Annotated in this window: 55 protein-coding genes, 1 tRNA gene and 1 riboswitch (2 of these 57 running past the window's edge); of the genes, 19 read left to right on the forward strand and 37 right to left on the reverse strand. The window is 73.6% G+C overall.

The window, feature by feature from the left end:
- The 3 genes from ACIGZJ_RS24470 to ACIGZJ_RS24480 all read left to right on the forward strand — a co-directional run.
- A protein-coding gene (locus ACIGZJ_RS24470; protein ID WP_392938851.1) for a PTS transporter subunit EIIC crosses the window boundary here: on the forward strand, positions 1 to 207 show its end. Its footprint begins 1,071 nt before the window's first position; the window shows 207 of its 1,278 coding nt (coding positions 1,072–1,278); its start codon lies off the left edge, out of view; its stop codon occupies positions 205 to 207.
- A gap of 447 nt (positions 208 to 654) precedes the next feature.
- Positions 655 to 1,680, forward strand: a complete 1,026-nt coding sequence (locus ACIGZJ_RS24475; RefSeq protein WP_396459219.1) for an LLM class flavin-dependent oxidoreductase — start codon at positions 655 to 657, stop codon at positions 1,678 to 1,680.
- The gene (locus ACIGZJ_RS24480) at positions 1,677 to 2,963 is read left to right on the forward strand and encodes an LLM class flavin-dependent oxidoreductase (RefSeq protein ID WP_396459220.1); all 1,287 of its coding nucleotides are present in this window, start codon (positions 1,677 to 1,679) and stop codon (positions 2,961 to 2,963) included. Before ACIGZJ_RS24475 ends, ACIGZJ_RS24480 begins: the two co-directional genes overlap by 4 nt.
- A 39-nt stretch (positions 2,964 to 3,002) precedes the next feature.
- Here ACIGZJ_RS24480 and ACIGZJ_RS24485 read toward each other — a convergent pair whose 3' ends face one another.
- Positions 3,003 to 3,983, reverse strand: a complete 981-nt coding sequence (locus tag ACIGZJ_RS24485; RefSeq protein WP_396459221.1) for a LuxR C-terminal-related transcriptional regulator — start codon at positions 3,981 to 3,983, stop codon at positions 3,003 to 3,005.
- Between the two features lie 164 nt (positions 3,984 to 4,147).
- Here ACIGZJ_RS24485 and ACIGZJ_RS24490 point away from each other — a divergent pair, with 164 nt between their 5' ends.
- On the forward strand, positions 4,148 to 5,062 hold the full coding sequence (locus ACIGZJ_RS24490; RefSeq protein ID WP_396459222.1) for a branched-chain amino acid transaminase: 915 nt from the start codon (positions 4,148 to 4,150) through the stop codon (positions 5,060 to 5,062).
- Positions 5,063 to 5,103: 41 nt separating this feature from the next.
- On the opposite strand, the gene ACIGZJ_RS24495 is transcribed toward ACIGZJ_RS24490, so the two are convergent.
- Together ACIGZJ_RS24495 and ACIGZJ_RS24500 are read right to left on the reverse strand one after the other, a co-directional pair.
- Entirely contained in the window at positions 5,104 to 5,850 is a 747-nt protein-coding gene (locus tag ACIGZJ_RS24495; protein ID WP_392938843.1) for an MBL fold metallo-hydrolase, read from the reverse strand.
- A gap of 183 nt (positions 5,851 to 6,033) precedes the next feature.
- Positions 6,034 to 6,225: a MarR family transcriptional regulator gene (locus tag ACIGZJ_RS24500; protein ID WP_396459223.1), complete on the reverse strand. Its 192-nt coding sequence runs from the start codon at positions 6,223 to 6,225 to the stop codon at positions 6,034 to 6,036.
- Positions 6,226 to 6,411: 186 nt separating this feature from the next.
- On the opposite strand from ACIGZJ_RS24500, the gene ACIGZJ_RS24505 reads away from it, so the two are divergent.
- A complete protein-coding gene (locus ACIGZJ_RS24505) occupies positions 6,412 to 6,876 on the forward strand; it encodes a type II toxin-antitoxin system PemK/MazF family toxin (RefSeq protein WP_396459224.1) in 465 nt (154 codons plus the stop codon).
- A 28-nt stretch (positions 6,877 to 6,904) separates the two neighbouring features.
- Here ACIGZJ_RS24505 and ACIGZJ_RS24510 read toward each other — a convergent pair whose 3' ends face one another.
- From ACIGZJ_RS24510 to clpS, 7 genes are all read right to left on the reverse strand, one after another.
- Entirely contained in the window at positions 6,905 to 7,873 is a 969-nt protein-coding gene (locus tag ACIGZJ_RS24510; protein WP_396459225.1) for a PLP-dependent cysteine synthase family protein, read from the reverse strand.
- A gap of 80 nt (positions 7,874 to 7,953) precedes the next feature.
- The gene (locus tag ACIGZJ_RS24515) at positions 7,954 to 8,232 is read right to left on the reverse strand and encodes a MoaD/ThiS family protein (RefSeq protein WP_209416124.1); all 279 of its coding nucleotides are present in this window, start codon (positions 8,230 to 8,232) and stop codon (positions 7,954 to 7,956) included.
- Between the two features lie 104 nt (positions 8,233 to 8,336).
- A complete protein-coding gene (locus ACIGZJ_RS24520) occupies positions 8,337 to 8,459 on the reverse strand; it encodes a putative leader peptide (RefSeq protein WP_392938837.1) in 123 nt (40 codons plus the stop codon).
- A 138-nt stretch (positions 8,460 to 8,597) separates the two neighbouring features.
- Positions 8,598 to 9,029: a Mov34/MPN/PAD-1 family protein gene (locus ACIGZJ_RS24525; protein ID WP_392938836.1), complete on the reverse strand. Its 432-nt coding sequence runs from the start codon at positions 9,027 to 9,029 to the stop codon at positions 8,598 to 8,600.
- Positions 9,030 to 9,097: 68 nt separating this feature from the next.
- Complete coding sequence (locus ACIGZJ_RS24530; RefSeq protein WP_392938835.1) at positions 9,098 to 10,540, reverse strand: amino acid permease; 1,443 nt, start codon at positions 10,538 to 10,540, stop codon at positions 9,098 to 9,100.
- A gap of 199 nt (positions 10,541 to 10,739) precedes the next feature.
- On the reverse strand, positions 10,740 to 11,318 hold the full coding sequence (locus tag ACIGZJ_RS24535; RefSeq protein ID WP_396459226.1) for a DUF2017 domain-containing protein: 579 nt from the start codon (positions 11,316 to 11,318) through the stop codon (positions 10,740 to 10,742).
- 62 nt (positions 11,319 to 11,380) lie between these two features.
- Entirely contained in the window at positions 11,381 to 11,674 is a 294-nt protein-coding gene (gene clpS / locus ACIGZJ_RS24540; RefSeq protein WP_380522531.1) for an ATP-dependent Clp protease adapter ClpS, read from the reverse strand.
- Between the two features lie 158 nt (positions 11,675 to 11,832).
- On the opposite strand from clpS, the gene ACIGZJ_RS24545 reads away from it, so the two are divergent.
- Positions 11,833 to 13,149: a nicotinate phosphoribosyltransferase gene (locus ACIGZJ_RS24545; protein ID WP_396459227.1), complete on the forward strand. Its 1,317-nt coding sequence runs from the start codon at positions 11,833 to 11,835 to the stop codon at positions 13,147 to 13,149.
- Between the two features lie 129 nt (positions 13,150 to 13,278).
- On the forward strand, positions 13,279 to 13,869 hold the full coding sequence (locus ACIGZJ_RS24550) for an isochorismatase family protein (protein ID WP_396459228.1): 591 nt from the start codon (positions 13,279 to 13,281) through the stop codon (positions 13,867 to 13,869).
- A gap of 16 nt (positions 13,870 to 13,885) precedes the next feature.
- On the opposite strand, the gene ACIGZJ_RS24555 is transcribed toward ACIGZJ_RS24550, so the two are convergent.
- On the reverse strand, positions 13,886 to 14,923 hold the full coding sequence (locus tag ACIGZJ_RS24555) for a hypothetical protein (RefSeq protein ID WP_396459229.1): 1,038 nt from the start codon (positions 14,921 to 14,923) through the stop codon (positions 13,886 to 13,888).
- Positions 14,924 to 15,178: 255 nt separating this feature from the next.
- Between ACIGZJ_RS24555 and ACIGZJ_RS24560 the strand changes: the two genes are divergently transcribed.
- Positions 15,179 to 15,733 (forward strand): hypothetical protein, encoded by a 555-nt coding sequence (locus ACIGZJ_RS24560; protein ID WP_396459230.1) that lies wholly within the window; start codon positions 15,179 to 15,181, stop codon positions 15,731 to 15,733.
- 611 nt (positions 15,734 to 16,344) lie between these two features.
- On the forward strand, positions 16,345 to 16,788 hold the full coding sequence (locus ACIGZJ_RS24565; protein ID WP_392938826.1) for a hypothetical protein: 444 nt from the start codon (positions 16,345 to 16,347) through the stop codon (positions 16,786 to 16,788).
- Between the two features lie 44 nt (positions 16,789 to 16,832).
- On the opposite strand, the gene ACIGZJ_RS24570 is transcribed toward ACIGZJ_RS24565, so the two are convergent.
- A complete protein-coding gene (locus tag ACIGZJ_RS24570; RefSeq protein ID WP_396459231.1) occupies positions 16,833 to 17,435 on the reverse strand; it encodes a DinB family protein in 603 nt (200 codons plus the stop codon).
- Positions 17,436 to 17,564: 129 nt separating this feature from the next.
- Positions 17,565 to 17,945: a winged helix-turn-helix transcriptional regulator gene (locus ACIGZJ_RS24575; protein ID WP_396459232.1), complete on the reverse strand. Its 381-nt coding sequence runs from the start codon at positions 17,943 to 17,945 to the stop codon at positions 17,565 to 17,567.
- 131 nt (positions 17,946 to 18,076) lie between these two features.
- Between ACIGZJ_RS24575 and ACIGZJ_RS24580 the strand changes: the two genes are divergently transcribed.
- On the forward strand, positions 18,077 to 18,769 hold the full coding sequence (locus tag ACIGZJ_RS24580) for an NAD(P)-dependent oxidoreductase (RefSeq protein ID WP_396459233.1): 693 nt from the start codon (positions 18,077 to 18,079) through the stop codon (positions 18,767 to 18,769).
- A 77-nt stretch (positions 18,770 to 18,846) separates the two neighbouring features.
- A complete protein-coding gene (locus ACIGZJ_RS24585) occupies positions 18,847 to 19,335 on the forward strand; it encodes a GNAT family N-acetyltransferase (protein ID WP_396459234.1) in 489 nt (162 codons plus the stop codon).
- 18 nt (positions 19,336 to 19,353) lie between these two features.
- Here ACIGZJ_RS24585 and mycP read toward each other — a convergent pair whose 3' ends face one another.
- The 4 genes from mycP to ACIGZJ_RS24605 form a co-directional block, all read right to left on the reverse strand.
- A complete protein-coding gene (mycP, locus tag ACIGZJ_RS24590) occupies positions 19,354 to 20,595 on the reverse strand; it encodes a type VII secretion-associated serine protease mycosin (protein WP_396459235.1) in 1,242 nt (413 codons plus the stop codon).
- Positions 20,596 to 20,715: 120 nt separating this feature from the next.
- Positions 20,716 to 22,221 (reverse strand): hypothetical protein, encoded by a 1,506-nt coding sequence (locus tag ACIGZJ_RS24595; protein ID WP_396459236.1) that lies wholly within the window; start codon positions 22,219 to 22,221, stop codon positions 20,716 to 20,718.
- A gap of 43 nt (positions 22,222 to 22,264) precedes the next feature.
- The gene (locus tag ACIGZJ_RS24600; protein ID WP_396459237.1) at positions 22,265 to 22,663 is read right to left on the reverse strand and encodes a hypothetical protein; all 399 of its coding nucleotides are present in this window, start codon (positions 22,661 to 22,663) and stop codon (positions 22,265 to 22,267) included.
- Between the two features lie 148 nt (positions 22,664 to 22,811).
- Positions 22,812 to 23,507 (reverse strand): endonuclease V, encoded by a 696-nt coding sequence (locus ACIGZJ_RS24605; RefSeq protein WP_396459238.1) that lies wholly within the window; start codon positions 23,505 to 23,507, stop codon positions 22,812 to 22,814.
- Between the two features lie 249 nt (positions 23,508 to 23,756).
- Between ACIGZJ_RS24605 and ACIGZJ_RS24610 the strand changes: the two genes are divergently transcribed.
- The gene (locus ACIGZJ_RS24610) at positions 23,757 to 24,026 is read left to right on the forward strand and encodes a hypothetical protein (RefSeq protein ID WP_396459239.1); all 270 of its coding nucleotides are present in this window, start codon (positions 23,757 to 23,759) and stop codon (positions 24,024 to 24,026) included.
- A 36-nt stretch (positions 24,027 to 24,062) separates the two neighbouring features.
- Here ACIGZJ_RS24610 and ACIGZJ_RS24615 read toward each other — a convergent pair whose 3' ends face one another.
- On the reverse strand, positions 24,063 to 24,770 hold the full coding sequence (locus tag ACIGZJ_RS24615; RefSeq protein WP_396459240.1) for an RDD family protein: 708 nt from the start codon (positions 24,768 to 24,770) through the stop codon (positions 24,063 to 24,065).
- A gap of 93 nt (positions 24,771 to 24,863) precedes the next feature.
- A complete protein-coding gene (locus ACIGZJ_RS24620) occupies positions 24,864 to 26,324 on the reverse strand; it encodes an RDD family protein (protein ID WP_396459241.1) in 1,461 nt (486 codons plus the stop codon).
- Between the two features lie 400 nt (positions 26,325 to 26,724).
- Here ACIGZJ_RS24620 and ACIGZJ_RS24625 point away from each other — a divergent pair, with 400 nt between their 5' ends.
- On the forward strand, positions 26,725 to 27,168 hold the full coding sequence (locus ACIGZJ_RS24625; RefSeq protein WP_396459242.1) for an SsgA family sporulation/cell division regulator: 444 nt from the start codon (positions 26,725 to 26,727) through the stop codon (positions 27,166 to 27,168).
- A gap of 110 nt (positions 27,169 to 27,278) precedes the next feature.
- On the opposite strand, the gene ACIGZJ_RS24630 is transcribed toward ACIGZJ_RS24625, so the two are convergent.
- The 4 genes from ACIGZJ_RS24630 to ACIGZJ_RS24645 all read right to left on the reverse strand — a co-directional run bounded on the left by ACIGZJ_RS24630 (position 27,279) and on the right by ACIGZJ_RS24645 (position 33,144).
- Complete coding sequence (locus tag ACIGZJ_RS24630; protein ID WP_396459243.1) at positions 27,279 to 28,679, reverse strand: glycosyltransferase 87 family protein; 1,401 nt, start codon at positions 28,677 to 28,679, stop codon at positions 27,279 to 27,281.
- A gap of 175 nt (positions 28,680 to 28,854) precedes the next feature.
- Positions 28,855 to 30,480, reverse strand: a complete 1,626-nt coding sequence (locus tag ACIGZJ_RS24635; RefSeq protein ID WP_396459244.1) for a cellulose binding domain-containing protein — start codon at positions 30,478 to 30,480, stop codon at positions 28,855 to 28,857.
- A 388-nt stretch (positions 30,481 to 30,868) separates the two neighbouring features.
- The gene (locus ACIGZJ_RS24640; RefSeq protein ID WP_396459245.1) at positions 30,869 to 32,422 is read right to left on the reverse strand and encodes a sensor histidine kinase; all 1,554 of its coding nucleotides are present in this window, start codon (positions 32,420 to 32,422) and stop codon (positions 30,869 to 30,871) included.
- The gene (locus ACIGZJ_RS24645; RefSeq protein WP_392938802.1) at positions 32,419 to 33,144 is read right to left on the reverse strand and encodes a response regulator transcription factor; all 726 of its coding nucleotides are present in this window, start codon (positions 33,142 to 33,144) and stop codon (positions 32,419 to 32,421) included. Before ACIGZJ_RS24645 ends, ACIGZJ_RS24640 begins: the two co-directional genes overlap by 4 nt.
- 166 nt (positions 33,145 to 33,310) lie before the next feature.
- On the opposite strand from ACIGZJ_RS24645, the gene ACIGZJ_RS24650 reads away from it, so the two are divergent.
- A complete protein-coding gene (locus ACIGZJ_RS24650; protein WP_396459246.1) occupies positions 33,311 to 33,874 on the forward strand; it encodes a hypothetical protein in 564 nt (187 codons plus the stop codon).
- Between the two features lie 145 nt (positions 33,875 to 34,019).
- Here ACIGZJ_RS24650 and ACIGZJ_RS24655 read toward each other — a convergent pair whose 3' ends face one another.
- On the reverse strand, positions 34,020 to 34,550 hold the full coding sequence (locus ACIGZJ_RS24655) for a VOC family protein (protein ID WP_396459247.1): 531 nt from the start codon (positions 34,548 to 34,550) through the stop codon (positions 34,020 to 34,022).
- Positions 34,551 to 34,803: 253 nt separating this feature from the next.
- Between ACIGZJ_RS24655 and ACIGZJ_RS24660 the strand changes: the two genes are divergently transcribed.
- Both ACIGZJ_RS24660 and ACIGZJ_RS24665 read left to right on the forward strand, forming a co-directional pair.
- Positions 34,804 to 35,310, forward strand: a complete 507-nt coding sequence (locus ACIGZJ_RS24660) for an Lrp/AsnC family transcriptional regulator (protein ID WP_392938798.1) — start codon at positions 34,804 to 34,806, stop codon at positions 35,308 to 35,310.
- A 168-nt stretch (positions 35,311 to 35,478) separates the two neighbouring features.
- Positions 35,479 to 36,258 carry a helix-turn-helix domain-containing protein gene (locus ACIGZJ_RS24665; protein WP_396459248.1) on the forward strand — a complete coding sequence of 260 codons (780 nt, stop codon included), beginning with the start codon at positions 35,479 to 35,481 and terminating at the stop codon, positions 36,256 to 36,258.
- A 95-nt stretch (positions 36,259 to 36,353) separates the two neighbouring features.
- On the opposite strand, the gene ACIGZJ_RS24670 is transcribed toward ACIGZJ_RS24665, so the two are convergent.
- The 5 genes from ACIGZJ_RS24670 to ACIGZJ_RS24690 form a co-directional block, all read right to left on the reverse strand.
- Positions 36,354 to 37,160, reverse strand: a complete 807-nt coding sequence (locus ACIGZJ_RS24670; protein ID WP_396459249.1) for a S16 family serine protease — start codon at positions 37,158 to 37,160, stop codon at positions 36,354 to 36,356.
- A 37-nt stretch (positions 37,161 to 37,197) separates the two neighbouring features.
- A complete protein-coding gene (locus ACIGZJ_RS24675; RefSeq protein WP_387946270.1) occupies positions 37,198 to 37,848 on the reverse strand; it encodes an IclR family transcriptional regulator in 651 nt (216 codons plus the stop codon).
- Positions 37,849 to 38,214: 366 nt separating this feature from the next.
- Positions 38,215 to 38,655: a DUF2752 domain-containing protein gene (locus tag ACIGZJ_RS24680; protein ID WP_396459250.1), complete on the reverse strand. Its 441-nt coding sequence runs from the start codon at positions 38,653 to 38,655 to the stop codon at positions 38,215 to 38,217.
- 2 nt (positions 38,656 to 38,657) lie between these two features.
- Positions 38,658 to 38,906 (reverse strand): TM2 domain-containing protein, encoded by a 249-nt coding sequence (locus tag ACIGZJ_RS24685; RefSeq protein ID WP_396459251.1) that lies wholly within the window; start codon positions 38,904 to 38,906, stop codon positions 38,658 to 38,660.
- Between the two features lie 261 nt (positions 38,907 to 39,167).
- Positions 39,168 to 41,000, reverse strand: coding sequence for a DEAD/DEAH box helicase (locus ACIGZJ_RS24690; protein ID WP_392939017.1), 1,833 nt, complete (start codon positions 40,998 to 41,000; stop codon positions 39,168 to 39,170).
- Positions 41,001 to 41,306: 306 nt separating this feature from the next.
- On the opposite strand from ACIGZJ_RS24690, the gene ACIGZJ_RS24695 reads away from it, so the two are divergent.
- The gene (locus ACIGZJ_RS24695) at positions 41,307 to 41,753 is read left to right on the forward strand and encodes an SsgA family sporulation/cell division regulator (protein ID WP_396459252.1); all 447 of its coding nucleotides are present in this window, start codon (positions 41,307 to 41,309) and stop codon (positions 41,751 to 41,753) included.
- A 102-nt stretch (positions 41,754 to 41,855) separates the two neighbouring features.
- Here ACIGZJ_RS24695 and ACIGZJ_RS24700 read toward each other — a convergent pair whose 3' ends face one another.
- From ACIGZJ_RS24700 to ACIGZJ_RS24710, 3 genes are read right to left on the reverse strand one after another with little or no spacing between them, the layout of a single operon-like run.
- Positions 41,856 to 44,348, reverse strand: coding sequence for a bifunctional lysylphosphatidylglycerol flippase/synthetase MprF (locus tag ACIGZJ_RS24700; RefSeq protein ID WP_396459253.1), 2,493 nt, complete (start codon positions 44,346 to 44,348; stop codon positions 41,856 to 41,858).
- Between the two features lie 26 nt (positions 44,349 to 44,374).
- A complete protein-coding gene (locus ACIGZJ_RS24705; protein ID WP_396459254.1) occupies positions 44,375 to 45,700 on the reverse strand; it encodes an alpha/beta hydrolase in 1,326 nt (441 codons plus the stop codon).
- A complete protein-coding gene (locus tag ACIGZJ_RS24710) occupies positions 45,697 to 46,266 on the reverse strand; it encodes a class F sortase (protein WP_396459298.1) in 570 nt (189 codons plus the stop codon). The genes ACIGZJ_RS24705 and ACIGZJ_RS24710 overlap by 4 nt, the downstream gene beginning before the upstream one ends.
- Positions 46,267 to 46,752: 486 nt before the next feature.
- On the opposite strand from ACIGZJ_RS24710, the gene ACIGZJ_RS24715 reads away from it, so the two are divergent.
- Positions 46,753 to 48,048, forward strand: a complete 1,296-nt coding sequence (locus ACIGZJ_RS24715) for a hypothetical protein (RefSeq protein WP_396459255.1) — start codon at positions 46,753 to 46,755, stop codon at positions 48,046 to 48,048.
- A gap of 3 nt (positions 48,049 to 48,051) precedes the next feature.
- Here the strand turns inward: ACIGZJ_RS24715 and ACIGZJ_RS24720 are convergent, their stop codons facing one another.
- Positions 48,052 to 49,500, reverse strand: a complete 1,449-nt coding sequence (locus ACIGZJ_RS24720) for an MFS transporter (RefSeq protein ID WP_396459256.1) — start codon at positions 49,498 to 49,500, stop codon at positions 48,052 to 48,054.
- Positions 49,501 to 49,601: 101 nt separating this feature from the next.
- Positions 49,602 to 49,916, reverse strand: coding sequence for a DMT family transporter (locus ACIGZJ_RS24725; RefSeq protein ID WP_396459257.1), 315 nt, complete (start codon positions 49,914 to 49,916; stop codon positions 49,602 to 49,604).
- A 43-nt stretch (positions 49,917 to 49,959) separates the two neighbouring features.
- A riboswitch (guanidine-III (ykkC-III) riboswitch) is annotated at positions 49,960 to 50,025 on the reverse strand.
- A gap of 238 nt (positions 50,026 to 50,263) precedes the next feature.
- Here ACIGZJ_RS24725 and ACIGZJ_RS24730 point away from each other — a divergent pair.
- Positions 50,264 to 50,338: transfer RNA gene (locus ACIGZJ_RS24730), tRNA-Cys, on the forward strand.
- Positions 50,339 to 50,481: 143 nt separating this feature from the next.
- Here ACIGZJ_RS24730 and ACIGZJ_RS24735 read toward each other — a convergent pair.
- The 3 genes in view from ACIGZJ_RS24735 to ACIGZJ_RS24745 are tightly spaced (each overlapping or abutting the next) and all read right to left on the reverse strand, a layout consistent with a single transcriptional unit that may run on beyond the window.
- Positions 50,482 to 52,812: a xanthine dehydrogenase family protein molybdopterin-binding subunit gene (locus ACIGZJ_RS24735; protein ID WP_396459258.1), complete on the reverse strand. Its 2,331-nt coding sequence runs from the start codon at positions 52,810 to 52,812 to the stop codon at positions 50,482 to 50,484.
- The gene (locus ACIGZJ_RS24740; protein WP_396459259.1) at positions 52,809 to 54,020 is read right to left on the reverse strand and encodes a (2Fe-2S)-binding protein; all 1,212 of its coding nucleotides are present in this window, start codon (positions 54,018 to 54,020) and stop codon (positions 52,809 to 52,811) included. Before ACIGZJ_RS24740 ends, ACIGZJ_RS24735 begins: the two co-directional genes overlap by 4 nt.
- Positions 54,017 to 54,028, reverse strand: the end of a protein-coding gene (locus ACIGZJ_RS24745; RefSeq protein WP_392939013.1) for an FAD binding domain-containing protein. The gene runs 855 nt beyond the window's last position; 12 of the gene's 867 nt are visible here — the last part of the coding sequence; the start codon falls outside the window, past its right edge; it ends in the stop codon at positions 54,017 to 54,019. The genes ACIGZJ_RS24740 and ACIGZJ_RS24745 overlap by 4 nt, the downstream gene beginning before the upstream one ends.

Genomic DNA, 54,028 nt, shown 5'->3' on the forward strand with positions numbered 1-54,028 from the left:
GTGCACGACGGCTTCACCTTCTCGGCCGGCCTGATCGACTACGCGCTGGCCTGGAACAAGGCCACCGACCCGTGGATGATCATCCCGATCGGCCTGGTCTTCGCCGCCCTGTACTACTTCCTCTTCCGCTTCGCGATCGCCAAGTTCGACCTCAAGACCCCCGGTCGCGAGGACGACGAAGAGGTCGAGGACGTGACCAAGGCCTGACGCCGGTCACCCCGCACACCGCTCACGACCCCGCCCCGCCACTCGCTCCCCCGAGTGGCGGGGCGGGGTCGTTCCGTACCCGGGGCCGTCCGCACCCGGGGGCCCTGTCACCCGGGGCAGTCCCGGGGGCCCTGTCACCCGGGGCCGTCCCGCATCCCGGGCCGCACGGCGAGACGGTGGTTGACGAACCGGCAAGAGCGCTGGTCAACTGAAGCGGTGAACGCCCCGCGCATCCTCGTCACCCGCAGCCACATCGACTTCGGTCGTGTGTGGTCCGCGGCGTGTTGCGCCTGATCCGAGCCGTTCCCCCGCCGCCGCCCGGCTGACCTCCCGCCGCGCCGCCGCCCCCGCTTCCAGGCACTCGTGTCCGCCCGCCCCGCGCGGGCCACCGCCACGCACCCGCGTGCACGCCGCACGCAGCCGCACGAGGAAAGTCAAGGCCCCGCCATGCCCCGCCAGCTGCACCTTTCCGCTGCCCTCGACAGCCCCGGCCGTTTCGACGCCGCCCACTTCACCGCCCTCGCCCGCCTCGCCGAACGGGCCACCCTGGACTTCGTCACCCTCGACGACTCGTACACCCCCGAGCCGCGCCGGCTCGACGCCCTCGCCACCCTTTCCCGGCTCGCGCCGCTGACCGACGGCCTCGGCCTCGTCCCGACCGTCACCACCACCCACACCGAGCCCTTCCACACCTCGATCTCGGTCAACACCCTGGACTGGGTGAGCGAGGGCCGGGCCGGCTGGCTGGTCGGCGTCTCGGACACCGAGGCGGAGGCCCGCGCCTTCGGGCGGCGGCCCGCCGCCCCGGCCGACGTGCTCTGGGCCGAGGCCGCCGACGCCGCCGAGGTCGCCGCCCGGCTCTGGGACAGCTGGGAGGACGACGCGGAGATCCGCGATATTGCGACCGGCCGGTTCGTCGACCGCGACAAGCTGCACTACATCGACTTCGAGGGCCCGCACTTCTCCGTGCGCGGCCCCTCCATCACCCCGCGTCCGCCGCAGGGCCGCCCGGTGGTCGCGGTACCGGTCGCCGCGGCGGACCTCGCCCCGCACGCCCCGGCCGGCGGCCGGGCCCGGGTCGAGACGGCCGTCCGGCACGCCGACGTCATCCTGCTGGACGCCCCCGACCGGGCCGCCCGGCTGACCGCCGCCACCGGGCTGCGGCTGCACGCGGGCGAACGCCTGCGGATCCTCGCCCGGCTCGCCGCCGACCTCCCCGACGCGGCCGCCGTCTCCCGGCTGATCGAGGACCTCACCGAGGTCGGCGGCGGCGTCGACGGCTTCCACCTGGTGCCCGCCGACCCGGCCCGCGACCTGGCGGCCGTCGCCGACCAGGTCGTCCCCGCGCTGCGCGAGCGCGGACTGTTCCGCACCGCCTACCCCGGCCGCACGCTGCGTGACAGCCTCGGCCTGACCCGCCCCGCCAGCCGCTACGCGCTCGCCGCCGCCGCTCCCACCGAGGTGACCCGATGACGGACCGACCGCTCAAGCAGATCCACCTCGCCGCGCACTTCCCCGGCGTGAACAACACCACGGTGTGGACGGACCCGCAGTCGCGGAGCCAGATCGACTTCTCGTCCTTCCGCCATCTCGCCGAGACCGCCGAGCGCGGCAGGTTCGACTTCCTCTTCCTCGCCGAGGGCCTGCGGCTGCGCGAGGTCAAGGGCCGCATCCACGACCTCGACGTGCTGGGCCGCCCCGAGTCGATCACCGTGCTGAACGCGCTGGCCGCCGTCACCACCCGCCTCGGGCTGGCCGCCACCGTCAATGCCACCTTCAACGAACCGTACGAGCTGGCCCGGCGGTTCGCCTCGCTGGACCACCTCTCCGGCGGGCGCGCCGCCTGGAACGTCGTCACCTCCTCGGACGCCTTCACCGGGGAGAACTTCCGCCGGGGCGGCTTCCTCGACCGCGCCGACCGCTACACCCGGGCCGCCGAATTCGTCGAGCTGGCCCGGAAGTTCTGGGACGCCGGCGAGGAGAGCGTCCAGCACCGCGGGACGCACTTCGAGGTCGAGGGGCGGCTGTCGCTGCCCCGCCCGCCACAGGGCCACCCGGTGGTCATCCAGGCCGGGGACTCCGACGAGGGCCGCGAGTTCGCCGCCGCCGCGGCCGACGTCGTCTTCAGCCGGCACTCCACCCTCGCCGACGGCCAGGCCTTCCACGCCGACGTGAAGCGGCGGTTGGCCGGGTACGGCCGCAAGCCGGACGAGCTGAAGATCATGCCCGGGGTGACCTACGTCCTCGGCGACACCGACGCCGAGGCCGCCGAGCGCGCCACCGAGATCCGCCGGGCCCAGGTCGGGCCGCGGACCACGATCGCCTTCCTGGAGCAGGTCTGGGGCGTCGACCTCTCCGACCACGACCCGGACGGGCCCCTGCCCGCCGTCGACCCCGAGCCGGACAGCACCCTCGTCCAGGGCCGGACCAGGATCGGCGACCCACTGGAGATCGCCGCCAAGTGGCGGGCGGTGGCGGCCGAGAAGCGGCTCAGCAGCCGCGACCTGGTGATCGAGCTGACCGGCCGGCAGTCCTTCATCGGCTCCCCGGAGACGGTCGCCGCGGAGGTCGACCGGTACGTCCAGCAGGACGCGGCGGACGGGTTCATCCTCGTCCCGCACCTCACCCCCGGCGGCCTCGACGACTTCGTCGACCGGGTGGTCCCACTACTCCAGGAGCGCGGGGTGTTCCGCACCGACTACACCGGGACGACGCTGCGCGACCACCTCGGACTGCCGGTCCCCGGGCGGCGATAGGCCCTGTCCGGGGAGCCCTGTCGCCGGCCCCGGCCCTGCTCAGATGCGGCCGAGGCGGGCAGCGTGGACGCCGGCCTGGAAGCGGCTCTCCGCGCCCAGGTCGGCGATCAGCTCGGCGACCAGTCGGCGGACCGTCCGCTCGGACACCTCCAGCTTGCGGGCGATCGCCGTGTCCGTGAGCCCGGCGGCCAGCAGCCGCAGCACCTCGACATGACGATCCGTCATTTCCACCGCACCGGAGAGCAGTTCGGGAGGAGTCCAGGCACCCGACCAGAAGTACTCGAACAGCTCCGCCACCAGCGCCACCAGGGCCGGCTCGCGGACCACCACCGCCGCCTCGGCCGCCGGGGCGCCGCCCGGGCCGGCCCCCGGCGCGGGAAGGATCGCCAGCCGGGCGTCCACCACGATCAGCCAGAGCGGCAGGCTGTGGGCGGCTCTGATCCGGGCACCGGCGCCGGTCAGTTCGCGGACGTGGGCGAGCACGGCGGGCCGGCGCAGCGCGGCGGCCGGGTAGATGGTGCGCAGGGTGGCGCCGTGGGCGAGGGCGAGTCGTTCGCGGGCGAGCTTGCCGGCCAGGGCCGGGCCGGAGAGGTCCTGGCCGGGGCGCAGGGAGAGCGCCTCGGTGCGGGCGCCGCGGGCGGCGTCCTCCAGGAGGGCGGCGATGCGGTCGGCGCCGCGGACGAGTTCGAGGGCGGTGCCGGCGTGGTGGCGGTGCTGGATCGGCAGGTAGCCGGTGTGCAGGCGTTCGACGGTGTCCCGGGCGTGGTGGAGGGCTTCGACGAGGGCGGTGACCTGGGTGTCGGTGTCGAGCAGGAGTTGGCGCAGGGCGGTGTCGACGGAGACGGCGGCGTGGCCGGGGGTGCCGGTGGCGGTGGGCTGGAGCAGGCCGAGGGTGCGGAGTTCGGCGGTGGCGGCGGCGGTGCGGTGATGGTCCCAGCCGGGGTCGGGGGCGGGTGCGCCGGGGTCGGCGAGCAGGCGGGCGTAGAGCTGGGTGGCGTCGCTGCCGGTGGGGCTCTCCATTGGCGCAGCGTAGTGAGGCCGGGCGGGGGCGGTGCGGGGTTTCCGCAGTGCGAGACGGGCCCTGTGGTGGGGCTCCGGGGCGGCCGGTTCCGTTCCCGGCCATGGCCGGTTCCGGCAGGGCCGGGGTGGCTGACCTGCGGTGCGGTGGTGGTCAGGATGGGCCCATGGCTCTTCCCGAGGCTTCGATGATCTGGTTGGACGGCGCGCTGACGCCGTGGCGGGATGCGCGGACGCATGTCCTGACGCACGGTCTGCACTATGGGACGGGGGTGTTGGAGGGTACCCGGGTGTTCGAGACGGCGGACGGTCCGGCGGTGTTCCGGCTGCCGGAGCACCTGCGGCGGCTGGAGCTCAGTGCGCGGATGCTGCGGATGGAACTGCCGTACGGGGTGGACGATCTGGCGAAGGCGACCGCGGACCTGGTGCGCGCCAACGGCCACCGCTCCTGCTATCTGCGGCACTTCGCGTTTCTGGGCTACGGCTCGATGGGGCTGGACATGCGCTCCTCGCCGACCACGACGGCGATCGCGAGCTGGGAGTGGCAGCCCCAACTCCCGGGCGGGGAGGCGGGGATCCGGGTGAAGACGAGCAGTTGGCGGCGGAACGACCCGAACGCGGTGCCGCCGGCGGCGAAGGCGACCGGTCCGTATCTGAACGCGGTGCTGGCACGCCGGGAGGCCACCGACGCCGGGTACGACGAGGCGCTGTTGCTCGGGCCGGACGGGTCCGTGAGTGAGTGCACGGCGGAGAACGTGTTCGCGGTGCGGGCGGGGGTGCTGCGGACGCCGCCGTCCAGTGCGGGTGCGCTGGAGGGGATCACCCAGGACACGGTGCTGGCGCTGGCCCGGGATCTGGGGGTGGCGGTGCGGGTGGAGGGCCTGTTGCGTTCGGATCTGTACGCGGCGGACGAGGTGTTCGTGTGCGGGACGGCGGCGGGGGTGGCGCCGGTGCGGTCGCTGGACGACCGGGAGCTGCCGGCCGCGCCCGGTCCGGTGACGGTCCGGTTGCGGGCGGCGTACGAGGCGGCGGTATCGGGGGCCGATGCGCGCTACCGGCACTGGCTGACGCCGGTCGGCTAGGCCGACGGGCGCGCCGGTCCCGACGGGTGTGCCGCGGGGGCTCAGATCTCGTAGACGGCGCCGGCCCGGGCGATCTCCACCGGGCCGGCGAAGGCGGCGGCGGCGTCCCGGCGGTTGTGCTCGGCGTCGGTCCACGGCGGGATGTGGGTGAGGACCAGGCGGCCGGCGCGGGCGGCGGTGGCGTGCTCGCCGGCCTCGCGGCCGTTGAGGTGGACGGCCCGGTAGGTGTCGCGGCCGTCGATGTAGGCGGCCTCGCAGAGGAAGAGGTCGCTGTCGCGGGCGAGCTCGACGAGTTCGGCGCTCTCCCCGGTGTCGCCCGAGTAGACGAAGGTGCGGCCGCCGTGTTCGAGGCGGAAGGCGAAGGCGTCGACGGGGTGGTTGACCTGGGCGACGCCGATCCTGAACGGGCCCAGGTCGAAGGTGCCGGGGGTGAGGGTGCGGAAGTCGAAGACCTCCTTCATCCCGGGGTTCTCCGGCATGTCGTAGGCCCGGGCCATGCGTTCGGCCGTCCCGGCGGGCCCGTAGACGGGCATCGGGTCGGGGCAGCCCTCGGCGCGGTAGTTGCGGGCGACCCAGTAGGCGCAGAGGTCGATGCAGTGGTCGGCGTGCAGGTGGCTGAGCAGGACGGCGTCGACCTCGTAGAGGCTGACGTACTTCTGCAGGGCGCCGAGGGCTCCGTTGCCGAGGTCGAGCACGACGCGGTAGCCGTCGGCCTCCACGAGGTAGCTGGAGCACGGCGAGTCGGCGGACGGGAAGCTCCCCGAACACCCCACCACGGTCAGTTTCATCCGAGCCCCTCCGCCCCGACACGTCTTGGCTGCTGGTCCATGGCAGTGCGGGCCGCTGAACCGGCCGGTAGCACTGCGTTCGCGTGTCGAGAGTAAGGGCGGAGGGGCACTTTGCCCCCGTCTCCGTGCCGCGCTGTGGCTGGAATCACCAGAACGCCGGGGGCGCGGGCGGGGCGGGGCGGGTCAGCGGCGGCCCGGTCGTCTGCGGGCCCAGGCCTTGATCGTGTCGGGGTGCCAGCGGGGGTGTCCGCTGCCGTCGAGGAGGTCCGGGTCGGGGAGCAGGCCGTGTCTGCGGTAGTTGCGGACGGTTTCCGGCTGGACGTTGATGTGGCGGGCGATCTCGGCGTACGACCACAGGTCGGTGCTGCGGCTCACGGGGTCACCTCCGGCTGCATGGGGGGACGTGCGTGATCAGCCTTTCCGGACCTTGAGGGTGTCTTTACCGCAGAACGGACTCTGTGGTCATTCCGTGACGAACCGGGAGCAGGGAACGGACAAATGCTCAACTGTCACGGCGGCCGCGCTGGTCGGGCGGGGTGCGGGCCCGGTACGGTCGGGGCCATGACTGGCATCTGGGTGGTCCTGGCGCTGGCGGCTGTCGCGGTCCTGGCCGCCGTGGTGGCCGCACTGGTCCGGCGCGCGCGGCGGGCTGCCGCTCCCGCCCCGGCGCGGACCGGTCCGGCGCCGACCCGTCCGGCGCGGCGGGGCCAGGGCCCCGCGCCGCAGGAGATCTGGTGGGCCGAGGTGCCGTTCGAGGACGGCCCGGGGTCGAAGGACCGCCCCTGCCTGGTGCTGCGGGTGAACGCGCGCACCGCGACCGTCGTCAAGATCACCACCAAGCACCACGCGGACCGGCCCGGTGTCCTGCCGCTGCCGCCCGGCTCGGTCGGCGACCGGACCGGCCGGACGAGCTGGCTGGAGACGGACGAGCTGCGCGAGGTGCCGCTGTCGGCGTTCCGCCGCCGTGCGGGCGCGGTGGACCAGCAGATCTGGGCCCGCGCCCGGCGCGCGGCCTCCTCGCAGTGAGGCCGTCAGCACCCGAACGACCCGGCGGTCAGGCCCAGAGCTGGCCCTGCAGCGCCTCGACGGCCTGCTCGGTGGTCTCGGCGGTGTAGATGCCGGTGGACAGGTACTTCCAGCCCCCGTCGGCGACGACGAAGGCGATGTCGGCGCGCTGTCCGGCCGCGGCGGCCTTGCGGCCGACGCCGATGGCCGCGTGCAGGATCGCGCCGGTGGAGACCCCGGCGAAGACGCCCTCCAGCTGGAGGAGTTCGCGGGTGCGGCGGACGGCGTCGGCGGAGCCGACCGAGAAGCGGGTGGTGAGCACCTCGGCGTCGTACAGCTCGGGAACGAAGCCCTCGTCGAGGTTGCGCAGGCCGTAGACCAGGTCGTCGTAGCGCGGCTCGGCGGCGACGATCTGCACGCCGGGGACCTTCTCGCGCAGGAAGCGGCCGACGCCCATCAGGGTGCCGGTGGTGCCGAGGCCCGCCACGAAGTGGGTGACGGCGGGCAGGTCGGCGAGGATCTCGGGGCCGGTGGTGGCGTAGTGGGCGCCGGCGTTGTCGGGGTTGCCGTACTGGTAGAGCATCACCCAGTCGGGGTGCTCGGCGGCGATCTCCTTGGCGATCCGCACGGCGGTGTTGGAGCCGCCCGCGGCCGGGGAGGGGATGATCTCGGCGCCCCACATGCGGAGCAGCTCGCGGCGCTCCTCGCTGGTGTTCTCCGGCATCACGCAGACCATCCGGTAGCCCTTGAGCTTGGCGGCCATGGCGAGCGAGATGCCGGTGTTGCCGCTGGTCGGCTCCAGGATGGTGCAGCCGGGGGTGAGCACTCCGGCGGCCTCGGCGCGCTCGATCATGTGCAGCGCCGGGCGGTCCTTGATGGAGCCGGTGGGGTTGCGGTCCTCCAGCTTGGCCCAGAGGGTGACCAGGCCGTCGGCGTTGCCGGGGACGGCGGCGGAGATCCGGGGCAGGCGGACCAGCGGGGTGTTGCCGACGGCGTCGAGCGGGCTGTCGTAACGCAAGGGGGGCCTCCGGCAACGGGGGTGGTGGTCGGGCGCGGCGGCTCTCCCGCCCGTGCGGACGCGGGCGGGAGAGCGGGAGGTCAGCGGGCTCCGCCGGCCACGGCGGGCAGGATGGTGACGCTGTCGCCGTCGGCGAGGGCGGTGGAGATGCCCTCCAGGAAGCGGACGTCCTCGTCGTTCAGGTACACGTTGACGAAGCGGCGCAGTTCGCCGCCCTCCAGCAGGCGGGCGGCGATGCCGGGGTGGCGGGCGTCGAGGTCGTGGAAGAGCTCCCCGAGGTTGCTGCCGGTGCCCTCGACGGCCTTGGCGCCGTCGGTGTAGGTGCGGAGGATGGTCGGGATGCGGACCTCGATGGCCATGGCTGCGCTCCTGTGCGAGTCGTGAGGTGGGTGGGCCGCAGCGGGCGCGGCAGGGCTGGGCGGGCCCGGGGCCGGCGTGGCGTCGGCGGGCCTGGGCGGGCGGCTCAGTGGGAGCGCGCCTGCGTACGGCCGGGACAGATCGCGCTGGCGAGCCGGCACAGGTCGATGTGCAGGCGCGCCACGAGGCGGGTGCCCGGGGCCTGGTTGCTCACATCGACGGAACGCATGGGCTCATCGTATAGATTCCCGACCCGGCTCCGACATGCCCGTCTCGCGATCCGGATGTTTCCGTATCCACTGCTGAGATGGCTGGGCCCGCCGGCCGCTCGCGGGCGGTCGGCGGGCCGCGTCCAGGGGGGTGCCGGTCAGGGCTGATAGGCCTCGACGACCTGGACGTCTTCCTCTGTGATCTCGCCGTCCACGATGCGGAACGAGCGGAACTCGTACGGGTCGTCCGCGCCGTTTCCCTCGGCGGTGGAGACCAGGACGTAGTGCGCGAACGGCTCGGAGGCGTAGCTCACATCGGTGCGGGAGGGGTAGGCCTCGGTGGCGGTGTGCGAGTGGTAGACGATCACGGGCTCCTCGTCCCGGTCGTCCATCTCGCGGTAGAGCTTGAGCAGGTCACCCGAGTCGAACTCGTAGAAGGTGGGCGAGCGGGCGGCGTTGAGCATCGGGATGAACCGCTCGGGCCGTCCGGTGCCGGCCGGTCCTGCGACCACGCCGCAGGCCTCGTCCGGGTGGTCGGCGCGGGCGTGGGCGACGATCGCGTCGCGCAGTTCTCGGGTGATGGTCAGCATGCGGTCAGGATAGCCACGCCCCGACGGGTGTCCGCCGGGGCGTCCACGGCCCGGTCCGCCGGCCCCGGTCAGGCCCCGTCGCGGGCGTGCAGGTGGTCGTGGGCGACTCCGTGCACGGCCTGCGGGCGGACCCGCTTGAGCGTCTGGTAGCCGACCACCAGCAGCAGGGCCCACACGGGGAAGACGTACAGCGAGATCCGGTTGTCCCGGTCGAAGGCGATCAGGACGACGACCAGGACGAGGAAGGCCAGCGCGGCCCAGCTGCTCCAGAGCCCGGTGGGGGCCTTGAAGCCGGGCGGCGGCAGATGGCCGCCCTGCCAGGCCTTGCGGTAGCGGATCTGGCAGATCAGGATCATCGCCCAGGTCCACAGGCCGCAGACGGTCGCCACCGAGGTGATGTACTCGAACGCCTTGGCGGGGACGAGGTAGTTGAGCACCACGCCGGCGCCCATCAGCACGCAGGAGAGGGTGATCGCGACGGCGGGGCTGCGGTGCGAGTTGAGCTTGGTGAGCCGCCCGGGGGCCTGGCCGCGCAGGGCGAGGTCGCGCAGCATCCGGCCGGTGGAGTACATCCCCGAGTTGCAGGAGGAGAGGGCGGCGGTGAGCACCACGAAGTTGATGATGCCGGCCGCGGCGGGGATGCCGATCTTGCCGAAGGCGGCGACGAACGGGCTGACGCCGGGCTGGAACTCGGTCCACGGCACCAGCGACAGGATGATCACCAGGGCGCCGATGTAGAACAGCGCGATGCGCCAGGGCAGGGTGTTGATGGCCCGCGGCAGGGTCTTCTGCGGGTCCTCGCTCTCGCCCGCGGTGACGCCGACCAGCTCGACGCCGAGGTAGGCGAACATGACGATCTGCAGCGTCATCACGGTGGCGCCGATCCCCTTGGGGAAGAAGCCGCCGTCGTCCCAGAGGTTGGTGATCGACGCGGTGTCGCCGGCGTCGCTGAAGCCGAGGGTGAGCACCCCGATGCCGATCAGGATCATGCCGATGATGGCCGTCACCTTGACCATGGAGAACCAGAACTCGATCTCGCCGAACAGCTTCACCGAGATCAGGTTGGCGCCGTAGAGGATCAGCAGGAAGGTGAGCGCGCTCAGCCACTGCGGGATGTCGGGCGCCCAGAACTTCACGTAGACGGCGGCGGCGGTGGTCTCCGCCATGCCCGTGACCACCCAGAACAGCCAGTACGTCCACCCGGTCACGAAGCCCGCGAAGGGGCCGAGGAACTCCCGGGCGTACTCGGCGAAGCTGCCGGCGACCGGGCGGTAGGTGAGCAGCTCGCCCAGCGCCCGCATGATCACGAAGATCACCACGCCGGCGACGGCGTAGGACAGGATCAGGCTCGGGCCGGACTTGGAGATCGCGGTGCCGGCGCCGAGGAAGAGGCCGGTGCCGATGGCGCCGCCGATGGCGATCATCTGGATCTGGCGACTGCCCAGGCCCCGCTCGTAGCCCTCCTCGTCCGGTTTGGAGTCGACCACTTCGTCGTAGAGCCGCTCGGCCATGGTGCACCGTCCTGGGGGTGGTCTGGGGATGGACTCGTGGGGTGGAGCAGTCGTACCACGCAGTGCCCGGATACCGGTGTTCATCTGAGCGACATTTGAGCATGCCCCGCTAGGGTTTCGCCCGATTTGAACGAGAATGCCCCGACCCCCCGTCCAGCATCTGGACGGGGGGTCGGGGCTGGCCTCGTGAGCTGCGGAATCAGTCCGCGATCGCCTCCAGCAACGACTCCTGGAGGGCGCCGAGCCACAGGTACGCCATCACCAGCGGCTTGCGCTCGTCGGCGTCCGGCAGGTCGTACAGGCCCTGCTCGTCCTCCTCGGTGACCTCCAGCCGCACGCCCAGGGTCAGCCGCAGGTCGTTGAGCGCCCCCAGCCAGCGCAGGCAGTCGGCGGGGGGCGTCTTCAGCACCCCGCCCCCGCCGCCGAGGCCGTCCAGCGCGCGCACCACGTACAGCGCGTCCTCGCGCTTGCGGGCGCGCAGGTCCAGCTCGGTGTAGCGGCGGAACTCGCCCGCCATGGCCTCGCTCTCGGCGTCCGCCGGCCGCTCCGGATCGCCGTAGGCGTCCGGGAAGAGCCGGGCCAGCGCCGGATCGGCGGGCGCCTCGGTGGGCCCGTCCGCGAACAGCGCGGCCAGCGGGTCGCCGCCGCCGTCGCCGCCCGGGCCGGGGCCGATCAGCTCCAGCATCTGCACTTCCAGGGAGCGCAGGATGGAGACCTCCAGCTCGTCCAGCGCGATCGCCGCGCTCCCGCCGCCGGCACTCTCGAACAACCCAGCCATCTGTATCGGTCAGCCCGTCTCGTCGAATCGGTGGTGTGTGCGTGTGTGCGGCCCGGCGCCGGTCAGTCGTGCTGCAGCGTGGCCCACAGGCCGTAGCCGTGCATCGCCTGCACGTCGCGCTCCATCTCCTCGCGGGAGCCGCTGGAGACCACCGCCCGGCCCTTGCTGTGCACGTCCATCATCAGCTTCCTGGCCTTGTCCTTCGGGTACCCGAAGTAGGCCTGGAAGACGTACTGGACGTAGCTCATCAGGTTGACCGGGTCGTTGTGGACGATGGTCACCCACGGGGTGTCCGGCTCCGCCACCGGCAGGCCTTCGACCTCCGGGCGCTCGATCTCCACGGGCGCGACACTCACCGCCGGGTCCTCCTCTGCTCTTCTGCTGCTCCCACATGCCCTGACAGCCCCATGCTGCCATCCGGGGGACCCGGGGGCGATTCCGCCCCGGGCGGCACGCGAGACCCCTCCCACGAGAAATCGTCACTCTGACGCTAAGTGGTAGTAGCATCATCCTCATGGACGCCACTTCCGTGCGCGCAGCCGGCTCGACCGCGCTGCTCACCGACCGCTACGAGCTCACCATGCTGCAGGCCGCCCTGCGCAGCGGAGCCGCGCACCGCCGCTCCGTCTTCGAGGTCTTCACCCGCCGACTGCCGAACGGCCGCCGCTACGGCGTGACGGCCGGCACCGGCCGGGTGCTGGACGCCGTCGAGAACTTCCGCTTCACCGCCGCCCAGCTGGACTGGCTGGCCGACCAGGGCGTGGTCGAGGACGACACGCTGCGCTGGCTCGCGGACTACCGCTTCACCGGCGACATCCACGGCTACCCGGAGGGCGAGGTCTACTTCCCCGGGTCGCCGGTGCTCACCGTGGAGGGCACCTTCGCCGAGGCGGTGATCCTGGAGACGGTCATCCTGTCGATCCTCAACCACGACTCGGCGATCGCCGCCGCCGCCTCCCGGATGACCGCCGCCGCCGGCGAGCGCCCCTGCATCGAGATGGGCGCCCGGCGCGCCCACGAGCAGGCGGCGGTCTCCGCCGCCCGCGCCGCGTACGTGGCCGGGTTCGGCGCCACCTCCGACCTGGAGGCCGGCTTCACCTACGGCATCCCGACCACCGGCACCGCCGCGCACGCCTTCACCCTGGTGCACGACAGCGAGCGGGACGCGTTCCGGGCCCAGATCGCCTCGATGGGCAAGGGCACCACCCTGCTGGTCGACACCTTCGACCTGCGCGAGGCCGTCCGCACCGCCGTCGAGGTGGCCGGCCCCGAGCTCGGTGCGGTACGGATCGACTCCGGCGACCTGACCCTGCTGGCCCACCGGGTCCGGCGCCAGCTGGACGAGCTGGGCGCCGACCGGACCAGGATCATCGTCACCTCCGACCTGGACGAGTACGCCATCGCCGCGCTCGCCGCCGCCCCGGTGGACGGCTACGGCGTCGGCACCAGCCTGGTCACCGGCAGCGGCCACCCGACCTGCTCGATGGTCTACAAGCTGGTCGCCCGGGCGCAGTCCGACGGCGGACCGCTGCTGCCGGTCGCCAAGCGCTCGGCGGGCGCCAAGAGCAGCATCGGCGGGCGCAAGTGGGCGGCCCGGCGGCCCGACGCGGACGGGGTGGCCGAGGCCGAGGTGGTCGGCACCGGTCCGATCCCGGCCGAGCTGGCACCGCACCTGGTGCAGGTACCGCTGGTCCGGGCGGGCGAGGTGGTCGGCCGGGAGCCGCTGAGCGCCGCCCGCGAGCGGCACGTCCGGGCCCGTGCGATGCTCCCCTTGTCGGCCACTCAGCTCTCCAAGGGCGAGCCGGTGCTGCCGACCGAGCTGATCGTCTGACCGGTGTCGCACGGAACCGGCGGCGGCCGCGGGCCTTCCGCCTCCGTGCGTCACTCCCTAGAGTCAGCCGTAGAGTTCCACGAACGCCACTGCCGGGGCACAGACCCCCCACAACCGAGGATGCGAGCCATGCACCGGGCACTGATCGTCGTCGACGTGCAGAACGACTTCTGCGAGGGCGGCAGCCTGGCCGTCACCGGGGGGGCCGAGGTGGCCGCCGCGATCACCGATCTGATCGCCGAGTCCTCCCCCGGCTACCACCACATCGTCGCGACCCGGGACTGCCACATCGACCCGGGCGACCACTTCTCCACCGAGCCGAACTACGTCGACAGCTGGCCGGTGCACTGCGTCGCGGGCACCGAGGGCGTGGGGTTCCACCCCAACTTCGCACCCTCGGTCATCTCGGGCGCGGTCGAGGCGGTCTTCGACAAGGGCGCCTACGCGGCGGCCTACAGCGGGTTCGAGGGGCGGGACGAGAACAACCGGGGGCCCGCCGACTGGCTGCGCGAGCGGCAGGTGACCCAGGTGGACGTGGTCGGACTCGCCGCCGACCACTGCGTCAAGGCGACGGCCCTGGACGCCGCCCGGGCCGGTTTCACCACCCGCGTCCTGCTGGACCTCACCGCGGCCGTGGCACGGGCGACCACCGACAACGCGCTGGACGAGCTGCGGGCGGCCGGGGTCGAACTAGTCGGCGCGCCGATCGTCCGGTCGTAGCCCGGAGCGGCGCCCCTCACCGCTCGGTGACCAGCAGCTCCACCACGTCGGTGCCGCCCGCCACGAAGGCCGCGCGCAGCTCCGCGCCGACCGCGTCCGGCTCGGCGGCCAGCCGCGCACCGGAGATGTAGACCACCCGCACCCCCAGGTACTCCATCCGGTGCTGGCCGCCGCGCACCCAGGCGGCCTCGCCCTCGCTGACGCAGCGCAGCTCCGAGTCGACCTCGACCGCCACGCCCGCCTGCGGCCAGTACAGGTCGGGTACGGCGATGTAGGTGCCGCCGCGCATCCGCAGCTCGGGGCCGGTCAGCGGGACGGGCAGCAGCCACTCGTCGACCAGCTCGCCGAGGCGCTCCAGGACGGCCTCCCGCTCGGCGGCCAGCAGCTCGTCCAGCGCGGCCCGCACCCGCGGGTCGGCGACCAGTCCGGACTCGGTCAGCTCGGCGGTCAGCTCCCGCACCGTGCAGCGGGCGTCCGGCCGGGCCACCGCCTCGCGCAGCACCGCGCGGACCAGCCGGGGGCCCGCGCCGCCGGGCCCGCCGGCCAGCAGGGCGCCCTGGTCGGTCCACTCGCGCAGCGCGTCGGCGACCGCCCGGGCGACCGGCGCACAGGCCAGCCCGTGCACCGAGCGGGCCACCAACTCCCGCTCGGTGCGCCGGATCCGCACCTCGCCGGCGTCCTTCAGCCGGCGCTGGCGCGGCACCAGGACGTCCACTCCGGTGACCGCAGGCAGCCGGGGGACGGCGGCGAAGCCGTACAGCGCGAGCGCGGCCGTGCCGGTGATCACCGCGCCCTCCCCGCGGCCCTCCTCCCGGCCGTTCTGCGCCGCGTACAGCAGGGCGGCCCACATCCGCTGCTCCGGGGTCGGCTCGCCGATCTGCAGCAGGTAGACCCGGGGCAGCAGCCGCTGCCAGGGGCCGCCCCGGCGGCAGTGATCGCTGACCACCCGGGCCGGCACGCCCCGGGCGCGCAGCTGGCTGGCGGTGATGACGTTCTGCTGACGCTTCGCCAGCTCCTCCAGGGAGGGCAGCGGCGACGGAATCTGGTAGCTCATGCCGACACCATCCCCAACACCCCGGACCGGCCATCGGCCGCCTGACGCACTGTTACCCAACCGTCGCGAAACCGGGACCAGCCTGCACTAAAGTCCCCATACCCTCACCCATTCGGCGTAATAGACAGTCATATGGTTGTCATGATTGATCGATCTCAATCGCCGACCAGGCCGTCTGACCGAGGGTGACCAATCGCATACGCCGAAGCGCCATCGGGCGTCACCACCACGCTCCGGATTGCCTACCCTTAGTTCATGTCACGTGACGAGACCGCCGGCCTCCGCGCGGCCCAGCTTCGCCTCGGCCGCCTGCCCGGATACGTCCGCCGGCCGGACCCGGCCCGCCGCAGCGGCGAACAGGGCCATACGTACAAGAAGGGCTGGGAGGTCCGCTTCACCGCGCGGAGCGAGGCCGAGATAGCCGAGATCCGCGACCTGGTGGTCGCCGCCGGATTCGCCCCGGCGAGACCGTTCTTCAAGGGCCATCAGCTGATCCAGCCCGTCTACGGGATGGCCGCCGTCCAGGCCTACCTGGCGGCAAGACAGGCCGCCGAGGAGCACGCCGCCCGGGCCGCCGGCCGGGGCCGGCGGGACGACGACGCCGACCGCCCCGCGCCCGGCGCGGACCGGCCGACCGCCGTCCCCGGGGCCACCGAGTCCGCCGCTGCGGCTGCGGCGGCCGCAGCAGCCGCAGCGGCGGTGGCCCAACTGGCCCGGCGGCGGGCCGTCGAGGCCTTCCCGGCGCAGATCGAGCGGAGTACCGCGGCGGACGGCCGGATCTCCACCGTGGAGGCCCGCCACCGACACTGACCCCGACTCACTTTTCCCACCCCTTCCCTACCCCCGTTCGAGAATCAGCCCCGACCGGCTCCGACCGGCCGCGTCCGGGTCGATCCGCAGGGTGGCGGCCGACCGGCACCAGGGCCCCCGAAGCGCCGCCACCACACACAGCACCGCACTCCCCTTCGCCGGACCCGCCTTCGCCGCACTCCCCTTGGCCGCACCCGCCGATCCGACGCGCCCGATCCGACGCGCCCGCAGCGCGCGTCGGCCCCGCGCGCGCCGCCCGCCCCGACCGTGACGGTGGTCATGGTCGCGCGGATGGTTGCGCGGATGCGGCCGCACGCCGTGGACGTGGACGCGGGCCGCCACAGGGCCTACGGTGGCACATCAGCCTTCGTGCGACCACCGCCGCCCACCGTCCCTGACCAGCGACGACGCCTGCACGACCACACCTTCGGCGCCACCTCGCACCGCTCCCCCGTCGGCCCTCGCACCGCCCGCCGCCACCGGAACCGGCCGAGCGGCGGCACGTTCCGGGCATTCAATCCGATTGGTCACCCAGTGCGCCGAGCGCCTACCGTAGAGTGAGCACAGATGATCGACCGCCAGAATCCCATCTCCCTTGCCGAGAAGCAGAGATGACCAACCGTCATGACAGCACCGCCGAACCTCCCCCGGGGTTCGACGAACCGCCCTCCATGCCATTGGAGTTCGCGGCGTTCTGCGAGCTTCACCGGCCCCGCTACCTCAGCTACGCCCGGGTCTGGCTGCCCGACCAGGCCGAGGCGACCGGCGCCGTCCAGCAGGCGTTCGCCGAAATCGCCGTCCAGTGGCGCGAGTTGCTGGGCGGATCAAACCCCACCGCGCACGCCTGGCAGATCCTCTGCGGCACCGTCACCGAGTACACCCGGCTCTGCGAACCGGACGCCCGGGCCTACCACCCCGCCGACGACGACCTGGCGATCCTGCACTACGTCATCGGCCTCGCCGCCCCCGAGATCGCCGACGTCGTCGGCACCGACACCGCCAGCGTGGCCGGCCGACTCCGTCGGACCATGCTGCGCGAGGCCTCCGGCTGGTGATCCCAGCAGGGGCCTTGCGCCCTTCTCCTCGGCTGTGCCGCCGCTCAGAGCGCCGTCCCCGTCACGTCGTACAGGTGGTGGACCGGGTCGTGGATCAGGTAGCGGGAGAACGACTCCACCGTGAAGCTCGCGCCGTCGCTGCGGCGGCCGGTGCGCTGCCACTGCTCGCCCGAGACCTGCTCGAAGGCGTCCGCGAGGATCCGCGCGCCGGCGGCCAGGTCCGCGGCGACGTCCTGCGGCCGCTGCTCCTGGTAGCGCCCGGAGACGGCCGTCTCGTCCTGGTTCCAGTTCGGGAAGAGCGGGTTCTCCTGGTCCAGCATCAGGCCCAGCCGGACGTGGAACAGCCGGAAGACGTCCCGGACGTGGCAGGCGTACTCCAGGTCCGACCAGATCCCAGGCTCGGGGCGGCGGCGCAGCTCGCCGTCGTCGCCGGAGAGCACGGCCTGCCAGGCCTCGGCGTTGGCCAGGATCATCCCGGCGACGTCCTCGCGGACCACCGCCGGGGTGTCCAGCCCGCAGTCCGCGCACGGGCGCTCCAGCACCCAGGTCCAGTCCTTGGTGTCGGGGGCGATGGCGTCCGGGGCCGGGTCGGCGGCGGGGGCTTCGACGAGGGCTTCGGCGGGGGCTTCGTTGCGAGGTGAGGTCATGCGTCCATGATCTCGACCCGGCCCGCGTCCCCACCACCACCATGACCGCCAGCACCCGGCGAAATGCCGCCACCGCGGCCGCAGCTGCGGAGGCCGCGCGCTCGGTGCTCGGTGCTCGGTGCTCGGTGCTCAGTGCTCCCGCTCGTACGCCTCCCTGGCCTCCAGCAGGGAGCGCAGGTTCTCCCGGCTCCACGCGCAGACCGCGTCCATCGGCCCCAGCAGCGAGCGGCCGAGCGGCGTCAGCCCGTACTCGACCCTCGGCGGGTTCTCGGCGTACTCGGTCCGGGTGACCGCGCCGTCGTGCTCCATCGCGCGCAGCGACTCCGCGAGCACCTTCGGCGTGATGCCGGCCAGCGGCACCCTCAACTCGGAGAAGCGGCGCGGGCCCTCCTCCAGGCAGCGCATGATCTTCCAGGTCCACTTCCTACCGCCCAGCACCGGAAGCGTCTGCACCGGGCAGTCCGGGTCGAAGAAGTCCTGGGGAAGGGGTTCCAGCGCGGTCTGCGTCATGTCCCCGACGGTAGTCGACGGGTGTCCGCCCAGGCCCGCGCCGGTACCGTTGAAGTAACCGGCACCCCCCGGTCTACCGTCACGGCGACGGCGGGCGACAGCGCCCCCCGACCGAGCGGACGGAGACCGCAATGAGCAGCAGCGCCAACACCCTTGGGACCGTTCGCGGCGAGCACGCGGCCACCGGTGACGTGATCGTGTTCGGCGCCGGCGGCCAGGTGGGCCGGGCCGTCGTCGCCGAGGCCCGCCGGCGCGGACTGGCGGTGACCGCCGCCGTCCGCGACCCCGGGCGCCACCGCGACCTGGCCGGCCCCGGCGTCACCCTGGTGCGCTGCGACGTCACCGACCGGGACGCCGTCGCCGCCGCGGCGCTCGGCCACGCCGCCGCGGTCAGCTCCGTCTACACGCCCGACCTGCCGTCCGCGCAGTTCTACCGTGCCGCCGCCGAGGCCCTGGTCGGCGGACTGGACGCGGCCCTGGTCCGCCGGCTGGTCAGCGTCGGCGTGGCCACCACCCTGGAGACCGGGCCCGGCGTCGCCGTCCACGACGACCCCGGCTTCCCCGCGGACTACCGGGCGTTCTCGCTCGGCCACGTCGTCGCCCTGGACCTGCTGCGGGAGTCCGCCGCCACCCTGGACTGGGTCGTCGTCACCCCGCCGCTCGACCTCGACCGCACCGCCCCCGGCACCGGCCGCTACCGGGTCGGCGGTCCGCAGGTGCTCGGCGAGCGGATCGCCCAGGCCGACCTCGCGGTGGCCGTCCTCGACGAGATCACCGCACCCGCACACCACCGGGAGCAGATCGCCGTCGCGGCCCAGGTCTGACCTGCCGGTCCGCCCGCCGGTCCGTCCCGGGAAAACCCCGTGGTCGAACCGGGGCACTCCGGCAGATACTGGCCCGTATGCTCATTCGCGAAGCCACCCCCGACGACTGGCCCGCCATCTGGCCCTTCCTGCGCGAGATCGTCGCCGCCGGCGAGACCTACAGCTGGGACCGCGACACCACCGAGGAACGGGCCCGCGCCCTCTGGTTCAAGCCCGCCCCCGGCCGCGTCTTCGTCGCGGTCGACCCGGACGGCACCGTCCTGGGCACCGCCGAGAGCCACCCCAACCAGTCCGGCGGCGGCTCGCACGTCGCCAACGCGGGCTTCATGGTCGACCCCCGCCACTCCGGCCGGGGCGTCGCCCGCGCCCTGTGCGCCCACGTCCTCGACCAGGCGCGCGCCGACGGCTACCGCGCGATGCAGTTCAACGCCGTCGTGGAGACCAACCACCGCGCCGTGGCGCTCTGGCAGACGTTCGGCTTCGAGATCCTCACCACCGTCCCCGAGGCGTTCCACCACCCCGACAAGGGCTACGTCGGCCTGCACGTGATGTACCGGAGGCTCTGAACCTCCGGCAACACCCCGTCAGTGGTACGGAGGCTGTGGCGGCGGCGGGTACCCGTACCCCGGCGGAAGCGGGTACGCCGTCGCGGCCGTCGCGGCGGCGGCCCGCCGCCGCCGCGCCCGCAGCGCCAGCCCCCCGCCGACCCCGCCCGCCAGGACCAGCACCAGCACGCCGGCCCCGATCAGCGTGTACGTGATCCCCCGGTTCCCCCCGGCCCCGGCAGCAGCCGCCGGCACGGGGGGCGCCACGGGGTCGTCCGCTCCTGCGGTGGGAGCAGCCTGCGACTCGGCCCGACCCAGAAGCGGGTTTTCCTTCGAACCGCCATCGACCGCAGGATTCGGCTGAAGGGCCTTGGCCGGGGAGACGATCCCGAATCCGTAGTGGGCATTGGGCACCGCGGACCCGTCGGATGGCGGGGTAGCGGTCTTGGTCATCCGGTTGATGACCTGCCCCGCGGAGAGGTCGGGGTACTTGGAGCGAATGAGAGCGGCCGTGGCGGACACATAGGCCGCGGCATCGGAGGTGCCGTTACCGACGTTGTATCCCGACGTCGACTTGGCCGCGGCGTGATAGACCTGCACGCCCGGAGCGGCAATGGTGGTTTCGGGTCCGAATGAGGACTTCTCCCACACCTTCCCCTGCTCATCGACTGCCGCAACAGCCATCACTCCTGGAAACGCCGCAGGGTAGTCAACCGGCGAGGCCTTGTCGCCGCTGTTTCCAGCGGATGCCACGACAACGATGTCCTTGGAGACGGCGTACTTGATCGCAGCCCGCATCTCCGTATCAGTTCCCGCATACCCTCCGAGGGACATGTTGATGACCTTCGCCCCGTGATCAGCGGCGAATCTGATGGCCTGCCTGAGCTCGGACTGCTGTACATCCGGCGCCGCATCACTGCTACTGAGCTTGACCGGGAGAATCTTCGCCTTGGGCGCGAGACCCATCAGCCCCGCTTGCGATCCATGTCCGGTAGCAGCGATCAGACTCGCCATCGCGGTGCCATGGCCTTCGTTGTCCAGCCGGCCATCCGTCTTCGCCCCGGAGAAGTCGGCACCCGGCAATACCTGGCCGATGAGGTCCTGATGCTCCGAGTTGACTCCGCTGTCCAGCACTGCCACGACGACGCCATCGCCCTGGCTGACCGGCCAGACCTTCGTCTCAGCTTCGAGGATCTTCAGCGGCCATTGCGAACTCCGGATCTGGTCCGCCGCCGCCGGTGAAGAAGCCATCCCCCACAACAAGGCTCCGGCAGCGAGCACGGCTGCTCCGCGCACCCCACGACTGCTCGTCAAGCCCGGTCACCCCACTCAGCGAAGCGTCCCGCAGATCACCGACCTGCGGGACGACTGGTCATCGGCCTGTCCGCCTGCGGACAGGACTCATTCCACCACGTTCGGATTCACCGGCTGGTCCGACGCCCAGGTCTCCTCGTCCTCGACCAGGTAGTCAGGACGCTTGCCGTCCTTGTCCTTGTCCTTCTTGCGTCGCTGGCCGTCTGCCAGCGGCACACCCGGCCCCGTACCGCCCGGGACGTTCGCGCCCAGCTCTCCCTTGGTCCGGCCTCGGGCCCCGAGCCCGGAGCCGCCTTCGGTGAACGCCTGCTTGGCGCCGGCGCCGGCACCCGTTCGGCCACCCTCACCGACAACGCCTCCGGTCCGTCCCGGCAGACCGCCTCCGGGCCGGGCGCCTGCAGCAGCCCGGCCACCGGAGCCGAAGCCGCCGCCGTACGCCTCGCCCGTACCGAACGCCTTGCCGCCTCGGGTTGCGGCCTGGCCGGGGGCACTCGTGCGGTTGGCGCCGTCCTTGCCCTGCGCGCCGGAGGACTTGCCCTGGCCGACGGCCGGCCCGTCGGACCGCCCCACAACCGGACCGCCACCGTTGGCACGGGGCCCGTTTCCGGGGCCACTGCTCTTCAAGCCGGGCGGGAGACCGCCCGGCTGGCCGCCCTGCGGCCCGCCCGGCGTCACGAGATTGGTACTGGAGGTCCCCGGGTTGGTGGACGATGTGCTGGTCACGGGCGTGGTGGGATTAGTGATCGTCGTGCCGTCGATCCCGGTGCCGGGACCGTAGTGGGTGACGGACGGCGGCTTCGGCGCAGGCTGTGCGGTACCGCCCTTGATACCGGAGTCGGCCGGTGCGGTGCCGCCTCTGGTCCCGAGGTCAGGCGGTGTCGACGTCGAACGCTTCGATGTGGGCTGGTCAACAGGCTTTTGAGGGCGTGGTGCCGGGCTACTAGTGGATACCGGAGCCGGTCGGGTTCCGGTGTAGCTGGCACTGGACATCACCGCGCTGAGTGCCGCCGACCCTGACGGGTCACCTGACGTCGGGACATCGCTGTAGTCATCGCCCTTCCTGTTCGGCGTCGGCGGCGGCGGCGGAGGCGGCGGAGGCTTCAGCATCGGCCCCGCGACCCGGTACCGCATCGCGAGGGTCTGCATGACCGCCGCCGCCTCGGCCTTCTTCTGATCAGCGACCGGGGTCTTGGTGTCCTCGTCGTCGCCCCCGAAGATCGAGGAGACGGTGTCGCCGACGCCGTCCTTGACCTGCTCCCAGTTGCTCGGTTCCTCCGGCATGTTGCGCTTCGCCTGGTCGATGGCCTCGGACATGGCCTTGAGGGTGATCGCGGCGTCGTTGGCGAAGGAGGCGGCGGTGTTGATGGTGTTGGCGAGGTGGAGCATCCGGGCGTGGAAGGCGTCGCTGGTGGCGCCCTCCCAGGTGACGGCCGCCTCGGTGCTGGCCGTGGTGAGGGTGGCCCGGATCGCCTTGAGGGTGTCGGAGGCGCGGCGCCAGGGGTCGCTGGCGGCCATCACCTCGCCGGAGTTCAGGGCCTGGGCCATCCTCCGGAGTTCCCCGTGGCTGAACTTGGTGAAGTCGGTGTAGCTCATCCCCGGTCGCCCCCGTTCGTGGTGTTCGTCGTCGGCCGCCCGCTCATTGCTCGGACTTCCCGCCGTTGCTCCGGGCCGGGGCCACCGTCTGCGCGTACGCGGCGGTGCTGGTGGCGGACGGGGTCGCCACGGACCAGCCGTCGTCGCCGAGCTTCAGCTTCTTCGCCGTGTGCTGTTCCTGCTCCTCGTAGTTGGTGGCGGTGAGTTCGGCCTTCTTCTGGGCGTCGTCCACGGCTTCCTGGATCAGGTTGAGGGTGTCGCGCAGGGCGTCCCGCATGGTGGCGTACCGGCTGTGCAGGTCGGTCGCCTCGGCGAAGGTGCCGAAGGCGCTCTTGCCGATGCCGCTCTGACCGTGCGTCTTGGTGCCGTCCGCGTGCTGCTGGAACTCCGCCAGCAGGACGCGCACCTGGGCTGCGAAAGCCCTCAGCTGTTCGACCTCCACGCGGTAGCCGCTACCGGCCCCTCCGCTCGAACCAGTCCCCGTACCCACTGCCGGCGCCTCCCCCGTGCGTCCTGTCCGCTCCCCGAAGGACATGTCTAACACATGGCCCAGGCAACCAGGATGGCATCACAACCGAGCCCCTGCACAGTCAGTTCGCGGACGTCTGTGCCTGCAGGGCGGCCAGGGTCCGGCGGCAGAGCGAGTCGGCGCGGCGGGTGGTCTCGGGCAGGCGGTAGCGGCGGGCGAGGGCAAGGGTGGTGTCCACGGCCTCGGCCAGGCCGATGCGGTGGCCGACCGAGACGAAGACGGGTTTGACGCCCGGGCTGGTGCGGACGGCGCGGCCGACCTCCTCGCCGGTGGCGGGGTCGGTCAGCGGGGTCCAGGAGCCGCGGGCGGCGTCCGGTTCGCCGTGGTCGAAGGTGAACGGGGTCTTGGCGACGCCGAGCGTGCACAGACCGGTGAGGACGCCGAGGTGGCTGGCCAGGCCGAGGCGGCGAGGGTGGGCGAGACCGTAGCCGTCGCAGACCACCGCGGCGGGCGTGCGGTCGAGCGCGGCCAGGGCGTCCAGCACGGCGGGGAGTTCGCGGAAGGCGAGCAGGCCGGGGACGTAGGGGAAGGCGATCCGGCCGACGGCCGTGGTCTCCTCGACGACCTCGAGGGTGGCGCCGTCCAACAGGACGGCGGCGGCCACCACCAGGTCCCGCTCGTCGTCGTACGCGACGTCGACGCCGGCGATCAGGCCGTCGTCGGGGGCGTCGCCGTGGGGCTGGACGAGCGGGCGCAGCCGTTCCTGTTCGGCGAGCGCCTCGGCCTCAGTGGCGGGCCAGTCGGCGGGGATGGGCACGAGGGTCCCCCAGTGGGTGTCGGCGGTCCGGTCGTGATCACCGTACCGAGGGGGGCGGACGACCCCGGGGTGAGCCCGTGCGCCCCCCGTGCCCCGGAGCGGCAGGGTTAGGCTGTACTTACCGAACTCCCGTACTGGGTATGACTAGTAGCACCGGACAGGGCCGACCGGCAGCACGCTGCCCGAGGCCGTGCCGAACAGCACCGGCACCACCCGCCCGTTTCCCCCGACGTGCGAAGGACCGACGCCATGCCGCGCCCGACCACCGCCCAGACCGTCCTCGGCACCTTCACCGTCGTCGCCGCCACCGTGGCGCTGCTGGCCGTCTCGGGCGCCACCGGCGTCCGGGAGGTCGCCGTGCTGGTGGGCTTCGCGCTCGCGCTCGGCACACTGGTGACGCTGCTGTCGGTCTCCACCGCCGCACTCCGCCGGCCCGCCGCCGCCCCGGACCCCACCCGGATGCCCGCACCCGCACCCGCACCCGCACCCGCCGGACACGAGTACGCCCGGCAGCGCTGAAGCGCCACCGGGCGGTACCGGCCGGAAAGGGCCTGCTCAGACCGTGGTGACCACCACGGTCTTCGCGGCCTTGTCGTGGATGCACTGGCGGTACGGCTTGTCGAAGACGCCGAACACCCCGTCGATCAGCCACCACAGGATGGCGCAGCAGAGCACCGCCGGGACGACGAAGACGGCCGACCTGGTCCAGGCGGCGGACTGCGTCGGCTTGTTGCCGTCGATCAGCATGGCGACCCGGACCTTCATGGCCTTCTTGCCGAGGGTCTGGCCGTCGTGGCTCAGCATCAGGGCTTCGTAGACCAGGTACAGGGCGCAGGCGAGCCAGAACGCGCCGGTCGAGCCCGCACGGTCGCCGAGGCTGGCGAACGGCAGGATCAGGAGGATCGCCACGGTCTGCACCAGCAGGTAGTCGATCAGCCGGGCGAGGATCCGGTTCGGCCAGCTGCCGATGGGCGGCATCCCGGGGACGGGTCCCGCGCCGGGTGTGCCGTACCCGGTGGGGCCGTAACCGGGCGGCGACTGGTCGTACGGCGACCCGCCGTAGGGGGAGCCGCCGGGGGCACCCCCGTAGGTACCGCCGTACGCGCCGGGGCTGTCCTGGGGGCCGCCCGCGGGCGGCGGTTTTCCGTACGGGTCCGACGGCGTACCTTCCGGCGCGCCGTCACCCGACTGCGGGGGCTGCTTGTCGAAGGGGGGCTTGCCGCCCCCCTCCGGCTCGGGGCCTGAGGGGTCGTAGGTACTCATGCCCCGAGTAGAACATCACACATTCTATCAATTTGGGATATTCCATCCGTTTTGCACCGGTTGATCCGGCCCGGGCACCCGGAGCTCGGCGGTTCAGTCCCGGACGACCCGGGTGCGGGCCGCCCGGTCCTGCCAGCCGCGCCGGGCGGGACGGTCGAGCACCGGCCAGATCAGGCCGATCAGCAGCACGGCCGAGAGCTGCCTGACGAGCCATCGGCGCAGCGAGCGGCCGAGGGACAGCCGGCCCCGGGCGGCGGTCGGGGCAGCGTCCACCACCCGGATCCGGGCCAGTCGCTTGCCGAAGGTCTGACCGGTGCGGGCGGTCGGCAGCACCTCGTAGAGCAGGCCGACGAAGGCGAGGATGCCGAGCAGGACGGCGAGCTTGCCGACCACCACGCCGTCGAGCATCCAGACCTGCATCTGGCGCCGGGTGAGGGCGCTGGCCATCCGGGCCTGGTCGAGCTTCTGCTGGAGGTGGGCCGCCACCGAGTTGCCGAGCGGGATGCCCGCCGCGGCGGCGACCACGGCCAGGACCGCGGTGTCGACCAGCCGGGCGACCAGTCGGCGCCCGAGCCCGGCGGGCGGGCGCGGGGCGGGCCGGCGCCGGGCGGCCGGGCGTCGCGAGGAGGCCGGCCCGGCCTGGCCTGCGACGGCCGCGGCGGAAGCGGGAACGGAAGCGGGAGCGGGAGCGGGAGCAGCAGGCGCGACAGCGGGACGGGGAACGCCGACCGGCGCAGGAGCCTCGGCAACCACGGCGACCGCCGCAGCCGGCACCGGCTCGGCAGGCTCGGCCTCGACCCGCGCCTCGACAATCGCCTCGGCGACGCCCTCCGACGGGGCCTCCCCGAAGGAGGTCTCCCCCGCCGGGGACCCGCCGACCGGAAGGTCCCCGGCCGGAAGGTCCCCGGCCGGAAGGTCCCCGGCCGGGGACTGCCCGGCCGGGTGCTGCCCGACCGACGCCTGCCCCGGCAGCACTCCCCAGGAGACCCAGCGCGGCGCATCGCCCGTCTCCATCAGACCGCGCTGCGCCTTCGGGTCGACCTGCCAGGCGGTCTGGTCCAGCCCGCCCCCACCCGCATCCGGTTCCGGCCCGGGCTCCTCCGCCACCGCGCCCCCGGCGCCGCCGTCACCGCGGAAGACCGGACCGCCCGCAGCCAGCGGCTCACCCCGGCCGTGTGCGCGCAGTTCCAGCCCGACCTGCGGCGCCAGGCTGAACGAGGCCCCGCCCGCCGTCTGGTCCAGGTACACCGGCCCGGTCTCCCCGGACACCTCCGGCACGGCCTCCACGACCACCGGCGGCGGCACGAAGCGGGCCCCGGCACCCGCCGCCACACCCGCGCCCTGACCCGGGCCGGCGCCCGCCGCCGCCCGGCGCGCCACGAACCGGGGCGGCTCCAGCACCTCGCCCTCCGCCGGAGCGGGCCGGCTGGTACCGGGCACCCAGGCGGTGCCGCCCCAGTAGCGGACGAAGCCGGGGATCGAGGGGTCGGGATAGTAGCCGGGCGTGGGATCGACGGCCGTGTCCGCGCCGCCGGCGAAGGGCCGGTCCGTCATGGGGGGTCTTCTTTCCTGGCAGGCCGATGCGGCTAGCCCAGTGAGCCCAGTGCGTCCGGTTCGCCGATGGCGCGCGGGCGCGGGGCGCCGCCGATGGGCGGACAGTCGCCAGGCAGTCACAAAGGGTAGTACCTCGGCGCCCCGAAAGCGGGAAGTTGGCTATTCACCAGACAGTGCGGGCCCAACCGGGGTAGGAAGCGGCTCCCCGGCTCGTCCCGACCCCCGGTGCGCAGAGGGCGGGGGCGCGCCCGCGGCCCCGCGTTCGGCACTGCCCCGGCGGGGGCGGCGGAACTCGGCGAAGAAATCTCGGAAACGTGTGTAAGGGCGCGCCCGCACCGCGCTCTCACAGGGCAACGGGCCCGAAACCGGGCACGAACCCAAGGCAGAGAGGAAGCCGATCATGGAGCGCCCGACGAGCGTGGTCGAGCACGAGCTGGAGCTCAACCTGGTGCTCTCCCCCGAGCACAGCGTCCCCGTCCCGGCCCGGCTGTCGTACGGCAGCCACGACCCGTTCGCCGTGCACATCACCTTCCACCTGGACACCGGCTCGCCGGTCACCTGGGTGTTCGCCCGCGAGCTGCTGGTGGAGGGCACCTTCCGGCCGTGCGGCCAGGGTGACGTACGGATCTGGCCGACCGTCCCCCAGCCTTCGGCCGGGGGCACCCCCAGGGGCCGGCGCAGCGTGCTCTGCATGGCACTGAGCTCGCCGGCCGGGGACGCGCTGCTGGAGGCTCCGCTGCCGGCCGTGGCCGCGTGGCTGGAGCGGGCGCACCGGCTGGTCCCGCCCGGCAGTGAGCTGGCCGCGCTGGACCTGGACGGCTCGCTCGCCGAGCTGCTGGCGTGACGGGTCCGAGCGGCCACCGCCCACGCACCGAACACCCGACCGGCGACCGCCCGCACCACAACGCCCCGGGCGTCACCGCCCAGGGGACGGCCGGCCGGCCGACGACCGGATCAGCGGGCCGCGGGGGCCTGCTGGCGGTCGTGCGCGGGGCCCGGGCGTCCGCCGGCCCGCTGGACGGGCAGCCGGACGAGCGGGGCGCCGGCGGCCCGCCGCCTGGCCCTTATGCGTAGCGCTGCGGCGAGCAGGAAGCAGATCCCGACCAGCGGGTACACCGAGGCCGGGACCTGGCTGACGGCCGGGAGGTGCAGGTCGAGGTCGCCGTGGTGCGGCACGACCCACATCCCGAAGGAGAGGAAGCCGACCAGGGTGGCGCCGAAGGCGGCCCGCCAGCGCACCCGGCGCACGGCCTGCGGGCGGCCCTGCTCGACCGCGGCCTCACAGGCGAGCAGGGTGAGCACGGGGACGCACCAGACCCAGTGGTGGGTCCAGCTGATCGGCGAGATCAGCACGGCGGTGACGGCGGCGCAGCAGACCCCCCACGCCTCCGCGCGGGGCAGCCAGCGGGCGCTGGCCGAGGCCCAGGCCGCGACGGCGAGGCCGGCCACCGCGACGGTCGCCGAGCCGAGGGTGGCGAGCGTGCCGGGATCGGCGGTGTGCAGCAGCCGGGCGAAGGCGCCGCGCACCGACTGGTTGTCGACGATCTCGGTCTTGCCGACCCGCGAGGAGTCGTAGAGGTACTTGGTCCAGAAGCCCCAGGTGGCGTCCGGCAGGACGAGCGCGCCGATCAGGAAGGTGCCGAGGAAGGTGAAACCGGCCACGAAGGCGGCCCGGATCCGGCCGGTGATCAGCAGGTAGACCGCGAACAGGCCGGGGGTGAGCTTGATGCCGGCCGCGATGCCGATCGCCAGGCCCTTGCTGCGGCGGCCGTCGGGGCGGGTGAGGTCCCAGAGGATCAGGCAGGCCAGCGCGAGGTTGATCTGGCCGTAGCGCAGCGTGGTGAAGACGGGTTCGAGCCAGACCCCGCAGCCGGTGATCAGGATCACGCCGAGCGGGCGCAGTTCACGGCGCGGCCAGCCGACGAGTTTGAACGACAGGTGGGCGAGCACCGCGAGCAGCCCGAGGTTGCCGAGCGTGATCGCCACCCGGAGGAACGGGATCGGGAACCAGGTGGTCGGCACGAACAGCATCGCCGCGAAGGGCGGGTACGTGGCGGGCAGGTTCCACTCGGTGACCCGCAGCCCGTAGAGGTCGGTGCCGTCGGCGACGGCGCCGCCCTCGGCGCGGTAGACGATCATGTCGACCATCGAGGTGTGGACGAAGTGCCGGACGACCGCGTACACGACCAGGGACAGCAGCGCCAGGGCGGAAACGGCCAGCAGCGGACCGCGCGGTGCCTCGCGCAGGGCCCGGACGGGCGCGCCGAAGGCGTCCTTCAGGCGGTCCGACAGGGGGGCGGGCGCCTGGTCCGGTGCGGTTCGCACCTCGCTGCGCTCGTCGTGCACCGCTGTCACTGTTCGCTCCGTCCACCGCTCGACCAAACTGCGACGATACCGGATGCCCGGCGCACCGGCCTGGGCAGAGTTGGTCACCGAGCGTGACCGGCCGGACGGAAAACACCCCGGTCGGCCGTACTCCGTTGCGGGCGGAGCACGGACGACCGGGGTCCCGGGGAGGGGTCGAGGAGGGTCAGCCGGTGTAGGCGCCCAGGGTCCGGGTGAAGTCCAGCGGCTGCTGGACGATGCTGCTGCAGCTGGCGTCGGCGTAGGCCTTGGCGCCGCCCTCGCAGGCCTTGTCGCGGGTGCCGGACCACATGGCCAGCCAGGCCAGGTGCTTGGTCGCGGCGAAGTCGGCGAGCTGCTTGGCGTCGGCGACGGTGAAGATCTCGCTGGCCACGTCGTTGACGCCGATCATCGGGGTGACCGCGACCTTGCGCCAGGCACCGGCGTCGTCCAGCCCGAGCACGCTCTTCACCTGGGCCTGGGTGGCGGTGGCGGCGGCGATGGCGTACTTGCCCATCTGGCCCTGCGGGTTCGGGGCGACACCGTCGCCGAAGTCCATCGCCATGATGTTGACCGCGCCGATCGCCACGCCGTTGCCCTTGGCGTCGGCGACCAGGTTGACGCCCTCCTGGGTGAGGCCGGAGGGCAGCGCGGGCAGGGTGAAGGAGACGTCCAGGGCCTTGCCCTTGGCGGCGGCGTTCTTCTGCAGCTGGGCGATGGCCTGGGCGCGGCGGGTGTTGGCGGCGGTGTTGGCGATCGCGCCGCCCTCGACGTCGAAGTCGACCTTGGTCAGGCCGAAGGTGTCGACGGTCTGCTGGTAGACGGCGGTCAGCTCGGCCGTCGAGGAGCAGGCGAGGGCCAGCTCGCTGCCGTTGGCGCCGCCGAAGGAGACCCGGACGTCGCCGCCGATCGCCCGCAGGGCGCCGATCTGCGCCGCCACGGCGTCGGCGGACAGGTCGCTGACACCGCCCCACTTGGGGGTGCAGCCGCCGCCGGAGACGACGAAGGCCAGGTTGAAGTTCTTGACCCCGGTGGCCTTGGCGGTGGCGACCAGGTCGTAGGGCGGGTAGAGCGAGGTGTCCACGTACGGGGCGAAGCCCGCGCCGCCGACCGGGACGGGGGTGCCGGTCGCGGTGGCGGTCGCGGTCGGGGCGGGCGTGGTGGGCTTGGCCGTGGCGGTGGCCGTGGGGCTCGGCGGGGCCGTGGTGGGCTTGGCGGTGGCCGTGGCGCTCGCGGTCGGCGAGGTGCTCGGCTTCACGGTGGCGGTCGGCGAGGCGCTCGGCGACGGGGTCGGCGACGTGCTCGGCGAGGCCGTGGGCGAGCTGGTCGGGCGGCCCGAGGGGGTCGGCGCGGTGCCGTCGCCCGCCTTGCAGGAGGCGTTGTTGATCAGGCAGTTGCCGGGCTCGCCCTGGGCGGCGCCGGAGCCCTGGGCGACGAAGCCGACCACCACGCTCTTGCCGGGTTCCAGCCGCTTGTTCCAGCTCTCGGGCTTGACGGTGATGTGCTGGCCCGCGGCGCTGAAGGTGGCGTTCCAGAGCGAGTCGATCTTCGCGCCGGCCGGCAGGTCGAAGGAGAGCGTCCAGTCCTCGATCGCGCCGGCGTCCGGGTTGGTGACCAGGTACTGGCCGGTGTAGCCGGCCTCCCAGCTGCTGGTCCGGCTGTAGACGGCGCCGAGCGAGGCGGCGCTGGCCGAGGAGGCGAGGAGGACGACACCGCCCGCGACGAGCGCGGCGGCGACCGCCGAGGCCCCGATGACGGCGCCCCGGCGGCTGCGGCGGCGGCGCCCTGAGCGGCGGTTGGGCTGGGTCGTCATGGGCGTACCTCCGTTGGGGGCACCTCCCGCCCGAAGGGTCGGGGAGGCAGGTGTCGAGGGTGTCGGCCGCTGCTCGGGCGACCGGCGCGCACGACGCTAGCGGCGCCGGGGGGCCGGATCCGGCCTGCTGAGCGAGGGGAACAACTCCCTTAGGACCTGGTTAAGGAAGAGGTCGCCCGGTAACGGCCCGCGCGCCCGTCCGGGCCTCACACCCCGCCGCCGAACCCACCCCGGCACCCGTCGTCAAACCTGGCGCCCGTCGTCACATCCGGCACCCGTCGTCACACCCGGCACCCGTCGTCACACCTGGCGCCGGATCGCTTCCGCTCCGGGGAAGGCGTCCGGACCGGCGGTCACCTCCGGACCAGGAACCGCGCTGGAACGGGGGCTACTTGTGGAACAGCGTGCCGCGGCTGCGCCGACGGCTCGCCCGCGCCGGGCCGCCGTCGGTGCGGGTCTGCAGCCGCAACCGGATCTCGGCGCCGCCGAGCCCCGCGGAGCGGCCGAGCGCGAGGTCGCCGCCGGTGGCCTCGGCCAGCTTGCGGGCGATGTCCAGCCCGAGGCCGGTGGAGCCGTCGCCGCCGTGGCCCTGACCGCGCTTCAGGGCGGCCTGCGGATCGGTGAAGCCCGGTCCGGCGTCGCCGACCAGGACGATGACCGAGCTCTCGGTCGCGAGCACGTCCACCGAGAAGGCGGTGCCGACGGCGGTGTGCCGGAACACGTTGCCCAGCAGGGCGTCCACGGCGGCGGCGAGGTCACCGCGCTGGACGGGCACCGGGGTGGTCCGGTCCGCGCCGGCCAGCTGCCAGCGGCGGCCTTCGTCCTCGGCGAGCGCGGACCAGAAGCCGGCCCGTTCGCGGATCACCTCGGCGGCGTCGCAGCCGACGGTGACGGCGGGCGCGTCCTCGGGCGCGCGGCGGGCCGAGCGGATGATCTGGTCGACCTCCCGCTCCAGCTGGGACACCGCGTGCCGGGTGGCGTCGGCGGCGTCGCCCTCGCCGAGCGAGGCGGCGTTGAGCCGCAGCACGGTGAGCGGGGTGCGCAACCGGTGCGAGAGGTCGGCGGCCAGCTCCCGTTCGGCGGCGAGCAGCTGGACCACCCGGTCGGCCATCGCGTTGAAGGCGTGGGCGGCCTCGCGCAGTTCCACGGGGCTGCCGTCGGTCTGCTTGCCCTCGACGGGTACCCGGACGGCGAGGTTGCCGGCGCCGAGCGAGCGGGCGGCGGCGGCCAGCCGCCGGGCGGAGGCGACGATCCGGGCGCCCATCCGGTCGGCGACCAGCACCGAGATGGCGACCAGCGCGAGCGCCACGGCGGACAGCACCAGCCAGGCGGTGGAGACGCCCCGGGTGAGGTCCTCGTCGGCCACGAACACCTCGACCACGGCCGTCCGGCCGGTGTCGACGGCGACCGGCTGGAGCAGGGCGAAGCCGCCGGGCACCTCGACGGTGAAGGAGCGGCCCTGGCCGCCCGCACTGGCCACGTCGGCGCCGAGCGCCCGGGCGGCGCCGATGGTCGCCCCGCCGCCCGGCACGGCGGGAACCGCGGACCCGGCAGGAGAGGCGGACCCGGCCGACCCGGCCGAGGGAGCGGGAGCGGCAGGAGAGGCGGGAGCGGCGGCCACCGGGGGCGCGGCCGTGGCGGCGGGCACCCCGGTGGCGGATCCGGCGTCCGGCGCGGGCGCCGGCAGGTGGACGGCCATCCGGCCCTGCGCGCCCGCGTCCGTGCTGGCCACCGCGCGGGCGATGGCGTCCTGCTCGGTGGTGATGGCGAGCGCCGGGCCGAGCGCGGCGGCCTGCCGCTCCGCCGCCGTGAACGCGCGGTCGCGGGCGGTCTGCTGGACCATCAGGCCGAGCGGGATGAGGAAGGCCAGCGCGACCATGGTGGTACCGGCCGCGGCGGCCTTGATCAGGGCCCAGCGCAGCGAGCCTCCGAACCTCCTCATGTCCGGTGCTCCGCGGGCGCCGGTCCGGGCCCGTCGGGGTGGCCGGAGGCTTCCAGTCGGACCCCGACGCCGCGCACGGTGTGCAGGTAGCGCGGGTTGGAGGCGGTCTCGCCGAGCTTGCGGCGCAGCCAGGAGAGGTGGACGTCGATGGTCTGGTCGCCGCCGTAGGTCTGGCGCCAGACCTCGGCCAGGATCTCCTTGCGCGGGACCACGACGCCGGGGCGCGCGGCGAGGAAGGCCAGCAGGTCGAACTCGCGGCGGGTGAGGTCGAGTCGGCGTCCGTCCAGGTCCGCCTCCCGGCGCTGGAGGTCGATGGCCAGGCCGCCGACTCTGAGCACCTGGGCGACCGGGGCCGCCCCGCCGCCGAGGCGGCGCAGCACGGCGGCCATCCGGGCGCTGAGGTGCTCCCCGGAGAAAGGTTTCACCAAGTAGTCGTCGGCGCCGTCGTTGAGCAACCGGACGATCTCGGCCTCGTCGTCGCGGGCGGTGGAGATGATCACCGGCACATTGGTCAGGCCGCGAATCATCTTGAGCGCCTCGCTGCCGTCCAGGTCGGGCAGGCCCAGGTCGAGGATCACCAGGTCGCAGCCGACCTGGGCGACCTCGCGCAGGGCCTCAAGTGCCGTGCCCACACTGCGGACCGCGTGACCGGTGTCGGCCAGGTGCCGGATGAGGGCGGATCGTACGAAGGGGTCGTCCTCGACCACGAGCACTGTTGCCATGGGGCTGCACGGTACGCCATCGGGCCCAAGTGGTCTGTACCTCGGGGTAGGTCGCGGACGGGGTGCGGCCGGTTCGCTCCTCCCTTGGGGGATTTGTGCAACTTCCCTGCTCAATACCGGGGGTGCCCACCTGCGGAGCCCCGGAGTACGGCAGGATGTGCGCACGATGCGGAACGGACTGGTACAGCTCGGCGCCTGGGCGGCGGCCACCGGGGCGGCGGTGGCGCTGTCCTGGCTCGGCGTGCACACGGTGCTGACCGGTGCCGCGTTCGAGCAGCCGACGGCGCTGCCGCTGCCGTCCCCGGCCTCCACCGGGACGCGCCCCTCGCCGTCGGCCTCCACCGCCCAGCCGCCGGCGACGCCGTCGGCCCAGGCGCAGGCCTCGCCCCAGTCGGCGCCGACCGCCGCGCCGCCGTCCTCGGCCTCCCCCGCCGGCCAGCGCACCCCGTCGCCGCCCGCCGCCCAGACCTCCTCGCGCCGACCCGTCCCGGCCACCGCCACCACCACCTCCTCGATCCAGAGCTATCTGGTGCCGGGCGGCAAGGTGGCGCTGGACATCCGCCCGGACAACGCGTCGCTGGTCTCCGCGACGCCCGATCCGGGCTGGAAGATGGAGACGTGGAAGGGCGACCAGTGGATGCGGATCGACTTCACCAAGGGCGACCAGGCCAACTCGGTGTTCGTCGCCTGGAACGGCCACCCGCCGGACGTCACCACCGCCGTCCGCTGACCCGCCGGACGAGGGCCCGCCGGACGAGGGCCCGCCGGACGAGGGCCCGCCGGACGCAGGCCCACCGGACCCAGACGCACCGGACGCGGACCCGCGAGGCGTCGGCCGGCTGCCCGTCGGCCCACCGCCCCGCCGGCCGCCCGGCTCACCAGTGCTCGACCGGCAGGTACCCGGGCAGGTAGGGCCCGGCGTAGCCGGAGCGGTCGACCAGGGTGTGCCGGGTCCCGCCGGGCACCCCGATCGCGGCGAGCACCACCGTCCCGTACCGGTCGTGCACCTCGTAGGGCTCGCTGAGCTGGCCGGCCCCCCGGTCCACGGCGTAGTCGTAGGCGTAGTAGACGTCCGGTACCGCCAGCGCGAGGTCCACCACCCCGTCGCCGTGCCGGGCCAGGTGGGCGGCCAGCTCCCGGCCGCGCGGGCCGATGACCTGGACCAGCGAGGTGAGCACGATCCGCGTCCCGGGCGCCCGCAGGACGTAGGAGACGGTCTCCGGCTCACCGGTCTCCGGTCCGGCGTAGGCGATACAGCGCAGACCGAGCGCGGCGGCGTAGCGGCGGGCCGCCCGCTCGGCGTCGCCGACCGCGAAGACCACCGCGTCGGCATGCCCCATCGGTACGAGGTCGGGCTCCTCCCGGAGGGCGGTGAGCAGGACGGGTTCGGCGGCGGTGTCGGTCATGACGGCCCTCCCGGTAGGCGTACGGGACCACACGGTTCCCTCGCGCCCGGTGTGGGGCCCGGTGCACGGGGTTGTGGCTGGAGGGTGGCGCCGGGCCGACCGCCGCGCAACTGTTCCGTTTCCTCCTGGTCAAGCTGTGTGCCGGGGCGGGAGAATCGGCCGCACCGCTGTACAGAATGCCTACCGGAGGACGGAGCCCGTGACACCCCCCGACCACGCCCCGAGCGCCCCCGACTCGCCCAACTCCCCTACCGTGTACGGACCTTCCGGCACATCGGCGGGTGGCGGGAACGATGCGATCGACCCCCTGGACGGCCGGCTGATCCGCCTGCTCGCCGAGGAGCCCCGGATCGGCGTGCTGGAGTGCTCGCGCCGCCTCCAGGTGGCCCGCGGCACCGTGCAGGCCAGGCTGGACCGGCTCCAGGCCAAGGGGGTGATCGGCGGCTTCGGCCCGGAGGTGGACCCGGCCGCGCTCGGCTACCCGGTGACGGCCTTCGCCACGCTGGAGATCTCCCAGGGCCAGGGCCAGGACGTGCGGGCGCACCTGGCGGCCGTGCCGGAGGTGCTGGAGCTGCACACCATCACCGGCCGCGGCGACATGATGGTGCGGATCGTGGCGCGCTCCAACGCCGACCTCCAGCGGGTGATCGACCGGGTGGTCGGCTTCGACGGGATCGTCCGGTCCTCGACGGCGATCGCGCTGGAGAACCCGGTGCCGTACCGGATCCTGCCGCTGGTGGACCAGGCGGCGGCCGAGTAGTGGCGACCCGTGGACAGGGCCCGGCAGGTCGGGCCCGCGGTGCGACCCGCCGTCAGATCAGGCATATGCCAGCGGCCCGTGCGACCCGAAGATCATCCCCATGAACGTACTCCTGTCCGCCGACCTGCCCGTACCCGGGCTCCCGCGCCGCCCCCGCGAGGGCGCCCGATGAGCCCGCTCCTCGACCCGGACTCCGCGACGGACGCCCCGTCCACGCTGATCGCCTCCGCCCAGCGCGCCCTGCGCCTGCTGGAGGCCGCCGCCCGCTACCCGAAGGGAGCCACCGCCAAGCAGCTCGCCCGCGACACCGGCCTCGCCCTCGGCACCGCCTACCACCTGCTGCGCACCCTGGTGCACGACCACTACCTGGAGCGCCGCGACGGCTGCTACCTGACCGGCCCCGCGGTCGCCGGGCTCGCCCGGGAGGAGAGCCCGACAGCCGGCCGCAACCGGCTCAACCGCCTGCTCACCCTGCTCTCCGGCGAGCTGTCCGCGGCCGTCTACTTCAGCTGGTACCGGCAGGGCGAGGTGGAACTGGTGGACGCGGTGGCGGCCCCCGGCGCCCCGCTGATCGACGAGCGCAGGTTCCGGTCCGGCGCGCACGCCCACTCGGCCGGCAAGACCCTGCTCGCCCTGATGTCCGCCGAGGAGCGCCGGGCCTACCTTGCCCGCCACCCGATGGTGGCGCTCACCCCGTACACCCTGCGGGAGCCCGCGCACCTCCCGATGCTGCCCCGCCAGGGACCGCAGCGGGCCGCGCCGATCACCCAGTACCAGGAGTACTCGCTCGGTACGGCCGGTGCGGCGGTGCCGATCGTCGCGGGCAACGGCATCGCCGCCGTCTCGCTCTCCCTGCCGATGGCCCAGGCGCACCGCTTAGCCGCCATCGCCGCCCAGCTGCGGACCAGGCTGAGCGAGGACTTCGCCGCGGTGGCGTTCGGGCTCTGAGGCCCGGCGGCCACCGCCTCCCGCACTCCTCGGGCCGGGCACGCGGCCCGGCCGGCCGGGCGGACAGGGCACGCCCGGCCCTCTCCCGCGACCGCTCAGCAGCCGGGGACGCTGCCGCCGCTCTTCAGCGCCTCCAGCGCGGAGACCGCCTCGCCCAGCGTGCCGACCGGGACCAGCCGAAGGCCCTCGGGCGTGTTGACCCTGGCGTCCGTGCACTCGTCCTTGGGCAGCAGGAACACCGTCACGCCGTCCCGGGCGGCCGCCTGCGTCTTCAGCGGCACGCCGCCGACCGCGCCGATGTTGCCCTGGTCGTCGATGGTGCCGGTGCCCGCGATCTTCAGGCCGCCGGTGAGGTCGCCGCCCTTGCCGTCCCCGGCGAGCTTGTCGACGATGCCCAGCGCCAGCATCTGGCCGGCGCTCGGGCCGCCGATGTCACCGAGGTCGACCTTCACCTTCACCTGGTCCGGCGAGAGGTGGAGGTAGTCGAGCGCGGCCGTGGTGGCGCTGTCCTGGGACTGGGCCATCTGCTGGGCCGTCACCTCCTCGGCCTTGGCCGGGTCCTCCTGCGGGTACACGGAGTCGGTCGGCCGGATCGCCTCGTCCTGGTCGAGCCAGGCCTGTACCGAGCGCCAGAAGGTGGTGCGCTCCCCCGGGTTGGTCGCCGAGATGGTCACCATCCGCAGCTCGCCGTCGGTGGTCCGGACCGGCGCGCCGGTCACCGTGAGCACCGGCCGGCCCTGGTAGCTGCCGAGGGTGTCCGCCGTCACGCCCGGCCAGGTGAGCGTGTAGGGCAGCGGGACGAAGGCCGCCACTGCGAACAGCGCGGCGACCAGCGCACCGCACAGCGCCAGCGCGCGGGTGCGGGAGGCGGTCAAGGCCTTGGGCAGCTTGAGGTCGGGCACAGAGGCATCCAAACACACCCGGCCCCCGCGGCGGGCATCACCGCAGGGCGTCGGCGACCTCGGTCGCGGCCTCCACCACCCGGGGGCCGACCCGCTCGGGGACGAGGCCGTTCAGCATCACCACGCCGACGCTGCCCTCGATCCCGCTCAGGCCCAGCAGCGCGGCGGCCGCACCGCACGCCCCGGACTGCTCCTCCGCGCGGGTGATGACGAAGCCCTGCTCCGGACGGCGCTGCCCGGGGAAGCCCCGCGCCTCCAGGATCGCCCGCCCGGCGGCGCTCTCGCTCAGCGGATGCCGCAGGCCGGTCCGGTAGGCGACGTGGAAGTCCGTCCAGCTGGGCTCGACCACCGCGACGGCCAGCGCCTCGCTGCCGTCCACCAGGGTCAGGTGGGCGGTGGCGCCGAGGTCCTCGGCCAGGCTGCGCAGGGCCGGCAGCGCCGCCTCGCGCAGCAGCGGGTGCACCCGGTGCGCCAGGCGCAGCACCCCCAGGCCCACCCGGGCCCGGCCGCCGATGTCCCGGCGGACCAGGCCGTGCTGTTCCAGGGTGGCGAGCAGCCGGTAGACGACCGTCCGGTTGACGGCCAGCCGGGCCGCCAGCTCGGTGACGGTGAGCCCGCGCTCGGAGTCGGCGAGGAGTTTGAGGACCCGGACTCCACGGTCCAGGGTCTGGGAGGTCTCTGCAGTCACGACGCGCATTTCCTTTCCGCGGCTGTCGCGGAACGGCGGCGCCGGTCCGGGACTCAGGGGGTCGCGCGCAGGCGGGTGGCCGCGCTCGGGCCGCGGTGTGTCGTCCTTGACGCCCTGGCGGTCCTGCGGCGCCCGTCTCGCGGGGGGTTACCCGGCGGGAGAGCGTGTGGGAAAGGTAGTGAAGGAATTGTCGCTGCGGAAGTGCTTGTCCAAAATTCGGTCATGATCGATTTCAGCGGGCATGGCAAATCCGGGCAAATAGCACTATTTCCCAGGGTTCATCAGTGCGTAAGTTCGAGCACAGTCCGAAGTCCGGACACCTTGGGTGGAGGGGGGTGATCGTTCGGTGACGGAGCGCCGAGATCGTCAGAGCAGGTTGCGCAGGACCGCCCAGCCCGCGGCGGCGCCGAGCAGCACGGCCGTGCCGCGCCGCCCGAGCGGCGGGCGCCAGCTGCGCCCGGCCAGGCCGTGCCGCAGCCAGGTCAGGTAGAGCAGGGCGACCAGCGGCAGGGCCGGCAGCAGCGCCGCGTTGTCGTGCCAGGCCGCCGCGAGGTCGCCGTGCAGCAGGTCGTAGGTCATCCGGGTGCCGCCGCAGCCGGGGCACTGCAGGCCGGTGACCTTGCGGAACACGCAGAACGGGAGCACCTGGCCGGGCAGGTGCGGATCGCGCGACCAGAGGTAGCCGGCGCCGGCCAGCCCGGCGGCGAGCACGCCCAGCGGCGGGGCGGCCGTGCGCAGCCGGGCGGGCACGGCAAAACCGCCCCGGCCGTCGTGGCCGGGGCGGCGTGCCGCACGCAGGGGACGCAAGGTCAGTTGCTGCGCAGCAGACGGCCCTGGGCGTCGGTGCGGTCGTTGCTGGTGAGGAACAGGATGCCGTCGATCAGGGCCCAGATACCGAAGCCACCGCAGGTCAGCAGCTGGGCGATGCCCATGCCGATGTGACCGGTGTAGAAGCGGCCGACGCCCAGGCTGCCGAGCAGGATCTGCAGGATCCCCGCGACGACCTTCGACTTGTCGGAGAGCTCGGGCTGCTGCTGGGCGTAGGGGGGGTACGACACGTTCGGTGTGCTCCTTGTGATGGCATGTCCGGGGGTGGCGACACGGGTGTCGCCCCCTCGGGTCGGTGAGGTCGCCGGCCCGGCTCACCGGGGGCTGCGGCGCCCGCCCGGGTCGGGGGACGCGCAGCAGCGACGGCCCGGAGGCGGCGCGGCACGCGGAACACTAGCCGATCATCACACCGACTGTCTCTTCAAATCCTTCACGTATACCTGAATGTCATATGACCTTGGTTCGCCGCCGGATAACCGTCTGACGTCCGATTACTTCGCCCATTCCCGGATTCGGGCGATCCGCGCCGTGAGCTGGTTGGCGGTGGCCTGAGCGGTGATCGGGCCGCCGCACTGGCGGCGCAGCTCGTTGTGGATGGTGCCGTGCGGCTGGCTGGTGCGGTGGTGCCAGGCCGCCACCAGGGCGTTCAACTCCTTGCGGAGTTCCCGCAGTTCCTGGTGGGTGACGACCGGCCGCTGCTCGGCGGGCAGCTCCAGCAGGTCGGCCTCCTCGGCGGGCTTGGCCTTGCTGCGCTGGATCTGCCGGTGCTGGCGCTTCTGCAGCAGCATCTGGACCTGGTCCGGCTCCAGCAGGCCCGGGATGCCGAGGTAGTCCTCCTCCTCCTCGCTGCCCGGGTGCGCCTGCATGCCGAATTCCATGGCGTTGTACAGCACCCGGTCGAAGACCGCGTCGGAGCCGATCGCCTCGTAGGAGAACTCGTCGCCGCCGGCCCCGTCCGGGCCGTCGTTGGCCCGCTCCGCCTCGGCGAGCAGCCGGTCCTCCTCGTCGAAGAGGCCCTCGCCCTCCTTCTTCGGCCGGTCCAGCACGTGGTCGCGCTGGAGCTCCATCTCGTTGGCGAAGCCCAGCAGCGTCGGGATGGTCGGCAGGAAGACGGAGGCCGTCTCGCCGCGCTTGCGGGCGCGCACGAAGCGGCCGACGGCCTGCGCGAAGAACAGCGGGGTGGAGATCGAGGTGGCGTACACCCCGACGGCCAGGCGCGGCACGTCGACGCCCTCGGACACCATCCGGACGGCGACCATCCAGCGCGAGTCGCCCGCCGAGAAGTCGGAGATCCGCTTGGACGCCTCTGCCTCGTCGGAGAGCACCACGGTCGCCTTCTCGCCGCTGATCTCGCGGAGGATCTTGGCGTAGGCGCGGGCGGTGTTCTGGTCGGTGGCGATCACCAGGCCGCCGGCGTCCGGGATGGCCTTGCGGACCTCGCTCAGCCGGCGGTCGGCGGCCTGCAGCACGCTGGGGATCCACTCGCCCTGCGGGGCCAGCGCGGTGCGCCAGGCCTGGGCGATCAGGTCCTTGGTCATCGGCTCGCCGAGCCGGGCCTCCAGCTCGTCGCCGGACTTGGTGCGCCAGCGCATGTTGCCGCTGTAGGAGAGGAAGATCACCGGCCGGACGACGTGGTCGGCGAGCGCGTGCCCGTAGCCGTAGGTGTAGTCGGCGACCGACTTGCGGATGCCGTCGCCGCCCGCCTCGTACTGGACGAAGGGGATCGGGTTGGTGTCCGAGCGGAACGGCGTACCGGTCAGCGCGAGCCGGCGGGTGGCCGGTTCGAAGGCCTCGAAGCAGGCCTCGCCCCAGGACTTGGAGTCACCGGCGTGGTGGATCTCGTCCATGATGACCAGCGTCTTGCGGGCCTCGGTGCGGTTGCGGTGCAGCATCGGGTTCACGCCGACGCCCGCGTAGGTGACCACGATGCCGTGGTAGTCCCGGGAGAGCGGGCCCGAGGAGTACGCCGGGTCCAGCCGGATGCCTATCCGGGCGGCGGCCTCGGCCCACTGCTTCTTCAGGTGCTCGGTCGGCGCGACGACGGTGATCTGCTGCACCAGGTGGTTGTGCAGCAGGTACGAGGCCAGGGTGAGCGCGAAGGTGGTCTTACCGGCGCCCGGGGTCGCGACCGCGAGGAAGTCGCGCGGCTGGCTCTCGATGTACGTGTCCAGCGCCCCTTGCTGCCAGGCGCGGAGCTTGCCGGCGGTACCCCAGGGGGCGCGGCCGGGGAAGGCCGGCGACAGGTGGTGCGAAGCGGCCGACGCGCCATGGCCGGCGGCCCGGACGGGCGCGTGCGGTTCGGCTGCGTCGGAGAAGAGCGGCATCGAGGAGGCGGCGGCAGTACTCACGGTCTCCGAGGGGGGATCGTCGCAGGTCAGGGCGGTAATAGCGGCCCAGGCCCGCGGTCGGGCGGCAATCGGACAACCGGTCCAGCGTACCGGGTGAGCAGGTTTGGGGCCGCCAGGCTCGGCCTGCGGACGGCCCGTGCGGCCGGAAACCGATGTGATGCAGGTCACTACCGCGGGTGCGGAAAACCGGGTAATCCCAGGAGCCCTCCGCACTCTCACCGGGGTGAGGCCGCCCCACCCTCCACAGCCGCCACCGGCCTCACCGCGCCGAAGGGAACCGCCGTGCACACCCCCGCCGTCGAGCAGACCGTCCACGCCAGTCTGATCATCACCACCCACCGCTCCATCCGGCTGCGGGTCACCCTGCGGTACCGCCCGGAGGACCCGCTCGCCGTGCGGATGGCCTTTCCGGCCGAGTTCTCGCTGGACGAGCCGGCCGCCGGCCCCGCGTGCGCCGAGGGCGGCGGCCAGGACATCGAGTGGGTCTTCGCCCGCCAGCTGCTGACGGCCGGCATGGAGCTGCCCTCCGGCGTCGGCGACGTCCACATCCGGCCCGCCCTGGGCCGACGCACCATGGTCGAGCTGCGCGCGCCCGAGGGCACCGCGCTGCTCCAGTTCGACACCACCGACCTGCGGCGGTTCCTGTGGCACAGCCGCCTGCTCGTCCCCGAGGGCGAGGAGCACCTGCACCTGGACGCCGACCGCGCCCTCGCCGAGCTGCTCGGCTAGCGCGTGTCCAAGACGGCCTACACCTGGCCAGGGCGCGTCAGGCGGCCGGGAGCGCCCCCGCGGCTCCCGGCCGCCGGCGGTCCGGCCCCGGCCCCCGTCGGCTCACAGCGACAGCCGGCGCATCAGCCGGACCCCCTGCGCCGCGGTGAGGTGCGGCAGGTAGGCCTTGCCGATCGCCCGGGTGATGCTGGCGAGCGCCGCCGGGTCCGGGTAGGACATGTACATCGGCCGGTACTCGGGCTGGAACTTGGCCTTGAACGCCAGCAGCGAGCGGAACCCGTAGACCGGCTCCAGCACCCGGCCCATCCAGTCCAGCATCCGCTGCAGCCCGCCCGGGTCCCCGCCCTGCCCGGAGCGGGCCAGCGGCGCGCCGGACAGCGAGAGGAAGCGCGCCCCCTCCTCCTTGAAGCCGAGCGCGGCCGAGGCGATCAGGAACTCCGTCACCCCGCGGAAGCCGTCGGAGCGCCGGCGCATGAAGTCCAGGGTCCAGCCGACCGGCTCCCCCGCCTCGTACACCGGCATCCAGCTGGTCACCCCGTGCACGGTGCGGTCCTGGTCGACGGCTATCAGCACCCGCACCGCGGGATCGTCCAGCTCCTCCAGGCCGCCGAGGGTGAAGCCCATCTCGGGCAGCCCCTTCTCGGAGACCCACTCCTCGGAGATCGAGCGGATCTGGTCCTTCAGGGCGATCGGCGCCTCGTGGTACGACCACCACTCGGCGCTGATGCCCTGCTTGCCGGCCTTGTTCAGGGCCGTCCGGACGTCCTGCCACTTGCGGCCGGTGAAGGCCAGCTCCGGCAGCGCCACCACGGTGTCCTCGGCGACCTGCAGCGAGCGCCAGCCGAGCTGCTCGGCGGCCTCCTGGGTGTCCGGGGTGACGCTGTAGAAGCACGGCGTCCAGCCGCGGGCGTCGCAGTACCGGGCGAACCCGGCGACCGCGCGCCGGCGGGCCTCCGGTTCGCCGAACGGGTCGCCGGTGGTCAGCGCCACGGTGGACAGCACCCGGTAGGCCACGGCGGCCCGGCCGTCCTCGTCGAACCAGTAGTGGTTGCCGTCCCAGGTGGTGATGAAGGACAGCGTGCCGCCGCCGTGCTCGGTGAGCAGCGCCCGGGCGCGGGCGGCGTCCTCGGCGTCGGTGTGCAGCACCGGCCGGCGGAAGGCCAGCAGCAGCGCGAACAGCGCGACCGCCCAGAAGGCCAGCCCGCAGTACGTCTCCAGGAAGCGCGCCACCGGGCCGACCGCGATCGGGTAGTCCGGCATCAGGTCGTTGTAGGCGGGCGGCAGGAACTCGGCCGGCAGCCCGGAGAGCATCCCGCGGAAGGTGGCACCCGGCTCGAACTGGTCGGCCACCAGGATGCCGAGCCCGGCGTACGCGGCGCCGGCCAGCAGCAGGGCGCCGCCGAGGACGGCGGCGAGCCGGCCGACCACCACGCCCTGCAGCCGCAGGCCGAACCGGTGCCGGGTGGTCAGCAGCAGGGCGAGGGTGAGCAGCGGCAGCAGCAGCGCCTCGACGAAGTACTGGACGGTGTCGCCCGTCCCGGCGCGGGTCCCGACGAACAGCCAGGCCAGCAGCGCGGTCCAGAGCAGCTCGGTGGCGACGGTGATCCGCCACGCCGAGCGCAGGCCGCGGCGCAGGCCCTCGGCGAGGACCAGCAGCAGCGCCGGGAAGAGCGCGGCCATCAGCCGGGCGGGGGTGTCGAAGATCCGCTCGACGGCGTGCGCCCGGGCGCAGTCGTGGGCCGAGCCCGCGCAGAAGTCCGCGACCTCGTCGGGGGTGAGCCGGTGCGAGAGGTAGATCTCGGAGAAGGTGTTGAACGGCCCGCTGGCGTTGTCGTACAGCGAGGCGAGCAGCGGCCCGAGCGCGGCGGCGACCAGGCAGAGGGCGACCAGCACCCGGACCTCGGCGTGCGAGGTCCGGCGCTGGCGGGAGTACGGCCGCACCCGCAGGAACAGCGCGCCCGCGCCGATCCCGATCACCGCGCCGGTGAACCGCTGGACGCTCTGCAGGTGCCCGACGTACAGCGTCATCACCAGCGGGACGAGCACCACCAGCAGGTGCAGCCGGCGGCGCCAGAGCACGGTGAGCCGGTAGCCCAGCACCCCGGCCAGGGCGAACAGGCCGACGCCGGGGCCGGTCGAGGTCTGGTCGGCGACCGAGTCGGTCCACTGCTCGCCGACCCGGGAGCCGGCCTCGACCAGTGCGGTGCCCAGCAGGGTCCCGAGCAGCTGACCGCCGACCAGCACCCCGACGGTCCTGACCCGGCCGATCCGGCGCTCGGCGGCCGGGCCGACCAGGAGCAGCAGCAGGCTGGTGAAGACGTACGAGCCGGTGCCGGAGCACCAGAACAGCGAGCTGAACGGAGCCCACCAGTGCCCCGCCGCCAGGGTGGGCACGCCGACGCCGACGTGGGCCAGCAGCCGGTCGGACGGCCCGCCGGCCAGGCTGCCGGTGGCGCCGCCGACCGCCCACAGGCCGGCCAGCATGGCGAGCGTGAGCGGCGCGGCGCGCAGCCGGGCGGCGAGCACCCGGGCGGCCCGCCGGGCCCGCTGGGGGCGGGGTTCGGGCCCTCGGGCGACCGGGGCCCGGTCGACCACCGGCTGAGGGTCCGGGCCGAGCCGGATCACCGGGTGAGCCCGGTCTGCTGGGCGAGCCAGGGCACCTGGGCGACCATGCTCGGCCGGAACACCACCCAGCCGTGCCCGCCCGGCATCAGATCGAACTTGGCCGTCATCCCGGCGGCCAACGCGGCCTCGTAGACCCTGCGCTGCATCACGACGAAGTCGTCGTCCTTCTCGCCGACCACGATCGCGCCGACGGTGTCGGGGAAGCGCTTGCGCGACATCACGTCCAGTGGGTTGACCGCCGTGAAGGCGGCCTCGTCCCCGTCGAAGGCCGCCTTCACGGTCTCGGCGCGGCTGCCGAGGGTGGGCTCCTCCTGCCCGGCCATGTCAAGGAAGACCCCGTAGACCTGGGGGGCGTTGACGGCCAGCTGGAGGGCGCAGGTACCGCCCATGGAGGCGCCGCCGATCACCCAGGAGCGCCGGTCCTCGGAGGCCTGGAGGTTGTGCCGGACCCAGTTGGGGACGTCCTCGGCCAGGTAGGTCTGGGTCTTGCCGATCTTCGAGTCGAGGCAGAGCGGGTTGGCCCAGGTCGAGCCGAGCTGGTCGGGCATCACCACGATCGGGGCCAGGCCGTCGTGCTCGGCGGCGAAGGCGTCCAGCGTCTCGTTCAGCTGCGCGGTGTGCACCCAGTCCTCGGGGACGCCGGGCTGGCCGCCGAGCATCACGACGACGGGCAGCAGCGGCCGGGGGCTGGCCTGGTACGCGGGCGGCAGGTAGACGTAGGCGTCCCGGGCCTTGAAGCCGGACTTGACCCCGGGGATGGGCGTCTTGGAGACGGTGCCCTTGGCGGGCAGCCCGGGCGGCGCGTGCCAGACGTCGGCGAGGACCTTGCCGGGCGGCGCGGACACCGTCGTGGCCTCCTTGCTGGTGGTGAGCTCCTGGGTGTGCGAGAGCCACGGCGCCAGCATGACCCGGCCGCTCGGGTACTGCTCGAAGCCCCGGTTGACCTGCGAGGCGCCCATCAGCAGCACCAGCGCGGCGCCGACGGCGGCCAGCACCCGGCCCCGGCGGGCCAGTCGCGGCACCCGGAAGCCGAGCAGGCAGAAGCCGGTGACCGCCCAGGCTATCCACCAGATGACGTACCGGGGCAGCCCCTCGGGGAAGGGGTGCCACCAGTCGTCGACGGCGACGTCGACCAGCTTGGTCAGGAGGGCGGCGAGCACCAGCGCGGCCGGCAGCCGCCGGTTCCACCAGGGCCGCCCGCGGGAGACGGCGAGCGCCAGCAGCGATCCCCATCCCGCCAGCAGGACGGCGCGCGGTATCGGGCCGTGGATCAGCGACCAGTCGATCGGGTTCCAGGTGACGGCAAGCGAAACGGTACTCATGCGCCCTTCCCCGGCCGGGTGGTGTCGGCCAGGAAGCCGTACGCGACGACGTTGCCCTCGTAGCCGCGTTCCTCGCTGTACCCGCCGCCGCAGGTGATGACCCGCAGCTGCGCGTCGGCGGCCTGCCGGTAGACCCGGTCGTCGGGGAAGTCCTTCCGGTCGTGCACCTCGATGGCGTACAGCTGGTACACGGCGGTGGCACCGTCCTCACGGGCGATCTCGATCCGGTCGCCGCGGTGCAGCGCGCCCAGGTGGTAGAAGACAGCGGGCCCGTTGCGGTTGTCGACGTGCCCGGCGATGATCGCGGTGCCGCGCTGGCCGGGGGTGGCCCCGCCGCGGTACCAGCCGGCCAGGTTGCGGTCGCTCTCCGGCGGCGTCTGGAGGTGGCCGTCGCGGTCCAGGCCTAGGCCGGTGACGGGCGCGTCCAGTTTGACGGCGGGGATGCGGATCCGGGTCGGGGCGGAGGCCCCGAGCGGCGGGACGACCGAGACCGGGGCGAAGCCGGAGAGGGCCTGGCCGCCGCCGGGGGCCGGGGGGAGACCGCTCTGGCCCCCGTCGTGCAGCATCCAGGCGCCGAGGACGAGCGCGGCGCCGACCGCCAGGGTGCCCGGCCACGGGCTCCTGTTCTGCTGGGCGCCCACCCGGCGCCTCCCCTCTGCTGATGACCGACTGTTCCTGGGAGATTCCTGGGAACAATCCAACCGGATCGGACTTTAAGGCACATCAATACGATGGTCGTATTCTGACCCCCCGATCGGCAGGGCCGCGGACCCGAGCCATGCTCCGGGTGGGCGAACGGTCACCGAGAGAGAGCGCCGACCGCCGTGGCGGCCACCTCCGGATCGCCCGAGAGGACGACCGAGAGGTATCGACTGTTTCGGACGCCAGTCCGGTTGCACCAATCGAGCGATCAGTTGCGACCGAACGTGGTGGATCACCGACCGTACGCGCTCACATGCCATGCTGACCCCGCTCAAGGTCTATCACCGCACTTGTCCGACCGGGCTGCCGCGTGCCGTCCGGCCGCCGCACGACCGATGAACGGAGTGACCATGGACGCTCTCTCCCGTCGCACCCTGCTGGCCGCCGGTGCCGCCACCGCCGCCACCCTCGCGGCCGGCTGCGGCGGAAACGACGGCTCGGCCGGCGGGCAGGCCGCCCCCGTCCCCGTCCCGGCCGACCCCGCGGCGGACCAGGCGGGCCCCCCGAGCCCGGCCCCGAAGCCGCCCGCCACCCTGATCGGCGACGGCTCCACCTCGGACACCGGCCCGCAGCCGGGCCAGCCCGAGCCCGAGCCGCTGAAGCTCGGCGAGCGCCCCCCGCAGTTCGTGGTGTTCTCCTGGGACGGCGCCGGAGAGCTGGACAACGGCCTGTTCGGCCGGTTCCGCCGGCTCGCGCAGGAGCACAACGCCTCGATGACCTTCTTCCTCAGCGGCCTCTACCTGCTGCCCGAGTCCAAGAAGGACCTCTACCGCCCGCCACAGCACAAGGTCGGCGCCTCCGACATCGGCTACCTGAGCGACCAGCACATCCGCGACACCCTGGAGAACCTGCACGCCGCCTGGCTGGAGGGCCACGAGATCGGCACCCACTTCAACGGGCACTTCTGCGGCGCCGAGGGCGTCGGCCGGTGGTCGCCGGAGGAGTGGGACAGCGAGATCCAGCAGGCGATGGACTTCGTCATGAACTGGCGGAGCAACACCGGCTACACCGACCTGCCGGCGCTGCCCTTCGACTACCGCAAGGAGCTGATCGGCAGCCGCACCCCCTGCCTGGAGGGCCAGCGCGCGCTGCTGCCGACCGCCGCCAAGCGCGGCTGGCGCTACGACAGCAGCGGCAACGGGACGCAGGTTTGGCCGCAGAAGATCCAGGGCGGCGCGCTGTGGGACCTCCCGCTGCAGTCCATCCCCTTCCCCGGGCACACCTTCCAGGTGCTGTCGATGGACTACAACATCATGTTCAACCAGTCCGGCAGCAACACCAAGGCCGACCCGGCGCTGCACCCCGCCTACCAGACCCAGGCCAGGGACTCCTACCTGATGGGCTTCGAGCGGGCGTACACCACCAACCGGGCGCCGTACATCATCGGCAACCACTTCGAGCAGTGGAACGGCGGCATCTACATGAACGCCGTCGAGGACGTCCTCAAGGCCATCGCCGGGAAGCCCGAGGTGCGGCTGGTCTCCTTCCGCCAGCTGGTGAACTGGCTGGACGCGCAGGACCCGGCGGTGCTGCGCAAGCTGCGGACCCTGCCCGCCGGGCAGGCCCCGGCCGGGGGCTGGGAGACCTTCCTCGGCTCCCCCGCCCCGGCCGCCGCCGCGGCCTCCCCCGTCGCCGGCGGCAAGTGACCGTCAGGCCCTGCGCACCCGCCCGGACACCAGCGCGCCGAGCAGGGCCACCGCGGTCATGGTCAGGAAGATCACCGCGAAGGCGCCGGCCGAGCCGCCGGACCCCGCGCCCTCGTGGGCGGCGGCCACCGAGCCGCCGCCCAGCGCCGAGAACAGCACTCCGGCCAGGCCCATCAGCAGCACGTTGCCGAGCGCGTCGCTCATCTGCAGCGAGGCCGAGTTGGCCCCGGCGTCCTCGGGCGAGGACAGCTTCATCATCAGCACGCTGACACTCGCCACGGCCAGGCCCATCCCGACCCCGCCGACGCCCCAGGCCACCGCCGCCACCCAGGTCGGCACCGCCGGGACCAGCACCAGCGCCGCGCCCGCGATCGCCACCGCGGTCAGCACGAAGCCGGTGCGGATCATCGCCTCGCGGTAGCGCTCCGCGCCCGGCCGGCCCTGCAGCCAGGAGCCCAGCGCCCAGGACAGGCCGCCGCTGGTCAGGGTCAGCCCGGCCAGCGTCGGGGAGAGACCGCGCTGGGTCACCATCATCAGCGGTATGAACGCCTCGGCCGCGAAGAACGACCCCGCCGCCACTCCGCGCAGCAGGATCACCGTCGGCAGCCCGCGCGCGGCGCGCAGGGTCCCGGTCGGCAGCAGCCCCAGCACCGCGGGCAGCAGCAGGGCCGCCCCCGCGGCCGCCGGCAGCAGCCCGACCAGGTCCCGGCGCTCGCCCGCGTACTGCAGCAGCCCGGCGCCGAGCGCGGCCATCGCGGCCAGCACGGTGCGCCGGCGGTCGAGGTCGTTGCGCTTGAGGGCCCGTTCCTCCGCCGAGGGGGCTTCGAGGGAGCGGCGCAGCGCCGGGCCCATCACCGCCAGCGGCAGCAGGATCAGCACCGGGACGGCGAGGAACACCCAGCGCCAGCCCAGGTGCTGGGTGACGGCCCCGGAGACCACCGGGCCGATGATCGAGGGCAGCACCCAGGCCGAGGAGAAGGCCGCGAACACGGCCGGCCGCAGCCGCTCCGGGTAGGCCCGGCCGACCACCACGTAGAGCGCGACGATCACCAGTCCGCCGCCCAGGCCCTGGATCGCCCGGCCGGCCACGAAGACCCACATCCCCGGTGCGGACCCGGCCACCACCAGGCCCGCGCCGAACACCGCGATACCGGTGAACAGCGGTTGCAGCGGGCCCCGCCGGTCGCACCACTGGCCGGAGACGACCAGGGCGAACAGCGTGGTGGTGAAGTAGCCGGAGAAGGCGAAGGCGTAGAGCCCGAGACCGTTCAGCTGGCGGGCCGCCGCCGGCATCGCGGTGTTGACGGCGGTGGCCTCGAAGGCGAGCAGCAGGACCACGGAGACGATCCCCAGGGTCAGCGCCCGGTAGCGGCTGCTGAGGACCCCGCCACCGGGGTCGGCCGGGAGGGCTGTCAGGGCAGGGTCGACCGAGGTGGGGGAGGCTGTGGTCATACGTAATATCGTAAGACCCGTCTGCCCATATGACCCCTGACCGGGGGTGGTGATCGTCTCCGTCGCTGGACCTAGGACGCCGACCAGGGGGTCCGGTGGGCTCAGTGCAGGACCTTGAGGCCCACCACGCCGGAGACGATCAGCAGCAGGCAGCCGATCCGGGCCATCGTGACCGCGTCGCCGAGGACCGCCATGCCGTAGAGCGCCGTCCCGACCGCGCCGATGCCGACCCAGACCGCGTAGCCGGTGCCGATCGGGATGGTGCGCATCGCGTACGCCAGGCCGCCCATGCTCAGCAGCAGGGCCACGCCGAAGACGACGCTGGGGACGAGTCGGGAGAAGCCCTTGGAGGACTCCAGGGCGACGGCCCAGACGGTCTCCAGGACACCCGAGATGATCAGAACGAGCCAGGCCATGACGATGGACCTCCGCAGTCAGCAGCGGCCGGATTGCCGCTGTACTGCGCCGTCTTGTCGTCACCGGGTACGACGCGCTCGTCCGGGGTGGCCGGAACTCCGTCCACCTGTCTTCGAAGGTAGCACACCCCGCCATGCAGAATTTACAAAAGGATATTGACGGGCCGCCGGGCATTCCGCCACTATGAATTCACCAACACGGCGAACGACGACAGGAGTCGGACATGGACAGGAAGACGGCGGCCCGCGCGGCGCACCGCACCTGTGCCACCGCTCCCCGGTGTTGTCGCGCCTGTCGCTGCTGCCGCCACGCCTGAGCGCGCCCCCGCAGGACAGCTCCACCCCACGGCCGTGTGCCCGAGTGGTTTAGGGAACCGCCTGCAAAGCGGTTTACACGGGTTCGATTCCCGTCATGGCCTCCACGCGACGAATTGCCGGTCGGCAGGTTTTACGCCGACCGGCAATTCGTCGTCGCATTTTCCAGGGAATCGGCCGGCAATTCACCCGGGAATCATCCGGAAAAGAAAGGGAGCGGAAGGGGCGACCCCTTCCGCTCCCCCGCGGCTCACGCCGTGACGGCGTCCTCGGGGCGGATCGGCAGCCGGCCGACCGGCAGCCCGGTGGCGGCCCGCACCGCGGCGGCGACGGCCGACGGGGCCACCACGGCGGGCGCGGCGCTGACCGCCTTGGCCCCGAAGGTGGCGACCACGTCCCGCTCCTCCAGCAGCGCCGCGATCCGCACCTCGGGGGTGTCCAGCGCGGTCGGCAGCCGGTAGCCGGTGAGCGAGGGGTTGACCAGCACGCCGCCCTCGGTGCGCAGGTCCTCCAGCAGCGCCAGGCCCACGCCCTGCGCCACCCCCGCCTCGATCCGGTCCTCGATCTGGCGCGGGTTCAGCGCCCGGCCGACGTCCTGGGCGACGGTCACCTCGACCACCCGGACCGCGCCGAGCTCGATGTCCACGTCCACCACCGCCCGCATCGCGCAGAACGCGATGGAGACGAAGGCATCGCCCTGCCCGGCCTCGTCCAGCGGCTCCGTCGGGTGCGGACGGCACTGCGCGGTGGCCCAGAGCTCCTTGCCCTCCAGCGCCTCCGCGACCGGCATGCCGAGCACCCCGTCGTAGGAGGTGATCTTGCCGTCGGCGATCTGCAGCAGCTCCACCGACATCCCGAAGTTGGCGGCGATCGGCTGCAGCAACTGGTGGCGGACCATCAGCGCGGCCCGCTCGACGGCGCCGCCGGAGACCCAGGTGTGCCGGCCCCGGGCCGACGGCCCGGCGATCGACTGGTCGCTGTCGGCCGGCGCGATGTAGACCTCGCTGACGCCGAGCACGGACTGCACGATCTGCCGGGCCAGCGTGGCGAAGCCCTGCCCGGAGTCGACGGCGGCGCAGATCACCGTGGCGTGGTCGCCGCTGACCCGCACCGTCGCGGTGGAGACCTCGTCCTCGCCCTCGGCGCCCAGCATGTGCACCATGCCCACCGCGTAGCCGATGCCGCGCCGCACCGCCGCCGGGTCCCCGGCGCCGCCGGGCCCGCCCGGCAGCAGCCACTCGGCGTCCGGGTCGTCCACCGGCAGCGCGGGCAGCGGCTCCTCGGCCAGGGCGTCCAGCAGTGCGGCCACCGGCGCGGGGCAGGTGACGGCCTGTCCGGTGGGCATCGGGTCCCCGGTGGCCAGCGCGTTGCGGCGGCGGATCTCCAGCGGGTCCACCCCCACCCGGGCGGCCAGCTGGTCCAGCTGCGACTCGTAGGCGAAGCAGGCCTGCAGGGCGCCCTCGCCGCGCATCCGGCCGGCCGGCGGGTTGTTGGTGCGCACCGCCCAGGCGTCCACGAAGACGTTCGGGCAGACGTACGGGCCGACCGAGAAGGCGGTCGCGGCGGCCAGCGCCTCGGCGGAGACGTCCGCGTAGGCGCCGCCGTCCAGCAGGATCTGGGCCTCGACCTTGACCAGCCGGCCCTCGGCGTCCGCGTGGTGGCGGTAGCGCAGCAGGGCCGGGTGGCGGGAGGTGTGGGTCTGGAAGGACTCCTCGCGGGTGAGGGTCATCTTCACCGGGCGGCCGGTGCGCAGCGCCAGCAGGGCCAGGGTGACCTGGAAGGAGAGGTCCTCGCGGTCCGAGGTGGCGCCGGGCACACCGGTGACCACCAGCCGGACCCGGTCGGGCTCCAGGCCGAGGCACGCGGCGGTGCGGTCGCGGTCGCCGTGCGGGTCGGTGGAGGACAGGTGCAGCTCCACGCCGCCGTCCGGGCGCGGCACGGCGAGGCCGGCCTCGGCGCCGAGCGGCGCCGGGTCCTGCCGTCCGACCTGGTACAGGCCCTCGACGATGACCTCGCCGGCCGCGTCCGGGTCGCCGGTGCGCAGCGGCAGGTGCCGGAACAGGTTGCCGTCCGGGTGCAGCGCGGGGGCGGTGAAGGCCTGCTCGGGGTCGGTGACGGCCTCCAGCGGCTCGTACTCGACGGTGATCAGGCCGACCGCGAGGCGGGCGGTGTCGGGGTGGTCGGCGGCCACGGCGGCGACCGGCTCGCCGTGGTGGCGGACCACGCCGGCGGCCAGCACCGGCCGGTCGGCGACGATCGGCCCGGCCGGCGCGCCGTCCGGGCTCCCGTCCGGACCGGCCGGCAGGTCGGCGGCGGTGACCACGGCGTGCACGCCGGGCAGGGCGAGCGCGGCCGAGGTGTCGATGCCCTTGATCCGGGCGTGCGGGTGGGGCGAGCGCAGGACGGCGCCCCAGAGCAGCCCCTCGGCCCAGAGGTCGGAGGCGTACGGGTAGATGCCGAGCGCCTTGGGGAGCGCGTCGCTGCGCAGCGGGGAGCTGCCGAGCCCGAACGGCTCCGGCGCGCCGCCCTCGCCGGCGTCCTGCTGCTGGCCGGCGGCCGTGATGTCGGTCGGCGAGGTCATGATGCGTGGTCGTCCTCGGGGAGCCGGATGCCGTGGGCGGGGGTGGCGCCGTACGGGACGCCGGCGGGGGCGGTGCCCTCGGCCGGGACGCCGTGCGGGGGCGTGGGCGTGTACGGCGCGCCGTGGCCGGTCGTGCCGTCGAAGGCGGCGGCGTCGAAGGCGATGCCGTGCGCGGGGGTGGTCTCGTAGACCGGGCCGTCGTAGGGCGCGGCGGCCTCGTAGCCGGACTGCTGCGGGTAGCCGCCGTCCTGGTGGCCGGGGACGTAGGTGCCGTGCGCCGGGGTGCCCTGGTACGGGGCCTCGGGGTAGCCCGGCTGCGGGTAGTAGCCGGGCTCGGCGGCCGCCTGCGCGGGGATGCCGTGGACGGGGGCGCCCTGGGCCGGCAGGTCCTGGACGGGCCGCAGGACGGTGGTGTCGTACACGCCGGTGTCGTAGCCGCCGTGCCCGTCCGGCGTGCCGTACTGCATGCCGACGCCGACGCCCGTCCCGGCGGTGGTCGGGGTCTCCTCGGCGGGCGGCTGGGGGACGTGCTCGATCCAGGCGTCGGCGTCGGTGTACACCGGCAGGTCCCCGGTGGAGCGCCCGGCCTCGGCGGCGGGCTCCGCGGCGGGAGCGGCGGCGGCCTCGGCCGGGGCGGGGGCCTCGTCGGCCTCCTCGGTCTGCGCGGCGCGCGCGTCGGCGACGCTCTGCACGGCGGCCAGCACGCCCCGGTAGCCGGTGCAGCGGCAGAGGTTGCCGCAGAGCGCCTGGCGGGCCTCGACCTCGGTGGGCCGGTGGTTGCGCTGGAGCAGGTCGTGCACGGCCATCGCCATACCGGGCGTGCAGTAGCCGCACTGCACCGCGCCGGACTCGGCCAGCGCCTGCTGGACGTCGCTGGCGGCGCCGCCGGCCGACAGGCCCTCGACGGTGTTGATCTCGCTGTCGGCGGCCAGCGCGGCGGGCACCAGGCAGCCGGCCACCAGCTGGCCGTCCACCTGCACCGAGCAGGCGCCGCACTCGCCCTGCTCGCAGCCGTCCTTGGCGCCGGCCAGGCCGAGCCGCTCGCGCAGCACGTAGAGCAGGCTCTCGCCGATCCAGGCGTCGGTGACGGGCCGTTCGAAACCGTTGACCCGCAGCGTGTACGAGGCGCAGGGGCGCAGCTCGCGGCTGACCTGCGGGGCGTGGTCGAGCGGGCCCGGGTCGAGGGTTTCGATGGGGTCTGTGGTCACTTCAGCGC

The sequence above is a fragment of the Kitasatospora sp. NPDC052868 genome (assembly GCF_044547105.1).
Lineage (GTDB): Bacteria > Actinomycetota > Actinomycetes > Streptomycetales > Streptomycetaceae > Kitasatospora.

Bases quoted from the DNA above. Each gene is read 5' to 3' on its own strand.
- ACIGZJ_RS24710 (WP_396459298.1), bottom strand. From the start codon at position 46,266: ATGCTGCACGACGGGGGCCAGAGCGGTCTCCCCCCGGCCCCCGGCGGC.
- ACIGZJ_RS24535 (WP_396459226.1), bottom strand. From the start codon at position 11,318: ATGGCTGGGTTGTTCGAGAGTGCCGGCGGCGGGAGCGCGGCGATCGCG.
- ACIGZJ_RS24525 (WP_392938836.1), bottom strand. From the start codon at position 9,029: ATGCTGACCATCACCCGAGAACTGCGCGACGCGATCGTCGCCCACGCC.
- ACIGZJ_RS24625 (WP_396459242.1), top strand. From the start codon at position 26,725: ATGGAGCGCCCGACGAGCGTGGTCGAGCACGAGCTGGAGCTCAACCTG.
- ACIGZJ_RS24515 (WP_209416124.1), bottom strand. From the start codon at position 8,232: ATGGCCATCGAGGTCCGCATCCCGACCATCCTCCGCACCTACACCGAC.
- ACIGZJ_RS24615 (WP_396459240.1), bottom strand. From the start codon at position 24,770: ATGAGTACCTACGACCCCTCAGGCCCCGAGCCGGAGGGGGGCGGCAAG.
- ACIGZJ_RS24475 (WP_396459219.1), top strand. From the start codon at position 655: ATGCCCCGCCAGCTGCACCTTTCCGCTGCCCTCGACAGCCCCGGCCGT.
- ACIGZJ_RS24645 (WP_392938802.1), bottom strand. From the start codon at position 33,144: ATGGCAACAGTGCTCGTGGTCGAGGACGACCCCTTCGTACGATCCGCC.
- ACIGZJ_RS24705 (WP_396459254.1), bottom strand. From the start codon at position 45,700: ATGAGTACCGTTTCGCTTGCCGTCACCTGGAACCCGATCGACTGGTCG.
- ACIGZJ_RS24690 (WP_392939017.1), bottom strand. From the start codon at position 41,000: ATGCCGCTCTTCTCCGACGCAGCCGAACCGCACGCGCCCGTCCGGGCC.
- ACIGZJ_RS24595 (WP_396459236.1), bottom strand. From the start codon at position 22,221: ATGAGCTACACCGACTTCACCAAGTTCAGCCACGGGGAACTCCGGAGG.
- ACIGZJ_RS24665 (WP_396459248.1), top strand. From the start codon at position 35,479: ATGAGCCCGCTCCTCGACCCGGACTCCGCGACGGACGCCCCGTCCACG.
- ACIGZJ_RS24495 (WP_392938843.1), bottom strand. From the start codon at position 5,850: ATGAAACTGACCGTGGTGGGGTGTTCGGGGAGCTTCCCGTCCGCCGAC.
- ACIGZJ_RS24570 (WP_396459231.1), bottom strand. From the start codon at position 17,435: ATGACCTCACCTCGCAACGAAGCCCCCGCCGAAGCCCTCGTCGAAGCC.
- ACIGZJ_RS24610 (WP_396459239.1), top strand. From the start codon at position 23,757: ATGCCGCGCCCGACCACCGCCCAGACCGTCCTCGGCACCTTCACCGTC.
- ACIGZJ_RS24505 (WP_396459224.1), top strand. From the start codon at position 6,412: ATGACTGGCATCTGGGTGGTCCTGGCGCTGGCGGCTGTCGCGGTCCTG.
- ACIGZJ_RS24620 (WP_396459241.1), bottom strand. From the start codon at position 26,324: ATGACGGACCGGCCCTTCGCCGGCGGCGCGGACACGGCCGTCGATCCC.
- ACIGZJ_RS24550 (WP_396459228.1), top strand. From the start codon at position 13,279: ATGCACCGGGCACTGATCGTCGTCGACGTGCAGAACGACTTCTGCGAG.
- ACIGZJ_RS24555 (WP_396459229.1), bottom strand. From the start codon at position 14,923: ATGAGCTACCAGATTCCGTCGCCGCTGCCCTCCCTGGAGGAGCTGGCG.
- ACIGZJ_RS24545 (WP_396459227.1), top strand. From the start codon at position 11,833: ATGGACGCCACTTCCGTGCGCGCAGCCGGCTCGACCGCGCTGCTCACC.
- ACIGZJ_RS24485 (WP_396459221.1), bottom strand. From the start codon at position 3,983: ATGGAGAGCCCCACCGGCAGCGACGCCACCCAGCTCTACGCCCGCCTG.
- ACIGZJ_RS24490 (WP_396459222.1), top strand. From the start codon at position 4,148: ATGGCTCTTCCCGAGGCTTCGATGATCTGGTTGGACGGCGCGCTGACG.
- ACIGZJ_RS24565 (WP_392938826.1), top strand. From the start codon at position 16,345: ATGACCAACCGTCATGACAGCACCGCCGAACCTCCCCCGGGGTTCGAC.
- ACIGZJ_RS24735 (WP_396459258.1), bottom strand. From the start codon at position 52,812: ATGACCTCGCCGACCGACATCACGGCCGCCGGCCAGCAGCAGGACGCC.
- ACIGZJ_RS24640 (WP_396459245.1), bottom strand. From the start codon at position 32,422: ATGAGGAGGTTCGGAGGCTCGCTGCGCTGGGCCCTGATCAAGGCCGCC.
- ACIGZJ_RS24580 (WP_396459233.1), top strand. From the start codon at position 18,077: ATGAGCAGCAGCGCCAACACCCTTGGGACCGTTCGCGGCGAGCACGCG.
- ACIGZJ_RS24635 (WP_396459244.1), bottom strand. From the start codon at position 30,480: ATGACGACCCAGCCCAACCGCCGCTCAGGGCGCCGCCGCCGCAGCCGC.
- ACIGZJ_RS24585 (WP_396459234.1), top strand. From the start codon at position 18,847: ATGCTCATTCGCGAAGCCACCCCCGACGACTGGCCCGCCATCTGGCCC.
- ACIGZJ_RS24530 (WP_392938835.1), bottom strand. From the start codon at position 10,540: ATGGCCGAGCGGCTCTACGACGAAGTGGTCGACTCCAAACCGGACGAG.
- ACIGZJ_RS24560 (WP_396459230.1), top strand. From the start codon at position 15,179: ATGTCACGTGACGAGACCGCCGGCCTCCGCGCGGCCCAGCTTCGCCTC.
- ACIGZJ_RS24650 (WP_396459246.1), top strand. From the start codon at position 33,311: ATGCGGAACGGACTGGTACAGCTCGGCGCCTGGGCGGCGGCCACCGGG.
- ACIGZJ_RS24655 (WP_396459247.1), bottom strand. From the start codon at position 34,550: ATGACCGACACCGCCGCCGAACCCGTCCTGCTCACCGCCCTCCGGGAG.
- ACIGZJ_RS24480 (WP_396459220.1), top strand. From the start codon at position 1,677: ATGACGGACCGACCGCTCAAGCAGATCCACCTCGCCGCGCACTTCCCC.
- ACIGZJ_RS24720 (WP_396459256.1), bottom strand. From the start codon at position 49,500: ATGACCACAGCCTCCCCCACCTCGGTCGACCCTGCCCTGACAGCCCTC.
- ACIGZJ_RS24575 (WP_396459232.1), bottom strand. From the start codon at position 17,945: ATGACGCAGACCGCGCTGGAACCCCTTCCCCAGGACTTCTTCGACCCG.
- ACIGZJ_RS24715 (WP_396459255.1), top strand. From the start codon at position 46,753: ATGGACGCTCTCTCCCGTCGCACCCTGCTGGCCGCCGGTGCCGCCACC.
- ACIGZJ_RS24725 (WP_396459257.1), bottom strand. From the start codon at position 49,916: ATGGCCTGGCTCGTTCTGATCATCTCGGGTGTCCTGGAGACCGTCTGG.
- ACIGZJ_RS24520 (WP_392938837.1), bottom strand. From the start codon at position 8,459: ATGCGTTCCGTCGATGTGAGCAACCAGGCCCCGGGCACCCGCCTCGTG.